Raw genomic sequence first — 55730 nt, forward strand, 5'->3', positions numbered from 1 at the left:
ACAGCTGATGCTATGTGAGCGTATCTTCCACCAGGGATATAACATCCAGCGGTATTTACTGGCACAAGCTTTTGTCCAGCATATAAACCATCTGATAATTCTACTTCAAAATCTTGTCCATAATTTTTTAATTGTGCTTCAGCAAATTTTCTAACTCTATCATATGAAAATTGAATATCATCTTTAGTTTTTTGATCTAAAGTTTTTTTTATTTCCTCAATTCTTTCTTTTGAAACAACTATTTCACCATCATATTTATCAAACTTTTTTGTTAAATCGATACAACCTTGTTCTTTTGAAGTTTCTAAATCTTTTAACAAATCCTGTACAATTCCAGTCGTTTTAGTGTCATCTGTTGAAGATGTCTTTGGTGATTTCTTTAAATATGTAATAGCCATTATAATGTTCCTCTTAATAATTTTGAAAAGCCTTAATAGATTAAAAAAAAGTATATTTCAATGTGTAATTAAAAATACACCCTATAAAAAAAGTTTACACTCACTACACACAAAATAGTTACCAGCAAATATAGGCTAATATAATCAATAGGTCTCATTAAAATTAATCTAAAGCAACAACTGCCGCTGCAATAGATGCAAGTCTTGCTTGAGCTTCATCCGATCGACTTGTAATAACCACTGGAACTTTACCACCAACCACAACTCCAGCAGCACAAGCACCACAGAAATAAATCATCATTTTTACTAAGCTATTTCCTGTTTCGACACTTGGAACGAGTAAAACATCTGCAATACCCGCAACTTCATTTTTAATTCCTTTTATTGCAGCTGATTTTTTTGAAACACAGTTATCAAATGCTAAAGGGCCAAAAACATTAGCATCTAAATTTTCTTCCTTTGCAAGTTTAGTAATCTCTGCTGCATCTTTTGAGCTTGGCACACTTTCCAATACCTCTTCCGTAGCAGATAATAAGGCAATTTTTGGTCTTTCAATTTCAATTCGTTTTGAAAAATTAATTACGTTTTTTAAAATATGCATTTTGGTTTTTACATTTGGTAAAACATTAAGTGCACCATCCGTGATAATTAAGGGTTTGTCATTTTTACCAACTGTCATATGCCAAATATGACTTAATCTAGTTTTACCTAATAAATCATATTCTCTTTTAAGAACTTCTTTCATCAATATGTCAGTATGAATATGTCCTTTAACTATAATTTTAACTTTTCCCTCCGATGCTAATTTTGCAGCAATTGCAGCTGTATTATTTTCAACAGGCTCATGAATAATTTCAAAATTAGAAATATCCCATTTTAAATCTTGAGCACACTTATTAATTTCGTTCCTATCTCCAATAAATATTGGTTCTATTAAATTTTCATTAACTGCATCTTGAACAGAAAGCATTGGTAATGGCTTTCCAGCATTAACCACAGCAACTTTTACTCCTTTTTTTTTATGAGCAAAATATAACAAGTTATTAGGACAAACTATTTCTTTGTTTGAAAGCATTTCGTATAAATATAATTTTCTAATAAAAGAACAATAAATTAAATCAATAATATGGTTTTAATTTGTCTAATTTAGTAGCGTTTCCAGATCTTTTTTTATGATTTCTGGAATATTGATCTCTTTTTTTGAATTCTCTTTAAATCTTTTGAATTTGTTTTGACCGGGATACATAATTTCTTTTACACCTTTTATTTTAGGCAATCTTTTAATTGTTCTAATGTTTTCTTTTATTCTTTGGTTATAATTTTTTTGAAATAAATTTGCCCTAAAGGTAATAAATAAATGTCCAATATTTTGTGGTCCTGAAAAATCATCAAATGGATCTTTAACTTTTCCAGCATGATTTCCGCCAGTTAAAGTTCCACTCAAAATATCAACCATCCAAGCAAGACCAGATCCTCTAAAACCTGCAATAGGTAACTGGACACCAGCTAAAGCTTTCTTTGCATCAACTGTAGGATTTCCAAATTTATCTAAAGCAACTCCCTCTGGAATTTTTTGATTATTTCTTGCAGCAACTCTTATTTTACCCCTGTTAATCATTGATATCGATGTATCTAAAATAAATGGAATTTTAGATCCTGTGGGTGTTCCAAAACATATTGGATTTGTTCCAAACAAACTTTTCAATGCTCCATGGGGTGCCACAGCAGGAGGTGCATTTGTATAAATCATCGTGATTAAATTTTTTTTAACAGCTTGCTCTGCGTAATAACCTGATAAACCATAATGCCCACTATTTTTTACAGCAACTAAACCAATTCCAGTTTTTTTTGCATTATCGATTGCTTTTTTAATACCGACATCTGCTGCAACAAAACCAATACTATTATTTGCATCAATATGAGAAATTGATTGGGAAATCTTTTTTATTTTTATTTTTGGTTTTGCATTAATTACTTTTTTGCTTATTCGATCACAATACATTTTTAGTCTTGATAATCCGTGCCCATAAGCACCAACAAGTTCAGCATTTATCAATGCCTCAGCAGATATTGCTGCATGACTTTGACTTAAGCCATGTTTTTTAAAAATTTTAATAATCAATTTTTTTAATTGAGGAGTTTTCAAATTATCCTTTTCCACGCCATGGGATATATTTATCAATAAGTTTTCTAAGTGTTACATCAAACAATAAACCAAGCATACCCATGATAAAAATTGTGATCCAAATTACTTCATATTGGAAATACTTTTTAGCTACGTTTTCAACAAACCCAATTCCAGTAGTTCCCGCTAAAAACTCAGCTGCAACTAAAGTTCCCCAACACATACCAACTGCAACTCTTATCCCTGTCAGTATTTCAGGTAATGAATTAGGAAAAATTACATATCTTAAAATCTGTTTTTTAGATGCTCCAAGTGAGTGAGCAGCATGAATTTTTGATAACTGTGTTCCAGATGCCCCAGCTCTAGCTGATATAATCATAATTGATAAAGAGACCATGAAAAGTAGGAAGATTTTTCCTGAGTTATCTATACCAAGTACAGAAATAATTAACGGTGCCCACGCAAGAGGAGGTACCGGTCTATAAAGTTCAATTAAAGGATCAAAAAATCCTTTAGCAAATCTATTAAGACCCATAAATAATCCTAAAGGAACACCAATTATTATTCCAAAAATTAAACCTAATAAAACTCTTAAAAATGAATCCCAAATGTGTCCATAAGGAACAGGAACTTTAAATAAACTAAAGTCACCAGTAACAATTTTTAAAACATTTCCTTTAAAGTTTTGTTCAACGACGCCTTCTTTAGTGTGAATAGGGTACTCACCTGGTATGATATCTGCAATCCAATCAGGTAAAATAAATCCAATCATTTGACTTACATCAATTAATTGAATCCATAAAAGTGGTACATCCTTATAACCAACGCTTGGCTTTGACATTAGAACAAATTTATTAAATGTATCAGATGGTTTTGGAAGCCATCTACCCGAACCTTGTTCTGAACAACTTTGTCCACTAGCTACAATAGTTCCAGCAGGAAATAACAATGCATCAATTAATTTTAATCCACCCTGAACATTATTTTTTGCATTGTCAAAATTAACAACTGCTTTTTGTAGATTATCAAGTGCATTTGGTGGATAGATACTTGCAAATTCTATACGTCTTGCAATCTTTACAATATTTTTTGCATACTCAGACGCTACTTCTTCGTTATCACTTAACTCACTTCTATAAATTTTAATTTGATCTTTGATTTTCTTAATTTGATTTTTAAACTGTACATTATGATTTCTGAGTTTAAAAAATTCTTCACTTATTAAACTTATCTCCTCTGCTGCTGCATGAAATTTTAAACCTTTATTGGTTGATGGAATTAATGGAACCTCAAGAGTATTTTCAATAGATCCCGATCCAGCATTTACTTTTACAATACCCCAACCACCTTCATCATTTGCTGCTTGAAGTCTTGTTTGAAGTTGTTGTTCAGTTTCAAATGGATAATCAGGCTTTTTAAAATTTTCAGTTAATAGATTTATTTTTCCAGTAATTTCATTTATTTTTTCTTTAGTCTCATTTTCAATTAAATCTTCGTTAGTTAATAATGGAATTAATTGAGAGGTTTGATTTAGAAAACCAATCAAAATTTCTTTTTGCTGAGTACTTACATCTGAGTTTTGAATTTCGATAGATAAGTTTCTAATGTTTTCATTTTCTTTTTTAATTTGCGCTGTACTTTTGAGTTCTCTTTGCTCAATTGGAAATTGATATTTTAATCCAAGCAACGAGTCGTTTACTTTTGCAACTTGGCAAAGTTCATTAGCAGATTTTGGATAAAATCCTCGTGCTATATCCCAAGAGTAATACATCCATATTAAAAGTATTGTACAGCTTCCTAAAATTACCCAATGAGTACCACCTTTAGATCTTTCTGGATTACCAAAAACTGCATCCACTTTTTCTGTTTGAATTAATTTTCGACCGTAAACAATAGATCCAATAATCGTGGCTAAAATTAAAATTGTTAGAATTTGTGTGAGCATTTTATTCTTTACCCATAATTTCTTCTTCCATATTCCAAATCATGGTTAAGATTTCTTCACGTGTTTTTGAAAATTCTTTATCTTTTTTAATTTCTCTTAAATCTTCTTGTAGTCCTCTGTTTGCAAACGGAAGTGTGTATTCCTTGTGAATTCTCCCTGGTCTTGGAGCCATTACGTATAATCTTTCTCCAAGTAGCAATGCTTCTTCAACAGAGTGTGTAATTAAAATAATTGTTTTTCCAGTTTCTTTCCAAATTTTTAAGACTAATGACTGCATTTTTTCCCTAGTTAATGCATCTAATGCTCCAAGTGGTTCATCCATTAGAATTAAATCAGGATCATTAATTAAGCATCTTGCAAGAGCTATTCTTTGCTGCATACCACCTGACAATTGATAAGTTGGTGTATTACCAAACCCTTTTAGACCAACAATATCTAGCCATTCATCAACTTTTTTTTGAGTTGTAACTGGATCTTCTTTTTTCATCCGAAGACCAAAGTTTACATTTTCTGCAACAGTCAACCATTCAAATAAAGCACCTTGTTGAAATACCATTCCTCTTTCAACACCAGGTCCATCAATTTCATTATTATTTAAAGTTAATTTTCCAGATGTCGGTCTTATAAATCCTGCAGTGATATTTAATAAAGTTGTCTTTCCACATCCAGAAGGACCAAGGACAGTTAATAGTTCACCTTTTTTTAAAGTAAAGTTTACATCCTTTAAAGCATGAACAGTTTCTCCTTTAGGAGTTTTAAAAATCATGTTTAGATCTTGAGAAACTAATTCACTCATTGGATATTTTATTTTAGAATTTTTTTATAAAATAGGCACCAAAAAAATTTGGTGCCTATTAAAGTTTTAATCTCTACTAAATTATAGAGGTAAGAAACTAGTGTCTACATTTCCTTTAGGTGTACCCATTCCTTCTAGGAATCCGTGTAAGTTACCTTTAGTCATAGACTGAGCAGTTTCTTCAGGAGTTAAGAATTTAAATCCACTTAGTGTATCTTTCATATCTCCAACTGACATTTCAGACTCTTTTGCCATAGCATTAAGATCTGATTTACCAGCAGCATATCTAGCGTTTGCTTCATGAGTTACTTCGATGAAAGTTCTAAGCATACCTGGATTTTCTTTCATAAACTTTGTAGTTACAGAAGTAATATCGATACCTAAAATTCCAGCATCTCTAGCTTCTTGAACTGTTAAAAGTCTTGATCCAACTGCTGTTGCAGCTTTGATAGAGTTACCACCAAATAAACAAGCCATCACAACGTCACCACTTACTAAAGCAGCAGCACCTTCCTCAGGGTCCATTTGAATGATATCCATTTTGTTTCTGTCAGCACCAACAACTTTCATACTTTCATCAAAAACGTATTCAGCCATTGTTCCTAGTGGAACAGCAACTTTTTTACCTTCTAACTCAGAACCATTTGCTTTTGTAATTCCAGAAGCATTTGATGTTACACAAGTTGTTCCACCCATTCCGTATTCCATTGCTATATCAACTAATTTGATAGGCGCTTTAGACTTTACAGCATTGATGAAAGGCACTAAACCTTGCGAGTAAGAGATATCAATATCTCCTGCTAACATTGCGTCAGTCATTGCTCCACCATTAGTGAAGTTTGTCCATTTAACTGGTACTCCTAATGCTTTTTCATACATTTTCTTATTCATGTCTTCTAAGTTTGGTGTTGGCCATTCTAAGAAGTAGGCAACTCTAACTTCGTTCGCTGCAGAGTTTGCAACAGAAATTGAAAGATTAAGAGCTACGATTGAACTAAGAATAAAACTTAATATTTTTTTCATTTATTCCTCTCTATTTGATTTGTAATAATTGCAACTTTAATTTTAATTTATAAGAGTTGTAAAACAAAAAAAGTCGCATGTGATTTACTGTGCAATTATAGGTTGTAGTCAAAAAATATGGTGGTGCAGGGAATAAATTTAGTCTAAAGAGGTTTATTAACTTAATTTAACTTACATATATATATTTATATAGAGAGACAAATATGAGCGCAGAAAACAGAACTTCAGTACCTAATTCTTTAAATGAACATTGGATGCCATTTACATCTAATAAAGATTTTAAGGAAAACCCGAGGTTAATTACTGAAGCTAAAGGCGTTTATTTAAAAACTCATCACGGCAAAACTCAAATTGATGCAAGTTCAGGATTATTTTGTAATCCGCTTGGTCATGGAAGAAGAGAAATTACAGAAGCTGTTACAAAACAATTAGATACTTTAGATTATGCTCAACCTTTCCAACAAGGTTTTGGGGGATCATTTGAACTTGCTACAAGAATTTCAAAACACACACCAGGAAATTTAAATAAAATATTTTATACTATTTGTGGATCAACAGCAGTTGAAACAGCAATTAAAATTGCAATAGCTTATCACAGAGCAAAAGGGGATAGTAAACGATTTAGATTTGTTGGACGTGAAAGAGGATATCACGGAATGAATATTGGATGTGTGTCTGTTGGCGGAATGGTTAACAATGTTAAAACATTTGCAAGTATTTTAATGCCAGGTGTTCAACACATGAGACATACTCATTTACCAGATCATAAATTTATAAGCGGTCAACCTGATACAGGAGCTGATCTTGCAGATGATTTAGACAGAATAGCAGCAAACTTTGGTGGAGAAAATATTGCAGCATGTATTGTTGAACCAATTGCAGGATCAACTGGAACACTAGTTCCACCTAAAGGATATTTACAAAAATTAAGAGAGATTTGTGATAAACACGGAATACTTTTAATTTTTGACGAAGTGATTACTGGATGGGGAAGAACTGGCTCATCATTTGCAGGTCATGAGTTTGGAGTAACTCCAGATATAATGACAATGGCAAAAGCTACAACTAATGGAGTTGTTCCAATGGGTGTTGTTGCATGTAAAGATGAAATCTATGATGCAGTTATGGATGATAGTCCAAAAGGTGCTGTAGAGCTATTTCATGGATACACTTATTCTGGAATTCCAGTTGCAGTAGCCGCAGCATTAGCTGTGCAAGATATTTTTGAAAAAGATGATATTTTTGAAAGAGCAAAAAATTTAGCCCCTTACTTTCAAAAAGGGTTGTTCTCTCTTCAAGATTTAGAGTCTGTTGATAATATAAGAGGATACGGAATGATGGGTGGTATTGATATGAAATTGAATACCAAACCAGGTAGAGCAGGTTATGAATGTTTCAAAGCTTGTTATGAAGCTGGAGTTAATTTCAAAGCTACAGGCGATTGTTTAATCATTGCTCCTCAATTTATATGTGAAGAAAAACATATAGATGAGATTATTGATAAACTAAGAACTGGAATAACTAATTACCAAAAAAATCAAAAAAATTAGTTTCTAATTTTTTATTATTAAATTGTAGGAGTGTTATGAAGATAGGCGTACCTAAAGAAATTAAACCTCAAGAAAATAGAATTGGTTTAACACCTGAAAGTGTTAAAACTTTAGTTTCCGAAGGTCATGAAGTTTTAGTTGAAAATAACGGTGGTTTTGAAGCAGGTTTTGAAAATGAGCAATATACTGCTGCGGGTGCAAAAATTGTAGATAAAGCCTCTGATATTTTTAATGATGCTGAAATAATAGTTAAAGTAAAAGAACCTCAAAAAGTTGAAGTAGACATGATTAGGGAAAATCAAATTGTCTATACTTATCTTCATTTAGCAGCTGCAAAAGAATTAACAGAAGGTTTAATTAAATCTAAAAGCATTAACATTGCCTATGAAACTGTAACAGATGATAATGGAAGACTTCCATTATTAGCACCCATGAGTGCGGTTGCAGGACGTATGTCTGTTCAAGCGGGAGCGCATTGCTTGGAAAAAAATCAAAAAGGAAGAGGGCTTTTATTGGGTGGTGCACCAGGAGTGACTGGTGGAACTGTTGTAATTTTAGGTGGTGGAGTTGTTGGAGAAAATGCAGCAGTGATTGCAACTGGTATGCAGGCAAAAGTTCATATTGTTGATAAATCAGAGGCAAGACTAAAACAGTTAGTTGGAATGTTTGGGGATAAAATAATTCCAGAACAAAGTGATAAAATTGATTTAAATAAATTAGTGGCAGAAGCTGATTTATTAATTGGAGGAGTTTTAATTCCAGGAGCTGAGGCACCTAAGCTTGTTACCAAAGATATGTTGAAATTAATGAAAAGAGGATCTGTAATTGTTGATGTTGCAATTGATCAAGGTGGGTGTGTTGAAACGAGTAAGCCAACTACTCATGGTGATCCGACATATATTGTTGATGATGTAGTTCATTATTGTGTAGCTAATATGCCAGGTGGAGTTCCAAGAACATCAACACTTGCATTAAATAATGCAACATTACCTTTTTTAGTAAAACTTGCTAACAAAGGTTATCAAAAGGCTTTAGGTGAAGATAAAAACTTTTTAGCAGGATTAAATGTTCATAAAGGTGAAGTAACTTATAAAGCAGTTGCAGATGTTTTTGGTCATAATTTTGTAGAGCCAGGAGTAGCTATAAGATCTTAATGAAAATTGACAAAACAAAAAAAGTTTTAATTGTTGGCGCAGGTGGTTTTATTGGCGGTCATTTAGTTAAAAAATTTTTAGATAATGGAAATAACGTAGTTGCAGTAGATATTAAACCTAAAGAATATTGGTTCCAAGACTTTGAAAAATCTGAAAATCATTATTCAATGGATATGAAAGATATCATTAATTGTAGAAAAGTTACCCCGGGCATTAATTATGTATTTAATATGGCTTGTAATATGGGTGGCATGGGTTTTATTGAAAATAATAAAGCAGAATGTATGCAATCAGTTCTAATTAATACAAATTTACTTATAGCCTCAAAAGAAAATGAAATAGAAAAATATTTTTTTTCATCAAGTGCGTGTGCTTATAATAAATCAAAACAGGAAGAAGTTTTTATTGATGGTTTGAAAGAAGAAGATGCATATCCAGCTGATCCAGAAGATGGTTATGGCTGGGAGAAACTATTCAGTGAAAGGATGTGTAGACATTTTCAAGAGGATTATGGAATACAAGTTAGAATAGCTAGATACCATAATATTTATGGACCATACGGTACTTATGATGGAGGTAGAGAGAAAGCTCCAGCAGCTTTATGTAGAAAAATTATTGAGGCAAAAACAAAAAAAGATAACAAAATTTATGTTTGGGGGGATGGATTACAAACAAGAACATTTTTATATATAGACGACTGTGTTGAAGGCACATTAAGATTATTTAACTCTGATTACTCTGATCCTGTTAATATTGGTAGTGATGAACAAGTTTCTATAAATCAAATGATAGACGTAATTAAAGATATTGCAGAATTAGATGAAATTGAAAAAGAATATCAATTAGATAAACCTAAAGGGGTAAGAGGTAGATCAAGCAATAATGACTTAGTTAAAAAAATTTTAGATTGGTCTTATCAAATTAAACTAAAAGAAGGTCTTACAAAAACGTATAATTGGATACAGGGTGAAATTGCCAAAACTGGCTCAAATAATAATAGATTTACAAAATCGTAAAATTTAAAGATTTTCTAAAATCTTATAAGTATAATTGAATAATGAACAATAATTTGAATTCATTAGGGTTCCCCAAAAAACCTTCAGACACAAAAGTTGTTGTGGCAATGTCTGGAGGAGTAGACTCATCTACTGTTGCAGGCATGATGAAAAGTGAAGGTTACAAAGTAATTGGGATTACGCTTAAGCTTTATGATGATGGAAAAGAAGTTGCTGCATCAAAACAATGTTGCTCAGGTCAAGATATTATGGATGCAAAAAGGGTCGCTAATAAATTAGATATTGAACATAAGATTTTATATTTTCAAAATAAGTTTAGAAAGGGTGTAATTGATAACTTTGTAGAAAGTTACTTAAAAGGAGAAACACCTATTCCCTGTGTTCAGTGTAATCAAACAGTAAAATTTAAAGATTTATTTGAAGTATCCAAAGAACTTAAAGCCGATGCTTTAGTTACAGGCCATTACGTGAAAAGTATTACTCAAAATAATTCAACGAATATGTATAGAGCAATAGATGAAAATAGAGATCAAAGTTATTTTCTATTCAATACAACTAGACAACAATTAGATTATTTAAGATTTCCTTTGGGAAATTTATTAAAAAATGAGACAAGAGAAATTGCAAAAAATTTAGATTTGAATGTGGCTGATAAGCCTGATAGCCAAGATATATGTTTTGTTCCAAATGGTGATTACGCATCAGTAATTCAAAAGTTTAGACCAGACTCATTTAAAAAAGGGAATATTAAAAATTTAGAAGGAAAAGTAATTGGTGTTCACGATGGAATTATTAATTTTACAATTGGACAAAGAAAAGGAATCAAGGTTTCTGATAAAGAGCCTTTATATGTTTTAAAAATCAATTCTGAAAATAATGAAATTATAGTTGGACCAAAAGAGCATTTAGGTAAAAAAAAAATTCGTCTCAAAGATATAAATTTACTTACAACTAAAGAAGATTTTCAAAATAATATATTTTGCAAAGTAAGATCTACTGGTAAACTTTTAGAGGCAAATGTTAGCTTTGATGATGATAAAGCTGAAGTTAATTTATTCATACCAGAAGATGGTATTTCTCCTGGACAGGCTTGCGTATTTTATAACAAAGACCAGTTTGGTTATAAGGTTCTTGGTGGTGGCTGGATTAAAGAATAAAGCTATTTCTTTTTATTTTTTCTTTTAGCTCTTCTTTTTTTAGAGCCCTGTTTTCTTCGGCCCCTATGTTTTTTTGGATAACTCATTAATTCCTATGTTATTATTTGTTTGAAATTATGTTGGGGATATAGCATAGTCGCCATTAGTTATCAAATTTTTTATGTCGAATTCATTTAAAACTTTTTTAAAACATACAGCAAAAGACTTTCATAATCAGTCAGTTAATCCTCCGGTTGTAAGAGCTTCGACGATAATCTTTAAGTCAATGCAACATATAAGAAAAACTCAAGCTAAAGCTCAAAAAAATCCAACAGGCGGTCATTTTGATTATGGAAGACAAGGCACTTCTACCACTTATATCTTACAAAAGATTTTAACAAAATTAGAAGAAAGCTATCATGTCTTTACAACACCGACAGGTTTTGGTGCAGTTTTTTTAGCTATATTTAGTGTGACAAGACCTGGTGATGAAATCATAGCCGCTGATCCAGTGTATAGTCCAACAAGATTATTAACTGAAAATTTTTTAAAAGAATTTAATATCAAAACAACTTTTTATAATCCTCACGATTTAAAAACTCTGGAGAGTGCAATAAGTAAAAAAACTAAATTAATTTTTGTTGAAAACCCAGGTAGTAATACTTTTGATTTTCAAGATTTAGGAAAAATTATATCAATTGCAAAAAAAAATAAAATTTTAACTGCTATAGATAATACTTGGGGTACACCATATTATTTAAAACCTATTAAGCTTGGTTTTGATATGTCGATTGTATCAGCTACCAAATATTATTCAGGTCACTCAGATGTGATGGGTGGAAGTTTGGCTGTAAATAAAAAAGTTTTCAATCAAGTAAAAAATGCTGAAAGAATTACAGGTCTAAGATTAGGACCTGATGATGCTTATTTGATAACACGTGGACTTAGAACACTGGATGTTAGATTGGATCGTCATAGAGAAAATGCAAAAAAAGTTGCTGAATTTTTATCTAAAAATAAAAAGTTTAAACTTTTGTATCCTTACAAAAAGGATAGTCACAACTTTAGAATGTGGAAAAAATATTATTCTGGTGCATCAGGACTGATGGGCTTAAAAATAAAATCTAAAAATATTAATTCAGTTAGAAAATTTGTTAATTCACTAAAATTATTTGGTTATGGTTATAGTTGGGGAGGATTTGAAAGTTTAGCACTTCATCAAGAGTTTAGAGAAACAGGTACTCGTAAATATCTCAAACTTGAAAAGGATGAACATTTAGTTAGGTTTCATATTGGTTTAGAAGACCCAAAAGATCTTATTGCTGATATAAAGCAGGCATTAAGACATCTTAAATGACATCTGAAAAATTTATTAATTCTAATACTGCATTAGTAACACTCATCGCAGCCTGTGGAGTAGTTTTAATCTCTTTAGGGGTTAGACAAACCTTTGGTTTGTTTATTAATGATTTTCAAAGAGATCTTGGAGTATCAATAACAGAGTCAGGACTAGCTATTGGAATTCAAATGTTAATGTGGGGATTAACAGGACCAATTTTTGGAGCAATAGCCGATAGATATGGTGGTCACAAAGCAATCATGCTTGCATTTATTTTTTATACATTAGGTATTTATTTTTTATATTCTGGACCTAACACTGGAATTTTTTTCCAATTAGATCTTGGTATTCTTGTAGGAATAGGACTTGGTGGTACTGCGATAAGTATTCCAATGTCTATAGTTGGTAAACACTTTCCTTTATCAAATAGAACAATTGCGATGAGTTTTGTCACAGCAGTAGGTTCGTTTGGTTATTTTATCTCACCAATTTTTACAAACTATAGCTTAGCCAATAACGGATGGATCAATACATTATATTACTTTGTTGTGTTTTTATTAATTGGTTTTGTTATTTCTTATTTTGTTAAATCACCATCAGTTAGTGAGAATTTAGAAAAACCTAGTTCTCAAACAACTTTTCAGGCACTCAGTGAAGCTTTTAAAACAAAAAGCTATATTTTATTAACTTCTGGTTTTTTTGTTTGCGGATTTCACATTACGTTGGTTGGAACTCATGTCCCTAAATATGTAATCGATAGAGGTTTAGAAAACTGGACTGCTGCAGCAATATTATCTCTAATTGGACTTTTTAATATTTTTGGATCATTACTTAGTGGTTATTTATCAACTAAAATAAGTAAAAAAATTATATTAAGTTCAATTTATTTCTTAAGGGGAATTTCAATAATTTTATTTATTTTTCTTCCAGCTAGCAATCTAAATGCTTTTATATTTGGTGCTAGTTTTGGATTTTTATGGCTTTCAACAGTACCTGCAACAAGTGGAATAGTTGCTCATTTATTTGGGACTAAATATTTAGGCCTTTTATATGGTATTGTTTTTTTAAGTCATCAAGTAGGTTCATTTTTTGGTGCCTATCTTGGAGGTTTATTCCATGATCTTTATGGCTCATATGATTATGCGTGGTATTTAGCAATTGCATTATCAGTATTTGCAGCAATAATTCATTTACCAATTAAAGAAGAAGCTGTTTTAAGATTAAAAACTGAATAAATTGAGTAATATTTACAAACTTTATAAATTACATAATTCTAATCAGCCTTATATCATTTACAAATCAAATAAAGGGTTCAAAATTTATTATGATTTTTCAAAAAAAATAATTTTAAGAAACATTAAAGATGTCCAAAATTTCTTAAATTTTAAAACAAATAAAAAAAAATCTAAAAGTACAGATTTATTTTTAGGTTTTTTTGGTTATGAATTATTAAATAATTTAATAGATATAAAAATCCCAAAACAAAAGTCTTTAAATTTTTACAAAGGTATTTTTTATAAACCTGAAACTGTTCTTAGTATTAATAATTTTGTAAATTCAAATAATTACAAAAAGTTAAATAAAAATTTTAAGATTAATATAAATAAAAAGGCTTACTCTAAAATATTTGATAAATTTAAAAAAAGAATAAGAGCAGGAGACACTTATCAAATAAAAATTTGTACTAAATACAAGTCTAAATCAAAAGTTGATCCGTTAGATTTCTTTTCTAGATTATCTGAGTTTAATTTAGCGCCAGAAGCATTCATGATTAAAGATAAGGATTTTTCAATTGTAAGCTGTTCTCCAGAAAATCTCATCGATAAGAAAGGTAACCAAATTTCAACCAAACCAATCGCTGGAACTGTAAAAAAAATAAATAAGATGAATAAATCAAAAGCATTAAAATACTTTCAAAAGAATATTAAAGAAAATAAAGAACATAACATGATCGTAGATATGGAAAGAAATGATTTATCTAAAATATGTGTTCCATTAAGTGTTGAGGTTGTTAAAGAAAAAGTAATTGAAGAATACCGAGACTTATTTCATTATGTAAGCTTAATTAAAGGTAAAGTTAGAAAATCAGTTCAAATTTTAGATATTATCAAAGCTATGATGCCTGGAGGATCTGTAATTGGTTGTCCAAAGATAAACACCTTAAAACTTTTAAATAATCAAGAAAAAGAAAATCGAAATATTTATACTGGAAGCTTTGGTTATATAAAATTTAATGGAGATATGAGATTTAATATAATTATTAGATCAATTTTAAATTTTAAAAATATATCAGAAGTAGCGGTTGCATCAGGTGTAGTGATAGACAGCAATGCCAGCCGAGAGTTCAATGAAAATTATATAAAAGCTAAAGCTTTAATAGATTTGTATTAATGATTTACATAATAGATCATAACGACTCATTCACATTCAACGTCGTTCATCAATTTTCAAGATTTGATAAAGTAGTTTGTGATAATTATGACAAAATTAATTATAATACTTTAGAAAAAGCTAGCTCTTTAGTTTTCTCACCAGGACCTGGTAACCCAAAAGATTATCCAAGGACTTCAAAAATTTATAAAAAATATAAAAGAAAAAAAAAGATAATTGGAATATGTTTAGGATTTCAACAAATTTTGTTTAATGAAGGGGCTAGAATAATAGAACAGAAAAATATCTATCATGGTTTTCAATCTAAAATAAAAGTTAACAATAAAAGTAAAATTTTTGATGATAATTCAGAATTTAAAGTTGGCAGATATCATTCATTAAAGCTTAAAGAGCCTTTTAAAAAGAATAGTTTTGATATAACAATGCGTTGCAAAATTACAAATGTTGCTATGGCATTTGAAAATAATCTAGATAAAATTTATGGATTTCAATTTCACCCAGAATCTTTTTTAACTTTAAATGGCAACTTTCTTATTAAAAAAATCTTATCAGCTTAATAATTTAAAAGAGATAAAGTTTAATGACCTATGGGGAGATCATGGTGTCTTCACTACCATGTGGATTTTTGATAAATCTTTTAAGATTCTTTTTTTTAGAGATCATATTAATAATTTAATCAAATCTGCAATAGTTTATGGAATAAATACAAAAAATTTAAAAAAAAATATTTTTAAACTTTTAAGAAAAAACTTATCTAATAGTAAAAAATATAATCATCTTTTAAGAATAGCTTTAAATAAAAAAGTTATTTCAATTTCAATAAGGAGCAAGATAAAGATTAAAAATAATTTAGTTTTAAAATTAGTAAAATTAAAACGTCAAAAGCCAGAATATAAAAATCTTAAATACAGAAAGATTCTTTTACATCTATCAAAACTTGATACCAGTAAGTTTGATATAGGTCTTATAAGTGATAAAAAACTTTTAGAGACAGGAACTTCAAATATTCTTTTAGCAAAAGATAAAAAAATATACTCACCTATAAAAGGTTTTTATAAAGGTATTACATTTAGATCATTAGAAAAAAAATTACCTAAAATTTTTAAAAAAAATATTTATGTAAATCAACTACAAGAATTTGATGAAATTATTTTAGTTGGTTCTGGTAAAGGAGTTGCTTCAGTAAGTAAAATTCATAATAATAGCTGGAAAAGAAAAAGTTTAAATTATTTTAATTTGATATCTAAAACTTTAAATTCAGAAATTAAGAAATGTAAAAAAATTTTGATATGAGAGATCCAAATAATCCTTGTTTATTTTGCAATGTTAAAGAAAGTGGAGTAGCACATGAAAATAATTTAGCTTATGCAAGTTATGACACTTACCCAGTCTCTGATCATCATTGTCTGATAATTCCAAAAAGACACATTAAGAATTATTTTGACCTAACAAATGAGGAGCTTTTAGCATGTAATGATCTTATAAAATTAGTTAAAGATGAAATTTTAAATAAAGATACAAGTGTAGAAGGTTTCAATGTAGGTACTAATTCAGGAACTGTTGCTGGACAGTCAATAATGCATTGTCATATTCATGTGATTCCAAGACGTTCTGGTGACGTTGAGAACCCTCAAGGCGGTGTAAGATCAGTAATCCCAAAAAAACAACATTATATAAGAAGAAAATAACCCTAATAACGACAAAATGTACAATAGTTATCAGTTGAAGATTATTTTCAACTATACTAAGTGTTTCTACAATTTAACTAATTTAATTAATCTATGATATACACAAACCCATTTTCTACTTTAGCAGAAACCGTTTCGCCAGTTGCTATGCAAAGCTTTATTATAGCAATGGTTATTTTAATTGCTGTTGGAACAATTATTCAAATGATCCATCATAAAAATATTACTTACTTTTTTAATAATGCAAAAAAAGCAAAATTGTCAGCAACTAAAGAACTTAGTGCTGGAGAAAAAACTGCGATAATAGCAAAAACAGCAGTTGTAGATATTGGTACAACTTCAGAACTTGGCTTTGGAAAAAGAAGACTTGCTCATGTACTTGGTATGTATGGTACAATTTTATTTTGGATTGCATCAGTAGTTTTAGTTTTCAGCTACACTGGTGCTGGGAAATCTAATTCAGAAATTTGGTCAATGCTCTGGCATGTTGGAGCAATACTTACTTGTTTAGGTGGTTATTGGTTCTGGTTTTTCTTAAGAGTAGATGTTTCATCAGAAGCTCATCCTTGGTATAGAATTATTAAAGCAGATTTATTTGTACTTGCTCTTTTAGCTTGTGCTACTTTTGGATTAGCTTGGTCATACACACAATTTAATGGTCAAGTTGGATTATCTTATTTATTTTTGATTTTATTCGTAACTGCAAATATTGTTTTATTTGGAGGTGTATATTGGTCTAAGTTTGCTCACATGTTTTATAAACCAGGAGCAGCAATACAAAAAAATTTGGCTGAAGCAGATGGTTCGAGAGATAACCTGCCACCACCAGCGGATGCACCAGAGCAATTTGGTCTTGGTATTAAAAGAGAACAACCTAAACACTATTAAATTTAGAAAAGGAGAAAAGATAATATGTCAACATTTGTATACATGACTAGATGTGATGGCTGCGGTCATTGCGTAGATATTTGCCCATCAGATATAATGCACATTGATGAAAATATCAGACGTGCAAAAAATATAGAGCCAAACTTTTGTTGGGAATGTTATTCATGCGTTAAAGCATGTCCTAATCATGCAATTGATGTAAGAGGTTATGCAGACTTTGCTCCAATGGGACACAGTGTAAGAGTTAGAAGAGAAGAGGAAAAAGGAACAATCTCTTGGAAAATAAAATTTAGAAATGGAACAGAAAAAAACTTTGTTTCTCCAATTACAACAAAACCTTGGGGTAAATTTATTCCAAAACTTGCAGATGGTGATAAACCAAACCAAGGAGAAATAAATTCTCAAAGATTGTATAGAGAACCAGAAGGATTAAATACGGGTGGTGAATTACCTGTTGTTCCTAAAGAGTCGTTCAAGAAAGGGGTATACTACTAATGGCAAAGCATAAAACTCATTACGAAGATTGTGATATTCTAGTTGTTGGTGGTGGTATGGCTGGAACTGGTGCTACGTTTGAAGCGAGACACTGGGGCAGAGACATGAAAATTGTTTGTGTTGAGAAAGCTAACATCGATAGAAGTGGTGCTGTAGCTCAAGGTCTATATGCAATTAACTGCTACATGGGTATGCAGTGGGGCGAAAACCAACCAGAAGATCATGTTCGATATGCAAGAAATGATCTGATGGGAATGGTTAGAGAAGATTTAGGTTATGACATGGCTCGTCATGTAGATTCTACAGTTCATATGTTTGATGAATGGGGTCTTCCAATGATGAAAAATGAAAAAACTGGAAGATACCTAAGAGAAGGTAAGTGGCAGATAATGATCCATGGTGAAAGTTATAAGCCAATTGTTGCTGAAGCTGCAAAAAAATCTGCTGATAAAATTTACAATAGAATAATGATTACTCATCTTTTAATGGATGAAGCTCAAGACAATAGAATTGGTGGAGCTGTAGGCTTTAACATGAGAACAGGTGATTTCCATGTGTTTAGAGCTAAAGCAGTTATTGTTGCTGCTGGTGGAGCATCACACATATTTAAGCCAAGAGCAGTTGGTGAAGGTATGGGAAGAACTTGGTACGCACCTTGGAGTAATGGTTCAGCATATGCATTACCAATAGCAGCTGGGGCTAAAATGACTCAGATGGAAAATAGAATTGTTTTATGTAGATTTAAAGATGGATATGGACCAGTTGGTGCCTATTTTCTTCATTTAAAAACATACACTCAAAACGCTAATGGCGAAAACTACGAGAAGAAATGGTATGATCAAACTAAAGAGCTAGTTGGTGAATATATTGATCATCATCCAACTCCTACTTGTTTAAGAAACCATGCATTTATTCAAGAAGTTGCTGCAGGTGGTGGACCAATTCATATGGTTACAACTGAGGCTTTCCAAGATCCACACTTAGAAACTGTTGGATGGGAAAACTTTTTAGGCATGACAGTTGGACAAGCAGTTGTTTGGGCTTCGCAAAATATTGACCCTAAATACACAAATCCAGAACTAACTACTTCAGAACCATATGTTATGGGCTCTCATGCAACATGTTCAGGAGCTTGGGTAAGTGGACCTGAAGATTTATCTCCGCCAGAATATTTCTGGGGTTACAATAGAATGTTAACTATCGATGGATTATTTGGTGCGGGTGACACTGTTGGTGGAAGTGCACACAAATTTTCATCAGGTTCTTTTACTGAAGGAAGATTAGCTGCAAAAGCTGCTGTAAAATATATTGAAGATAAAAAAGCAGATGGAATTAAAGTTTCAGACAAACAGTGTGAAAACTTTAAGGAAATTGTTTATAAACCTTTAGATAATTACACAATCGCAAGAAACGAGATTACAGGAGGAACAGTATCTCCAAGCTATATATCTCCAATTCAAGGTTTACAAAGACTACAGAAAATCATGGATGAGTATGTAGGTGGTATTACTTCCAACTATATGACTAATGGAAATATGCTAAAAAGAGGTCTGGAGCTACTAGATTGGCTGCAAGAAGATCTAGAGCATGTTGGAGCAGAGGATTATCACCAGTTAATGAGAGCTTGGGAGCTAAAGCATAGAGCTTTAACTTCTCAGTGTGTTACTGAACATACTCTATTTAGAGAAGAAACTCGTTGGCCTGGATATTACTACAGAGGTGATCACATGAAATTAGATGATGATAATTGGCATTGTTTAACAGTTTCAAGAAGAGATCCTAAAACTGGTAAGTTCAGCATGGAGAAAGTGCCTGTTTACCATATCGTTGACGAAAACGAGAAGAAAAAAGCCTCTTAAGTTAATTATTAATTAAAAGAGTAATTTCATGGATCTTCTAGCAAAATCAGATGAGGAGATTTTTGCTATAGCTAAACCTATTTGGGAAAATTTAGTAAAATCATCAAATCTTAAAGATTATGGTGGTTTTACTAGAGATTTTTCTACTCAAATGTTGTTTGGGGCCAATGAAGTAGAGCTTGGTAAGCAATGGGCTAACAATAAATTAATAGTTAACCTAAAAGAGATGTATGAGCCTTTCGGTACATTAAGAAGAGGAGATCATATAACTATTCTTATCAAGCAGCTGAATACAGAGATCCCAGGGGAATTTCTTGGCAGATTGGTTCTTGGTGTAGAGGATGGGATTGTCAAAATTTTTGGTGCAACTATCTATTAATAAAAAAATTTTTATTTAATTATAAATTATTTGACAAATAACTTTGTGGGTGTATTGACCTCCATAAATGCAATTATTTCAAAATAAATTTCTTAATAAAATATTAAACTTAAAAACAATAATCATCAAAACTAGTATTTTTGCAGGATTAGCTGCATATTGGGGTGTGATTTTAGTTGGCACTCTTATAACTTTTAGTTAAGTTATTTTTAAGTTTCACAAATAAATTTAATGGAAGTCTTTCTACCTATAGCTCAAGTTTCAATTAGCGCTATTGAAATTTTATTACTGAGTGGAATTGTAGGTGTTTTATCGGGGCTGTTCGGTGTTGGTGGAGGTTTTTTGATGACACCTTTCTTAATATTTTTAGGTGTGCCTCCTGCATATGCAGTCGCAAATGAAGCAAATAACATTTTAGCTACCTCTGTATCAGGCTCAACAACTCATTATTTAAAAAATACTTTAGATTATAAAATGGGTTTCATGATTGTTATTGGTGGATCAATTGGAACTTTACTAGGCATTTATACGTTTAGTTATTTCAAAGGGATAGGTAAAATTGATACTGTTATATCTTTAGCTTACATGTACATCCTTGCAATTATAGGAACCTTGATGCTTGTTGAAAGTTTAGGCGAGATAGATAATTCAAGAAAAAATGCTTTAATTAAGAAAAAATTACATGTTCATTATTGGATACACGGTCTTCCATTTAGAATGAGATTTCCAAAATCTAAATTGTATGAAAGTATTTTTACACCAATCATTATAGGTCTCATGGTAGGATTTATTGCTGCAATAATGGGAATTGGTGGGGCATTTATTTTAGTTCCAGCTATGATTTACATTATAAAAATGCCTACTAAATTAGTTCCCGGAACTTCATTATTTGTAACAATTTTTGTAAGTGTAATTGTTACATTTCTTCATGCATTTAATTATGGATCAATTGATTTAGTTTTAGTTTTTTTACTTGTAGTTGGATCAATTATTGGAGTTCAGTCTGGACAAAAACTTGGTGAAAAAATTAACAGTTCTGGCTTAAAAGCTTTATTGGCAATTTTATTATTAGCTGTTGGTATAGCAATTGCTTATGATACCTTTTTTGTTGAACATGTTGAAAAAGAAATAAATCAAATAACTAATAATGAATTAAATGCATTATCAATGTTAGTACAAAAATTCTCTAAAGAAATGCCAATTGTATATAGTTTGTTTTCAATATTTTTTGCTGTTGGACTTGGTATTGCTGCTGCATTTATTAGAAGATTTATTTCTGATTTAAGAAAGAAGCATTTTTCAAAAGCTTCTTAAAAATTTTCTTGAAGACAATTTAGAAGACTAAATAAGCTATATTAATAGTTATCAAACTTACTAAACCAACTGTAGTCATAGCAATAAAACCAACCACAAAAGGTTTGTATCCCATTGTTTTCAAACCTCTTAGATTAGTAGATAAACCAATCGCGGCCATAGCCATTGTGAGAAAAACTTTAGAGCTAGATTTTATAATATCAACTGTTTGAGACCAATTTTGTGATGAAGTAGTATCTAAAAATAAATGGTCACCAATATTTCTAAAAATGATCATCCCAACAAATCCAAGCACAAAATAAGGGAAAATTTTAATTATAGAATAATTTTTTTCTTTAGCCTCACCTCTATTATAAAGATATGCAAACAAAGGTATCATAATTACCAAAAATGTATTTCTAATTAGTTTAGTTACCGTTGCAATATTGAGTGTTTCTGGACTATTGAACTGTTGATCATATATTAATCCTGCAGCTGCTACTTGTGATGTTTCATGGATAGATGTGCCTAAAAATAATCCAATCTGCAAAGGATTACTTTCAAAATAATAGTTAGCAAAATATGGATATATCAACATTGATAAAATTCCAAAAACAGTAATATTTGCTATTGCATAAGAAATTTCATTTTTTTTGGCTTTAATAACTGGAGCGGTTGCCATAATTGCTGTTGTTCCACAAACTGTACTACCAATTGAAATCAAATAAGCCATATGTCTTGGAATTTTTAGCTTCTTAATAAGTAATTTAACAACAACTAAAACACTTATTATGCAAATTATAATAAGTGGAATTGCAATTTTACCAAATTCTAAAAATTCAAAAGGTTTAAGTTGAATACCTAAACAAATAATTCCTAATTTTAATATATATTTTTGCGTAAAATCTAATCCAATACTTGTCATTTCTCTGACTTGGAAAATATTTCCAAAAAATATACCAATTAAGATAGCAATCATTGCAGTTGAAATTGGGCTCTTTTCGTACCCAAGTAGCTCAATTCCAATTATATTATTGAAACCTTGAGATAGGGTATAAAGAACGAAAGCGAGAACTATACCCGGTATTACTACCAAGTATTTATTTTTTAACATTAATTTTGATTATTAAGTTCTAAGCACTTCTGTAAAGCTTAGTCATAACAAATTCTTTATGACCTAAAGCTTCAGCACAAGTTAATCTTCCGTTAGCTACTCTTAACATTGATTTAATTAATTCATCTCCAGCTTGATCTAAATTCATCTCTCTTGATAGAATTTTTGATACATCACAATCAATGTGTTCTCCCATACCAGCTACTGTTATAGGGTTTGCTGTTAATTTCACAACTGGTTCAATTGGGTTTCCAACAATATTTCCCTGTCCTGTTGGAAATAAATGAATGTTAAATCCAGCTGCTGCTTGAAGTGTAATACACTCTGCCGCCGCAGAAGAAGTATCCATAAAATATAAACCTTTACCTTTTGTAGGTTCTTCTGCTGGTTCTAAAACATCAATAAATTTTCTAGACCCAATTTTTTGGAAATTACCGAAAGCTTTTTCTTCAATAGTTGTTAGTCCACCTGCAATATTTCCAGCTGTTGGTTGACTTTCAGACAAATCATCTGTCGCTTCTTTTAAAATGAAATCATTATAATCGCTCCATGTTTTCATAAACTTGTCAGAAGCTTCTTTAGTTGCACCTCTTGTAGCACAAACTTGTTCAGCACCTGTTAATTCAGATGTTTCACCAAAGCATAAATGAACTCCTAATGGTTCTAATTTATCCATTAGATTTCCAACTGTTGGGTTTGCAGCTAATCCTGATGTTGTATCAGACTCTCCACATTTCACAGAAATCCATAAATCACTTAATGGACATTCTTCTCTTTGTTTTTCAGATGCCCACATTGCAAACTCTTGAGCTTTTTTAGAAGCTTTCATAATTGTTCCAATATCACCGGTTCTTTCAATATGAAATCCCTCAACAGGTTTTCCAGTTTTTGCAATTTCATCGACAATTCTTTTTGTCCATTTAGGCTCAATACCAATTACAATTACAGCAGCTACGTTTGGATTTTTACCTGTTCCAATAATAGTTCTAAAGTGTAATTCTAAATCTGCTCCAAATTGCAATCTTCCATAAGAATGAGGAAGAGCGATCGTGCCTTTAATATTATTTGCAACAGCTTCAGCACATGCATTTGAAATATCATCAACAGGAAGAATGATTACATGGTTTCTAGTACCAGCTCTTCCATTTTCTCTTTTATAACCTAAAAAACTTTTTGGGATTTCCATAATTTCCTACCACTTCTTCGTTTTAACATTATGAACATGAACATGCTCACCTTTTTTAATTGATTTAACCACTTTACCAATATCATGGCCATATTTTAGAATAGTATCGCCTTCCTTTAGGTCGATCATTGCAATTTTATGCCCTAAAGGTATTTCATCCACAGATTGAATATTTACTGTTTTATCATTTTCCATTATCCAGCAAGAACAATCCTGTTTTGGTGTAATTTTTTCTATTACAACAACACCTACGTTGTCTTTTTCATCATGTATAATTATATCTGTAGCCATATTTGTGTCGATTTGTTTGTTTGAAATTTTGAAAATCTTATATATTAATCACACAGATTAACAAATTAATTTTTATAAATTTTACATACAGAATTAAAAAGAAAATATTAAGGAGAATAATTTATGGCTAAAATGACAACTGAAGAAGCTTTCGTAAAAGTTTTACAAATGCATGGAATTGAGCATGCTTTTGGTATTATTGGTTCTGCATTTATGCCTATATCAGACATCTTTCCTGATGCTGGAATAACTTTTTGGGATGTTGCTCATGAAACTAACGGTGGATTGATCGCAGACGGATACACCAGAGCAACTGGAAAAATGTCAATGGTTATTGCACAAAATGGTCCTGGTATAACTGGATTAGTTACTCCTATTAAAACTGCGTATTGGAACCACACGCCTTTATTATTGGTAACACCTCAAGCTGCAAATAAAACTATGGGTCAAGGAGGTTTCCAAGAGGTTGAACAAATGAACTTATTTAAAGATATGGTTTGCTATCAAGAAGAGGTAAGAGATCCATCAAGAATGGCAGAAGTGTTAAATAGAGTTATTGAAAAAGCTATTAGAGGATCAGCTCCAGCTCAAATAAATGTACCAAGAGATTATTGGACACAAGTTATTGATATTGATCTTCCACCAATTGTAAGACTTGAAAGACAAAGTGGTGGTACTGATGCAATTATGAAAGCAGCTGATCTTTTATCAAAAGCTAAGTTTCCAGTAATTTTATCTGGAGCAGGTGTTGTAATTGGTGGTGCAATAGAAGAAACAAAAAAACTTGCTGAAAAATTAGATGCACCAGTATGCTCAGGCTACCAACACAATGATAGTTTTCCTGGAAGTCATCCTTTAGCCGTTGGACCATTAGGTTATAATGGTTCAAAAGCAGCAATGGAGTTAATTTCTAAAGCTGATGTTGTTTTAGCACTTGGAACAAGATTAAATCCATTTTCTACATTACCTGGATATGGAATTGATTATTGGCCAAAGAATGCAAGCATCATTCAAGTAGATATTAATCCTGATAGAATTGGATTAACTAAAAAAGTAACTGTCGGAATTAGTGGTGATGCAAAATTAGTTGCAACGCAGATTCTTGAAAAACTTTCTTCTGGTGCGGGCGATACAGATAGACAGGCTAGAAAAGATTTAATTCATCAAACTAAATCTGCTTGGTTACAAAAACTTTCAAGTCTTGATCATGAAGATGATGATGAAGGAACGGTTTGGAACAAGGAAGCAAGAGAGAGAGATGCTGATAGAATGTCTCCAAGACAAGCATGGAGAGCAATTCAAGCTGGTATGCCTGATGACGTCATTATTTCTAGTGATATTGGAAACAATTGTGCAATTGGAAATGCTTATCCAACATTTGAAAAACCAAGAAAATATTTAGCGCCAGGATTATTTGGTCCATGCGGTTATGGTTTTCCAGCAATTTTAGGAGCTAAAATTGGTTGCCCCGAAACTCCAGTTATAGGATTTGCTGGTGATGGTGCTTTCGGTATCAGCATGAATGAAATGAGCTCATGTGCCAGAAAAGAGTGGCCAGCAATTACAATGGTAATTTTTAGAAATTACCAGTGGGGAGCTGAAAAAAGAAATACTACTTTATGGTTTGATAATAATTTTGTTGGAACAGAACTTGATCCAGAATTAAGTTACGCAAAAGTAGCTGATGCTTGTGGATTAAAGGGTGTTACTGTTAGAACAATGGAAGAAACTACAAATGCAATCAAGCAATCTTGTGAAGATCAAAAAAAAGGAATTACAACATTTATTGAAGTAATTCTAAACCAAGAACTTGGTGAACCATTTAGAAGAGATGCAATGAAGAAACCAGTAAGAGTTGCTGGTATCAATAAAGCAGATATGAAAAAACAACCTTCTTTGGTTTCTTAAAGACTACTATATTTAGAGTAGTTATTATAAACTTACTTAATGGAAGTAAGTAATGATAAATTCTGTTCTTGGATTAATGATCTTGATCCAAGAACAAATATAAAATCTCTTACAAATGATATCAATTGTGATTGGTTAATCATTGGCGCAGGTTTTACAGGATTATCAGCCGCAAGAAAATTAGGAGCAATACATCCAAATAAAAGCATCACTTTAGTTGATGCTCAGTTAGCAGGAGAGGGTGCAAGTTCTAGAAATTCAGGTTATTTAGTTGATACAACACTTAATGATGGGTTTACTTCTGATAAAGATTTAGAAAATTATAAAAAAAAAACAGATATATATAAATTAGGAATTGAAACAGTTAAAAAGTTTATAAAAGAATATCAGGTCGACTGTGATTTGTATGAATCTGGAAAATATTACGCATCTTCCAAATTTGAAGATAAAAAAATTTTAGAAAATTTCTCAAAAACATTATCAAACTTAGATTTTGAAAATGAATTATTATTTAACAAAGATCTAAAAAAAAGATTAGGAACAGATTTTTATAATATTGGCCTGTATACAAAAGGTGGAATTTTATTACATCCTGGAAAATTAGTAAGAGCAATGATTGATACGCTGCCAAGTAATGTCAATCTAATTGAAAATTTATTTCTGATTAATTGGAAAATTAATAAAGATAAAATTATTTGTGAATTTAAAAAAGGAACAATAAAAACAAAAAAAATTATATTTGCTACAAATGGATTTTTAAAATCTCTTGGTATTAAAAAAAATTATAACTTTCCATTAACGTTAACCGCAAGTATGACAAGGCCTTTGAGCGATAAAGAATATGCAAATATAGGAAGTCCAAAGGAGTGGGGCCTTTTGTCTGTTCGACCTATGGGTGCTACAGTAAGAATGACTAAAAATAGAAGAATTCTTATAAGAAATACTGTTGAAGTTTTAAATCCTTTTCAAATGTCAAAACTAGAACTGGAAAAAAGAACACATATACAAAGAATTGGAATTAAAAAAAGATTTCCTCAACTACCAAATGATATCATTGAGTCCACTTGGTCAGGTATTGTTTCAAGAACAAGAAATAGTTCACAAATTTTTGAGAAAATAGATGATAATATATTTGTAGCTGGGTGTTATAATGGATCAGGTATTGGAGTTGGAACATTGTTTGGAGAACAAATTGCAATTAAAGCTTCTGAAGAGATCTCAGAAGAAATTAAAATAATAGAACAAAAGAAAAATCCAACGTGGTTACCACCTGAACCCTTTTTGAATATAGGTGTAAAAACTAGACTTTTTTACGAGCGTTTGAAATCAAGTTCAGAAATTTAGTTTATAATTGCTTTTGCAACACCCAACTTATCAATTTTGCCAGCATAAAGACCTCTTCCTTTTATTGGCACAACACCCACTGTTGAGCCGGTGAAAACCCAAAAGTCTTTTTCTAAATTAATCTTATCTTTTTTAATCTTATTTAATACAAATTTTAAAGAATTGATTGGGTTGATAAAAACTGTATTGGTATTTCCATCAACACTTTGATTGATTTTTTTATTTTGAATATTTGTTTTTAAATTACCAATATTAATTTTTTTATACTTTTTCTTTTTACCTACTAGAAATCTAACATTGGCTCCAAAGTCACTGCACAAATCTCCAAAGGATGTAATGCCTTTCTTTTTTTGTCTGTAACCAACGACCTCGATACAAGGTGCCATATAGGAAATAAATTTTGAGATATTTTTGGCAGTAATTGAACCTTTAGATGAAAAAAAAGTTTTTTTAATTTGATAACAAACTTCAAGCTCAATACCTAATGTGCCTTTGTTTATTTTTACTTTTCCTCCACTTTTAACAACATTTCTTTTATAAATAGATGCATAAAAAGGTTCTTTTTCTTTTAATTTTTTCATAACAGGAATACCTGTTCCAGCTGCTTTAAAACCTACAATTGGCTCTTTTATTTTACTTTCACAAAGCTTTCTAAACTTTTGAGCGTTAACTAATTTTTTTGAATATTGTCTTGGAATTGGACCTATCAATTTATTTTTTAAAAAAGCATTAACTAATTTGTCTGAAGCTTTTTCGATAAGAGTTTTTTTCATAAAAATAATAATTAGTTTATAACTGTCATTGGATCAAGTCTTGTTTGAAACCAATTAACTCTAAAATCTAAATGAGGTCCAGTTGATCTTCCTGTGGATCCTACGGTTCCAATTATATCACCTTGATTAATTTGATCACCAACTGAAACTAAAATATTTTCTAAATGAGAATAGATAGTAGAAATTCCATGTCCATGATCCATTATTATAGTTCCACCAGTATAGTATAAATCTTTTTCAGCCATTGTTATCACTCCTCCCCCTGAAGATTTAATTGGAGTTCCTTTTTTGGCAGCAATATCTATTCCATAGTGAGGCCACTTTGGTTTGCCATTTAAAATTCTTTGGCTACCATATACACCACTAATTATTCCATCAACTGGCATTATAAACTTATCTTTAAAAAAAATCAGATCAGAATTTATTGCTCTTGCTTCACCAATTTTATTATTTTCTTCTTTAATTCTTTTATAAACAGATTCAGGAGGAGTTACTTTATTTTCAGGTAATCCATCAATTCTTTGAATATTGTATTTTCTTTTAAAAATTTTTTTTATAAATATATCTTTTTTGTTATCTAAAACTTTAGTTATTTTTAAATCAAACTTTCTATCTCTATCAATGCCAAATACAAAATATCCTTCATCTGAGACTTTGACATTTTTTTTATCTATAATAATTTTTGCATTTGGATCAGTTTTACCAACAATAAAATGACCTTGAAAAAATTTACCAGTAAATTCAATTGATTTTGCTTGGGAGATAATTATTAAAAAAAAGAATAAGCTTTTATAAATTATTGAGCTGTCCATCCACCATCGATTAAAATTGATGTACCAGTTATCATTGAAGATGCAGATGATGCTAGGAAACACACAGTGGTTGCAACATCGCTTTCTGTTGCGAGTTTGCCCATTGGAATTCTACTTAAAGCAGATTTTTTAAATTTTTTATTTTTAAAAAAATTTTTTACCATTGGAGTTGCAACGAATGTAGGTGCAACAGTATTTACGCGTATATCATGTTTAGCAAGCTCTACTCCCATACCCTTTGTGAGACCTTCTATTCCAAATTTAGTCATATTATAAACATTTCTGCCCTCACAACCTACATGACCAAGCTGAGAAGACATATTTATAATTGAGCCAGGTCTTTTTTTGTTTTTAAGCATTTTTTTTACTACTAATTGTGCAACATTAAATGCAGCTTTTAAATTAAGGTCTACTAAGTAGTTCATACTTTTTTGTTTAACCTGTGCAAAAGGTTCTGGCAAATTTGTTCCAGCGTTATTTACTAAAATATCTATTACTTTTATTTTGTCTAATTTTGATTTTGTTTCTTCGTAATTCATTACATCACAAAGAATTTTTATTGTTTTTCCTTTTACTTTTTTTATTTCTTTTTCTAATTTATCCAAATCTGATTGAGTTCTACTTAAAGCAATAATAGTTGCACCAGCTTCAGCCAATGCAATAGAGCAGGCTCTACCCAAGCCTTTTCCAGCACCTGTTACAAGTGCGTATTTATTTTTAAGACTAATTTTTTGTAAATACATTTAAAAAAGTAATACTTGAATATCTGTTTTAATTAAATCAATAGCAACAATTAAAATTGCTAACAAGCCAGCCCATGCTATCCATCTGTACTTTTGTATCCATCCAGAAATTAAATTAGCAGCTGTCGCCATTAGGATTATAGAAAGCAACAATCCAAATACAAGTAATCCATAATGTTCACCTGCGGCTCCTGCTACACCAAGAACATTGTCTAAACTCATAGTAAAGTCAGCTAACAATACTGTCCATATAGCCTTTATAAAACTAGAATTATCAACTTTAATATCTTCTTCTTTACTAGCGCCTTTAATAACATCTACATAAAGTTTGTAGACAATATATAAGAGTAAAATACCTCCAATAAGTCTAAGACCAGGTATTTGTAATAGATATGCTGTTAATAGAGTAAGGATTACCCTTAAAATAATTGCTCCACCAATACCCCAAAAAATTACTTTTTTTCTTTGTTCAACTGGAAATTTGGATGCAACCATTCCAATAATTATTGCATTGTCACCAGCAAGAACTAAATCAATTAATATAATTTGTGTTAAAATTGCTAATTGATCAGGTGAGAATAATTCAGATAGCATTAATTTTGTAATATCATATCTGCACCTTTTTCAGCAATCATAATTGTTGGTGCGTTAGTATTACCAGAAGTAATATTCGGCATTATCGATGCATCAATTACTCTTAAATTTTGAATGCCTCTAACTTTAAGTTTTTCATCAACCACTGACATTTCATCTTGACCCATTTTACAAGTCCCAACAGGATGAAAAATTGTTTGAGTAAAGTTCGATCCTTCTTTAACTAATTCTTCATCATCAGTAATATGTACTCCAGGTCTATATTCTTCTGGTTGGTATTTTTTAAAAGTTTCAGTTTCCAGCATTATTTTACGAACTATTTTTAGTCCTTGGGCTGCAACTTTTCTATCATCATCAGTTGATAGATAATTCATCTTAATTTTCGGATAATCTCTACTATCTGAGCTAACAATATTAATTTCACCTCTGCTAGTTGGTCTAACATTTGCAACTGTTGGCGTGATACCTTCAAAATCATGCATTGGAGTTACTCCTAAAATATCTGTACTTACAGGTGAAACGTGAAATTGTAGGTTAGGTGTTGCTCTTGAAGGATCGCTTTTTGTAAACCCACAAATTTGACTAGCACCCATTGTAACTGGACCACTTTGATTTAAAATATATTCTAAGCCCATCATAAATCTACCAAACAAGCTCTCCACTTTTCTATTAAGAGATTTCAAATTTTTAACTTTATATACGGGTCTAAACATTAGATGATCTTGTAAATTTTGACCTATACCATCCAATTCGTGAATTACTTCTATACCATTTTTTTTAAGTTTATTAGAGTTACCAATTCCTGAAACTTGGAGTATTTGAGGTGAACCAATAGCACCAGCAGACAATATAACTTCTTTGTTAGCTTTAACGGAGACAACTTTATCTCCTTGATAATAGCTTGCACCTATCGCTTTTTTTCCTTCAAAATTTATTTTTTGAATATGGGCTTTAACTACAATTTTTAAATTAGGTCTTTTTTTTGCAGGATTTAAATATCCTTTTGCAGCGCTGCATCTTAATTTTAATCCAGGTTTATTAAAGCTGGTGGTGAATTGAAAAAAACCTACACCATGGTTATCTCCAGTATTAAAATCATTCGTTTTCGGAATTCCAAATTCTTCTGCAGCATTTTCAAATTCGTTAAGTAACTTCAAATTGATCTTTTTATTAGCAACAGTTATAGGTCCGCTATCATTATGAAATTCACTTTTGCCTAGCTCATTATTTTCAGATTTTAAAAAGTAAGGTAAAACATCGTCCCAACTCCATCCTGTATTGCCTAATTGTCTCCAAATATCATAATCTTCTTTTTGACCTCGAACCCATAAAAGTCCATTAATAGAGGAGCTACCACCTAAGGTTTTTCCACGTGGATATCTTATTGATCGATTATTCATTGTTTCATCTGGCTCAGTTTTATAACACCAGTCTACTTTTGGATTATGCATTGTTTTAAAATATCCAACTGGAATATGAATCCAAGGGTAAGTATCTTTTCCACCAGCCTCTAAAAGTAAAACTTTATTATTAGGATTTTCGGATAATCTATTTGCCAAAACACAACCTGCTGAACCGGCACCTAAAATAATATAATCAAAACTGTCCATAAATAAACCGCTTATAATAATATTTGATCAAAATGCTAGTAAATATAAGCTTTATAAATTTTTTAAGTACAATTTTAATACTTGTATAGCTTTCTGTTTTTTGAGAGGGTATTGACTTTATTAATAAAACTAAAGAGGAAATTAAGTATGAAAAAAATCATATCATTATTTGTAGGGACTCTTCTTTTAACTGTCATGACAGTTACAGGAGCAAATTCTGCACAAACTCTTAAGTGTCAAACCGTAATTAGTGCAAAAGCTGATGAAGTGAAAATGTTAAAAGATTTTACAGATACAGTAACTGAACTAACACAAGGTTCACTTAAGTTTGAAATTATGCCAGCAGGAGCAGTAGTAGGTGTTAAGGAAACTCTTGATGCAGTTGATAAAGGATTAATCGATTGTGGTTTCGCTTGGACTCACTATTGGTCAGGTGATCACCCAGCAGCTATGTTATTTGGATCTCCAGTAGCAGGTGCAGGTGTTGGTATTGATAACTTAGCATTCTTATCTTGGTTCCAATATGGTGGTGGTAAAGAACTTTACGACCAATTATGGAGCGAAATGGGAAGAGACATTAAAGGTTTCATGCTACAACCAGTTGGTCCAGAAGCTTTAGGTTGGTTCAAAGAGCCAATTAATAGCATGGCTGACTTTAGAAAGTATAAGTTCAGAACTCCCCCAGGAATTCCAGGACAAACTTATAAAGATATTGGTGTAGCTTCTGTAGCAATGGGTGGTGGAGATATTCTTCCAGCTCTTGAAGCAGGAACAATTGATGCTGCTGAATGGTGTTGTCCAAAACCAGACATGACATTCGGTTTCCAAAAAGTTCTAAAACATTACTATCTACAAGGTCTACACCAAGTAGTAGTAAATGCTGACTTCTACATTAATGGTAGCAAATATAAGAAAATGTCTGCTATTGAGAAGAAAGCTTTAGAAGTTGCTGCGAATGCATCTCTATCAAAATCAATGAGTTACAGAATATACGAAAATGGTAAAGCATTAGCTGAGCTTACAAATAAGCACGGTGTTATTTTGCATGATACTCCAGCTGACTATTTCCCAGCGTATATGGCTGCTGCAAAGAAAAGTTTAGAAACAAATGCTGCTAAAAATCCTTTCTTCAAAAAAGTTTGGGATTCACAAAAAGCATTTGCTGATATTGCAGTACCATTCTGGTCTGGAGCTCAAATGTCTAATGCGAAGCTAGGAATGGCTCACGCAGCTACTTTAAAATAGTAATTAGATAGATTATAAAATATAAACTGAAGCGAAATTAATTTTTCGCTTCAGTTTTTTTTAAGGAATTATTATGTCAGATGAGCCATCTAAATTAGATATAACAGATGAAATGATCGCTGAAAGGCGAGGTGGTTCAGGTAAAATGCCTGACGACATGCCAAAATGGATGGCATCAACAATAACAAAAATTGATTTATTTAATAAATGGGTAGGTAATGTTGTTTGCTGGATAACAGTCCCTTTAATACTTGCTATGGTTTATGAAGTATTAGCAAGAAAACTTTTTACAGCCCCTACAATGTGGGCTTATGATTTAAGTAGATTTATGTATGGAGCTCTTTTTATGCTTGGTGCAGGTTATGCATTATCTAAAGGTGTTCATATTCGAGCAGACTTTTTATACAGAAATTTTAAAACTAAAACTCAGGGGCTAATAGATTTTTGGTTATATCTGTTATTTTATTTTCCTGGATTAATAGTTTTTTTATGGATGACAACAGGTTTTGTTCAAGAATCTATTATGAGAGGTGAAAGAGGAATGGATACTGCTTGGATGCCTTTAATGTGGCCAATCAAAGCTTGTCTATGGTTTGGTATATTATTTTTACTTATTCAAGGAGTTTCAGAGTTATTAAAAAGTTATTGGGCATCTACTAGAGGTAAATGGCCAGGAGATGATGAATAGATGTTAGCTGAATTTATAGATCCTGCTGTCCTAGGTTTCATTTTAATTGGTGTAATGCTTTTTTCAATTTTTGTAGGATTTCCAATTTCATTTACATTAATTTTTTTAGGTTTTGTATTTGGTTATCTTGGATTTGGTAAGTTAGTTTTTTATTTGATGACCTTGCAATTCTCAATGGTCATGACCGAACAAACACTCGCCGCCGTCCCACTCTTTGTCTTTATGGGAATAATGATGGAACAATGTGGTTTGATGGAGAGATTGTTTTCAGCATTTCAACTAATGTTAGCTAAAGTAAGAGGTTCTTTATATTATGCAGTCTTATTTGTTTCTGTAATTTTTGCAGCAGCAACCGGTATAGTAGGAGCTTCAGTGACTATACTTGGAATTATGGCCGCAAAGTCAATGAATAAATCTGGTTATGATGTAAAACTTGCAGCTGGAACAATTACAGCAGGTGGAACTTTAGGTATTTTAATCCCGCCAAGTATTATGCTTGTAGTTATGGGGCCAATTATGGAAATCCCAGTCACTGATTTATTTGCAGCAGCAATTATTCCAGGAGTTTTATTAGCAACCCTATACGCTGCATATACAACAATTAGATGTATTATTAATCCAAAACTAGGTCCAGTTCTTCCACCAGAGCTTAGAGCTACGAGTATGAGAGAAGTATGGATTGAATTTTTCTTAGGTTTAGTTCCACCAGCTGCTTTAGTTTTTGCTGCTCTTGGAAGTATTTTATTCGGATTTGCAACACCAACAGAAGCTGCGGGTTGTGGTGCGATGGGTTCTTTATTGTTAGCAATAGCTTATAAAAAATTGACATTCAAAAAACTACAAGACTCTTTAGTTAAAACTTTAGAAATTTCTGCTTTGATAATGGTATTAGTTGCTGCTTCAAATTTCTTTGGAGCTGTTTTTTCTAGACTAGGAACTCCGATACTTTTAACAGACTTTTTATTAGGTCTTGAGATGAATAAATATCTTATTTTAGCAATTGTAATGGTAATGATTTTTTTATTAGGTTGGCCATTAGAGTGGGTGCCAATTGTGATGATTGTAGTACCGATTATATTACCATTAATAGAAGCTTTAGGATTTAACTTAACTTGGTTCGCTATACTTGTTGCTGTTAATTTACAAACCGCCTGGCTGTCCCCACCAGTAGCTCTGTCAGCATATTTTTTAAAAGGTGTTGTCCCTGAATGGGATTTAAAAGATATCTATTATGGAATGATGCAATTTATGGTCATTCAGGTGATAGGTTTGGTTTTAATAATAATATTTCCTAAGATAGCTCTTTGGCTACCATCCTATCTATATGGACAGTAAATAATATTAGTTTAGTATTTAATAAGTGAGTCAAAAAAAATCAGCTGAAAACATAATTAATTGGGAATTAGTTGCAATCAACCCAAACAATAAAGTTTGGAATTGGAAAGATTTATTTTATTTCTGGGGTGTCAATGTTCAAAGTGTTATAGGATTCTCATTAATAGCTTCTCTATATACTATCTATAGCTTAAATTTTTTTGTAGTTTTTTTTGGGACTTTATTAGGCTCACTACTTGTTTATTTTTTTTCTAATTTAATAGGCAAACCATCACAAAAATATGGATTACCTTTTGCAACAATTTTAAGAACCTCCTTAGGGTATGGTGGAGCAAGATTTTTTGGATTTATGAGAAGCATTGTTGGGATTTTTATGTTTGGTATTCAAACATATTTTATCTCTAAAGCCATTAGCTATCTAATTAGAATATTGATTTTCAGTATTGATAATTCTTTTTTAGATAAGGATATATTTCTAATATTTTTACTTGGTTTAAATATTATTGATTGGTTTTCGCTTATTATGTCAATCATTTTTCAAACTTACTTATTTAGTAAGGGAATGGTTTTTAATAAAAAATTGATAAAAATTTCAGCTATTTCGGTTTATAGTGGAATGATAATTTTTTTTGGTATTGTTTTGTTTTCAGATACAAAACTAGCGATAAATGCTTTTGTACAAATATTAGATTTTAAAAATTTTATTAATCTTAATAATTTTTTTCCATTGATAACTGTGGCTGGAACAATATTTGCATATTTTTCAATTATCATAGTAAGTTATGGTGATTTTTCGCGATATGTAAAAAATGAAAAACAATTAAGTTATGGAAATATAAGTTTATTAATTAATTTAATAATATTCTCTTTTTTTGCTGTATTTATTGTTACAGGATCAGACGTTTTTTTAAATCAACAGTTCGAGGATATTGATAGAATATTTACAAATCCAACAGATATAATCGGTAAACTTAATAATTTACAAATAACAACAATTGTGTTGTTTTTTATAATAATTGCTTCAGCTTCAACAAATTTAGTAGCAAATCTTATTCCCTCTCAATACTCATTAATTAATTTTAAACCGGGAAAATTAAATTTAAAATCAGCTAGTTATACAATAGGTTTATTAGGATTTATTGTTGCTTTGCTCTGGCCAACTTTATTAAGTCAAGTTGGTATACTTTCATTTGTGGATACTTTTGGATCTTTTTTTGGACCTATCTGCGGGGTTATGATTATTAACTATTTTGTAATCAATCATTCTAAAATTAATATAAAAGATATACATTTAGCATCATCTAAAAGTTCATTTCATTTTTCAAATGGCTGGGACATAAAAGCATTATATTCAATCTTAATTGGTTTTATATTTTCATCTTCTACAATTTGGAATTTGAACTTAATGTTTTTACAATCTTATGCATGGATTATTGGTGCTTTATTTTCATCATTAACTTATTATTTGTTAAAAAAAAATTAAATAAATGAACAAAAATAATTTTAATTTTAAAGGAAGAACTGCAATTGTAACAGGCGGAGGGCAAGGTTTTGGCTTGGATGTTGCAAAAAGATTTTTAGAAGGAGGTGCTAAAGTCATTATTTGGGATATTAATCAAAATCTTTTAGATGAAGCTGTTAAAGAATTAAATAGTGAAAACTTAACTTCACAAAAGGTTGATATTTCAAATTATAAAGAAGTTGAAGAAACTGTTAACGGCATTACCTTAAATAACAATATTGATATTCTTATAAATAATGCTGGTATCACTGGACCTACAGGCCCTCTCTGGGAATACGATGTTGAAATGTGGAAAAAAATAGTTGATATAAATTTAGTAGGAACCTTCAATTGTTGCAGAACTATTGTTCCAAATATGATTAAGAATAACTATGGAAGAATAGTCAATGTAGCATCAGTAGCTGGTAAAGATGGAAATGCAAATGCAAGTGCTTACAGTTCAGGTAAAGCTGGAGCTATCGGTCTAACTAAATCACTTGGAAAAGAATTGGCTGATAAAAATATTGCTGTAAATGCAGTTACACCTGCTGGTGCAAAAACCCGTATTTTAGAACAAATGAGCAAAGAACATGTTCAAAGAATGCTTTCAAAAGTTCCTAGAGGAAGATTTTTAGAAATATATGAATTTACCTCACTTGTATGCTGGTTGGCATCCGAGGAAAATTCTTTTTCTACAGCAGCAGTATTTGATATTAGTGGAGGAAGATCTACCTATTAGATTATTGGTGCAAAGATTATGAATGACCAATAAATGATTAAAATAAAAGCTGTAATTGTCTGCATATACTTTAATTAATCTTTTAATTTGTATATTGATTGTCGAAATTTTGTCAAAAACATGTATTAGAAATTTAAAATGAAAAATATTTTTAAAATACTCTTTCTAATAACACTCTTCTCAGGGCCAGTAGTAGGAGAAAATATTTATATATTTGATTTCACAGAACAAGAGTTATCTGAATTAGATGTTAGAAAAGTTAGAGGTGCAGACAATAATACGGTTTATACTGTTGGATCTAATGAAAGTGGAAATTATTTAAAAGCTGTAGCAAATAATGCTGCATCAGGTTTAGGTAAAGAGATTAAAATAGATCTAAATAAAACGCCCTTCATTAATATAACTTGGAAAATCGAAAAAGATTTATCTGGAATAAAAGAAAATACGAAAAAAGGACATGATTTTGCAGCTAGAGTTTTTGTGATAAAAAAAACTGGAGCTACGCCACTTTCAAATAGAGCAATTAACTACGTGTTTTCAAGCAATAATGAAATAGGATTTAATTCACCAAGTCCATATACTAAAAAATCAATTGATAATGTTTTGGCTAGTACAAAAAAAAATCCTGATGAGTGGGTCACAGTAAAAGCAAATGTTAAAGAAGATTTTAAAAAGTTTCATGATTTAGATGTGAATGAACTAGATGGGTTGGCAATAATGTCAGATACCGACAATTCAAAAATGAAAGCAATAGCTTATTATCAAAATATATACTTTTCAGAGAACTAATTATAATTTTAAGAATTTTTTCATAGCTATATTTAATATAAATAAAATAACAGCAACCAAAACATCTTCCAGAGGACTAGCATTAGGAAAACCAAAATTCCACGCAATAACCATTATTAACCATATTACAAAAATATTCATAAAATCCTTTTATATTACAAAACAATAAAATAATAATGTAACAAATATATTTAATATCATGCATGAAAATTTTTTTCACAAATTAAAAGTTTATTATGAAGATACAGACTCTGGTGGTGTGGTTTATTATGCCAATTATCTAAAATTTTTAGAAAGAGCAAGAACAGAGTCGCTATTTAAAATTGGTTTCAGTAACAAAATAATTAAAGAACAGTTTAAATCTTTAATTATAGTTAAGTCATGTAACATTGAGTATAAAAGGTCTGCATATTTAGAAGATGAATTAACAATAAGATCTTTTGTAAAATCAATAACAAAAACCTCTTTTTTTATGAATCAAATAATTACAAGAGGAGAAGACATAATCGTTGAAGCTAAGATACATTTAGTTTTTGTAAGCACAGAAGGCAAACCAGTTAAAATTCCTCAAGAGATTTTTTTAAAATTCAAACCTTATTTTTGTGACACTATTAAAATTTAGCAAGATTTTTTGCTTTATAGAACAATCGATTTAACTTGTTTTGATTTATTAATCTTGTATTAACATTCCTAGGACTTGGATGATATGAAGGTATCAATATACGTCCATCAGGTAATTTATATTTTTTACCATGTTTAAAAACAAATTTAAGTGTTATTGGATATTTTTTTTTATAATATTTTATACAATTATCAAAAGCTACTTTGCCAAGAGTAACAATTACTCTTAAATTTTTCAAAAATTCAAGCTCAGAGCTAAAATAATGGGAGCAGTTATTAATTTCAATATTTGTAGGTCTATCATCGGGAGGGACACATTTTAAAATATTTGTGATAAAAGTTGATTGTAATTTCAATCCATCATTTAAATTCTTTGAAAAATTTTGATTTGAAATTTTTGTTTGATAAAGAGTTTTAAAAAGAAAATTACCAGATTTATCTCCAGTAAATGCTCTACCAGTTCTTGTACCACCGTGTGCTGCTGGTGCTAATCCAATTATTAACAATTTTGCATTTTTTTCACCAAAACCAGGAACTGGTTTACCCCAATACTTCTCATTAATATTTTGTTTTCTTTTTTTTGTTTTTATTTTTTTTATGAAATTAATTAATCTTGGACATTTTTTGCATTTTATTATTGTATTATTTAGCTTTTTAATTTTAATGTTCATTGATGAAAATTATTAAATTTATATTTATTATTTTTATTATTCTATCATCATCTCTTAAAGCTGAAATAAATAATGATTTATTAAATACTCTTAAGGACGGAAATAAATTAATATTTATAAGACATGCTTATGCTCCTGGGGGTGGTGATCCTGATAATTTTGATATTAAAGATTGTAGCACTCAAAGAAATCTAAGCGAAAGTGGGCGACAACAAGCTACCAATATTGGTAATTTTTTTATAAAAAATAAAATACCTTTTGAAGCAGTATATTCCAGCGAATGGTGTAGATGCAAAGAAACTGCTGAAATTGCATTTAAGAATTTTAAAACAAAAAGTTTTCTAAATTCATTTTTTAGTCAAAAATTTGCAAAAAACAAAAAGAAACAAATTACAGATTTAAATAAATTTGTAGGAAATTTAAAAAGTTCCGGAAATATAGTGTTTGTAACGCATTATGTTTTAATTTCAGAAACATTAAATTACGCTCCAAGTTCTGGAGAAATAGTAATAGCTGATAAAGAATTTAATAAGATTGCTAGTTTTGAAATTGAATATTAAAATAAAATAATGTCATCTAAAAAAGCAATGAAACAAGCACAGAAACAAGCTTTTGCAAAACATAGAAGCAATATTGTTAACTCAAGATTTAACTCAAAAAATAAAAGTTTAATAAATAAAAAGAATAAGAAAAACTAACTTTCTTTTTTAAATCTCTCAATTTTTTTACAAGTGGACAGTAAATCAATACCTTCCTCATTATTAATTACTGTTTTAATCTTTATTTCTGGATTATTTTCTTCAAAAACTAATTGAGTGTAAAACTGTGGATATCCCAGTTTTTCAGTTAAAATTTTGTTTCCATCTTTATAGATCAATCTTTCTATCTTGTTTTTTTTTTTAACTGTTAGATCTGTAATTCTATATTGTTTGAATGTTTTATCATTAAATACATAATTTCTTATCATTAGCGATTGTTCAAGATCTAAAATATATTCATTTTTTAAAAAACCATCTTTATTGTTTTCACATGAGCTAAGAATAATTTTTTCTGCTAAAGAATTTGATATTGATAAGATAAAAAAAACTAAAGTGATAAAGCTAGTTTTTTTCATTTTTTTCAGTAATGAAAAGACCTATTAATAATAGTGTCGTCCAACCAATTCCTAGAAGAGCTTTAGGACTCGTTTCTGCACTCCATAAATCAAGAACAACTGCACCAAAGATTAATCCTAGGATATAAATAATTATTAAAATTGTTGATTTACTCATTTTTTATTCAATTCTTTTTTATACAAAGATATCCCATTTTCAATTTTATAAGTGTATGATTCTTCAAAACTTTCAAGTTGCCAACCATTTAATCGACTTTTAATTTCTTTTATATTTTCTTTTTTCCATTCATCAGATGTATCTTCAAGCTTCCAAATTTTTTTTTCTTCATTATTTCTTCCACATCCGTAACAATAACCTGTTTTAGGATCTGTTTTACAAATGCTTATGCATGGTGAAATAATCATAACTAAATTGTTTATTTATAAAGTATTTTATCAAAATTACATAATATTTGTCATTGGACAAATATATTCAATAATATATAAAACCAATAAATTTTGTGGGGCGATGGCGGAATTGGTAGACGCGTTGGTCTTAGGAACCAATATGGCAACATGTGAAGGTTCGAGTCCTTTTCGCCCTACCACTTATAATTATGAAAGTTACTGTAGAAAATAAAAAAGGTCTTAACAAAGATGTAAAAGTTTTCATCGATAAGGAAACTATGTCTTCTTATATGGATGAAAAGTATGAAGAAATCAAAAGTACAGTGAATTTAAAAGGTTTTAGACCAGGAAAAGTTCCTAAAGAAATTTTAAAAAGACAATTTGGTAAAGCTGTATTTAGCGAAGTTTTAGATAAAGTACTAAAAGATACATCAACCAAAGCCTTAGAAGAAAACAAAATTAAACCTGCCGGTCAACCAAAGCTAGATTTAAAAACTTATGGTGAAGATAAAGAACTTGAATACATCTTATCAGTTACAGAATTACCTAAAATAGATATTAAAGCAATTACAGATATAAAATTTGATCAATACACAGTAAAAATTGATGCTTCAGAAGCAGACAAAAGAATTAAAGAGATTGCTAAAAATCAACCAAACTTTAAAGAGGCAAAAGCTGACACAAAAGCAAAAGAAGGAGACCTGGTTGTTTTAGATTACAATGCAACAGTGGATGGGAATTCATTTAAAGGAAGTGAAGGTAAAAACACTCAATTAACACTTGGAAAAGATTTGTTTTTGAAAGGTTTTGATAAACAATTAATTGGAGTTAAGAAAAATGAGACAAAAATTGTTGAAGCAACTTTACCTGAAAATTTTCCAGAGAAAGAACTTGTAAATAAAAAAGCTAAATTTGAATGTAAAATTACTTCTGTAAAAAATCCTGAAGACGTAAAAATTGATGATGAATTTGCAAAAAACTTAGGTGCTAAAGATTTAGAAGATTTAAAGAAATTAGTTTCTAATCAAATTAATGATGAATACAAAAATTCATTAGATAGATTGTCAAAAAATCAGATACTAAAAGAATTAGAAAAATTTAAGGTTGATGAAATACCTGAAAACTTAATTGATGAAGAGGTTAAAATTTTGTCACAAGGTATGAGTGAAGACGATGCTAAAAAAAGTAGAAAAAATTTTGAGGAGGTGGCAAAAAAAAGAATTAAAACTGGTTTAATTTTAAATGAATTTGGTGAACAAAATCAAATTAAAGTAAACGAACAAGAATTACAGGCTGAGATACAAAAACAATTAAGAATGATGCCTGGTCAAGAAAAAATGGTTATGGATTTCTATCAAAAAAATCCTTCTGCAGTAGCTAGTCTTAGAGGAACAGTTTATGAAGAAAAAATTATAAGCTTAATCAAAGATAAGGCCAAAGCAAATAAAAAAGAAATTTCAAAAGATGAAGCTGAAAAAATTTTAAAGGCATCACAAAATCAGACAGATGATACTGAGATAAAAAGTAAGGAAGCAAAATCTGAAACAACTAAATCATCCTCAAAATCATCAAAAGCAAAAACTTCAGCTAAAAAAACTTCAGAGAAATCATCAAAAGCAAAAACTTCTTCAAAAAAAGTTAGTAAAAAGTAATCTGAAGTTGTATAAACAACTCGAATCATTTTTATGAGCAAAATTTCTGAACATATGAGCAATCTTGTACCAATGGTTGTTGAACAATCTAGCAAAGGTGAAAGAGCTTATGATATTTACTCTAGACTTCTTAAAGAGAGAATTATTTTCCTAACAGGTCAAATCAATGATAATGTTGCATCTTTAGTTACTGCTCAACTTTTATTTCTAGAAGCCGAAGATCCAAAAAAAGAAATTTATTTATATATTAATAGCCCCGGAGGATTAGTGACAGCTGGGCTTGGGATCTATGATACAATGCAATACATTAAACCAGAAATTAGTACATTATGTATAGGACAAGCAGCATCGATGGGCTCCTTTCTTCTTGCAGCAGGCGCAAAGGGTAAAAGATTTTCATTACCAAATTCTAGAATTATGGTCCATCAGCCTTCAGCTGGGTTCCAAGGCCAAGCAACAGATATAGAAATCCATGCAAATGAAGTTCTTTCATTAAAAAAAAGATTAAATGAAATCTATTCTAAACATACTAGTAAAAGTGTAGATGAAATAAAAAATGCTCTAGAAAGAGATAACTTTATGACATCTGAAACGGCAAAATCCTTTGGTTTGATAGACGAAGTTGTAGAAAAAAGATCCTAATACACAATATATTGAAGTCAGTTAATTTGAAACTTGATATCAATGAGTCTCTTATAATAAAGTAATGAAATTGATTCGTTTTAAAGTTTATGAACACAAATAATAAAAATATTTTGTATTGCTCATTTTGTGGCAAAAGTCAGCATGAAGTTAGAAAACTTATAGCTGGACCAACTGTATTTATTTGTGATGAATGTGTTGAACTTTGTATGGATATTATTAAGGAGGAAAATAAAGATACATTTGTAAAACACCAAGATGGACTTCCTTCACCAAAAGAAATTTGTACTGTTTTAGATGATTATGTAATTGGCCAAGCGCACGCTAAAAAAGTTTTATCAGTAGCAGTTCATAACCATTACAAAAGATTAAATTATGAAAGTAAAACAAGTAAAAATGTAGAACTTGCTAAATCAAATATTCTTTTAGTTGGTCCTACAGGTTGTGGAAAAACTTTATTAGCACAAACACTTGCTAGAATTTTGGATGTTCCTTTTACAATGGCTGATGCGACTACTTTAACAGAAGCTGGTTATGTAGGTGAAGATGTTGAGAATATAATTTTAAAATTACTTCAGGCAGCTGATTATAATGTAGAGAAAGCCCAAAGAGGAATAGTTTATATAGATGAGGTTGATAAAATTAGCAGAAAATCAGAGAATCCATCTATTACTAGAGATGTTTCTGGTGAAGGTGTTCAACAAGCTTTATTAAAGATAATGGAAGGAACAGTTGCCAGCGTTCCTCCTCAAGGTGGAAGAAAACATCCTCAACAAGAATTTTTACAGGTTGATACAACAAATATTTTATTCATTTGTGGTGGTGCTTTTGCTGGTTTAGATAAAATTATTTCTCAAAGAGACAAAGGAACATCTATAGGATTTGGAGCTGATGTTAAAAACACACAAGATAAAAAAACTGGTGAATGGATGAAAAGTCTAGAGCCCGAAGATATGTTAAAATATGGATTGATACCTGAATTTATAGGAAGACTGCCAATGATTGCAACTTTGGAAGATCTAGATGAAAAATCTCTAATCAAAATTTTACAAGAGCCTAAAAATTCTTTAACAAAACAATATCAAGAATTATTCAAACTTGATGGTGCTAAGTTAACATTTAAAGAAAATGCACTGAAGGAAATTGCTCAAAAAGCAATTAGTAAAAAAACTGGTGCTAGAGGTTTGAGGTCAATCTTAGAAAATATTTTATTAAAAACTATGTTTGATTTACCTAGTCAAGATAACATTGAAGAGGTAATTGTTGATGCGTCAGCTGTAAAAGGTCATACTCAGCCAATTTTAGTCCATTCAAAAGGTGAGACTAAAACTAAAAATAATAAAACATCAGCGGCTTAATAACTCTAATAACTTCCAAAAAGCTATTGCAAATTCTAATTTAATATCCATATTTGATGTATGGATGTTAAAATTTCATTACCATTATTACCTTTGAGAGACATAGTTGTCTTTCCAAGTATGGTAATACCTTTGTTTGTTGGGAGAGATAAATCTATCTCTGCTTTAAATGAGGTAATGAAAAAAGATAAGAAAATCATCTTAGTAACTCAAAAAAATTCTGAAATAGACGATCCAAAAAAGACAGATGTCTTTATGTATGGATGTGAAGGAAGTATCTTACAACTTTTAAAACTACCTGATGGAACAGTTAAAGTTTTGGTTGAGGGTGTAAAAAGAGTTAAAATATTAGATTTCAAAGATAATGAAAAATTTATCACATGTGAATACACCCCATACAATGATGTTGTTGTTAAAGATGAAGACCTTTATCCGTTAGCAGCTACAGCTATCAGAAGATTAGAAAAACTTACTTCAATAAATAAGAAAGTTTCAACTGAAACAATTAATACAATAAAACAGCTCAAAGATCCTTCTCAGATAGCTGATAATATAGCGTCTCACCTAACAGCAACCATTTCTGAAAAACAACAAATATTTGAAACTGTTGATGTAAAAAAGAGATTGAATTCCATAATTAAGATTATGGAAAATGAAACCAGTATCATTGGTGTTGAAAAAAGAATTCGAGGTCGAGTTAAAACTCAAATGGAAAAAACTCAAAGAGAATATTATTTAAATGAACAGCTTAAAGCTATTCAAAAAGAGCTTGGTGAAATTGAAGATGGCAAAGATGAGAATACAAGTTTAAACAAATCAATTCTAAAAGCTAAGATGCCTAAAGATGTAGAAAAAAAATGTCTTCAGGAATTAAAGAAATTAAAAAATATGAGTCCAATGTCTGCTGAGGCTACTGTTGTAAGAAATTACCTTGATTGGATGATAGAACTACCTTGGCATAAAAAAAGTGAGGTAGCTATTGATTTAGCTAAAGCTTTAGATGTTCTCGATAAAGATCACTATGGATTAGAAAAAATTAAAGAGAGAATTATTGAATTTTTGGCAGTTCAAAAAAGAATGGAAAAAATTAAAGGCCCAATATTATGTTTAGTTGGTCCTCCTGGCGTAGGAAAAACTTCTTTAGGAAAATCTATTGCAAAAGCAACAAACAGAGAATTTGTGAGAATGTCTGTTGGTGGAATGAGAGATGAAGCTGAGATACGTGGTCATAGAAGAACTTACATTGGCTCCCTTCCAGGTAAAATTATCCAAATGATGAAAAAAGCAGGCACAAAAAATCCTTTAATTTTACTAGATGAGATTGATAAAATTGGAAATGATTACCGAGGAGATCCTTCATCAGCTTTATTAGAAGCTCTGGATCCAGAGCAAAACACTACTTTTAATGATCACTATTTAGAAGTTGATTATGATTTATCAGATGTAATGTTCGTAACAACAGCAAACACTCTAAATATACTTCCTCCATTACTAGATAGAATGGAAGTTATAAGATTAGCTGGTTACACTGAAGATGAGAAAATTAGTATTGCCAATAAATATTTGTTGCCAAAACAAATAAAAGATAATGGTGTTAAAGAAAATGAGATGAAACTTGAAGATAACGTTATCCAAGAAGTAATCAGAAGTTACACCAAAGAATCTGGTGTTAGAAATTTAGAAAGAGAAATTTCAAAACTTGCAAGAAAAGTTGTTAAAAAGGTTGTAGCTGGTGAAAAAGACAAGGTTGAAATAAATAAAGATAATCTTTCAGATTTTTTAGGTGTTGCCAAATATAAATTTGGTGAATTAGAGCCTAAAGATAAAGTTGGAATTGTAACAGGTTTAGCTTGGACTGAATATGGTGGTGAGATTTTAAAAATTGAAACTGTAACAATGCCTGGTAAAGGCAGAATGCAAATAACAGGTAAATTAGGTGATGTAATGCAAGAGTCTGTCAAAGCTGCAAAATCATTTGTTAGATCTAAATGTTTAGAATACGGAATTATTCCGCCTTTGTTTGAGAAAAAAGATTTTCATATTCACGTTCCTGAAGGGGCCACTCCTAAAGATGGACCATCAGCTGGTATAGGTATGGTCACATCAATAGTTTCATCATTAACAAATATTCCAATTAGACGAGACATTGCAATGACAGGTGAAGTTACAATCACTGGTCAGGTACTCCCAATTGGTGGCCTTAAAGAAAAATTATTAGCAGCTCATAGAGCAGGTATTAAAGAGGCAATTATTCCGAAAGAAAATGAAAAAGATTTAATTGATATGCCAAAAAAAATTATTGATGAAATAAAAATAACTCCAGTAGAATTTGCCGATCAAGTTCTAAAGATCGCTCTAACCAAAGAGCTAAAAAGAACTGAGTGGGTTGAGGTAGATTTAAGTAAAAAAGACGATAAATCTCAAGCTAGTATTCAATAATAAATAATTTACTTTGTAGTCTCGTTGATGTAATAGTACCGATATTTTGGGGCGGTTAGCTCAGTTGGTAGAGCATCTCGTTTACACCGTAACGGTCTTTGGTTTATTTCCCCTGCTGTACCTACCTTTTAGAAAATACAACTAAGCTTTTGCACACTGTGTGCACACTTCGTCACAAAAACGAAAGGATAAAGCTATGAGTACAGTAAGAAAGTCAGGGAAGAATTGGAATGCAATTGTAAGAATTCAAGGACACCCATACATATCAAAAACATTTACATCTAAGACAGATGCAAATCGTTGGGCGATTGTGACAGAGACAAAGCTAAGACGCGAAGATGCAGGAATATTGAAAGTAAATTTTCCTAAATTTGAAGATGTTGCAAGAAGATATATTGAGGAAATTTCTGTCACCAAAAAGTGCTACAAAGACGAAAGATCTAAGATATTGCAATTCATCAAAGAGCCTTTTGGATCTTACCCAATAAATAGAATAATGGCTCATCACATCAATAAATGGAAAGAGGAGAAGCTTAAAACACTCGCAGGTGTATTAGTTAATCTACCAACTTGAGTAAGGATTAAATATTTTGTAAACTTGGATTATGGCAATGTCTAAATGTAGAGAATGTAGTAAAGCAGTTTCAACACTTGCTAAAACTTGTCCACATTGTGGAGTTCCTAAACCAGTTAAAAAAATTGCAAAAAAATTAAAAAAGAAAAAAAAGAGTAGAGTTAATATTCAAAATGACATTACCTACTGTTCAAACTGCGGGACGGAATTGCCATCTGGACCCCCATGCAGTAATCCAAACTGTAGTTTGTCAAAAAAACCAAAAATTAAAAATAATAAAAAATCTGTAGTAAAAAAATCAACAACAAACAATATAGTTCCAGATGTAAGCAATTACGTAAACAATAACGAGAAAATATGGGTCCATTGCAGAAATTATAAATGTAGAGATTATACTCAGATGTATCAAATCTATGAAGATTACTTGAATTTAGATAAATGTAGTTTTTGTCAATCAAAGTTTATAGAAGCTAAGTTAGCTAATGGAAAACCTGTAATGCCATCTGACGGCATTTATGACAAACTAAAAGATAAAAATTCTGAGTTTGGGACAACAAAATCTGCAACGACCTCAAAAAATACATCAGCAGAGAAAGGTGTATATGATAGATTTGTAGATGGAAATTTAGATCTTGCAACTGCTTTTTGGTTGTTTGGTATTGTTGGGTCATTTATAGGAAGTTTGATTTTAACATTACTCGCAGAGTCAGTTAGCAAAATATTTTATATAGCTTTTGTTGGTCTTAATGTTTTCATAATTGCTTCATTGTGGGAATGTGCTGAAAATTATAAAAAAGAAAAATTACAAAAAAAACAAAGTCCAGTCTGGGGTTATTTAACTCAAGTATTTTGTGTTGTTGGTGCATTAGGTCTTATATCAACGATTGTAGATATATTTAAAACTTTATAAATATAAATGAAAAAAATAATATTAATTTTTGTATTAACTATTTTTACAGGAAATGCTTTAGCGTTAAGTGTAAATAGGAAAAATATAGAATACGATACTTGTTATACAGCTTCAGTAAATGATGGAGCTTCTAAGAAATTTGCAAACGCTTACTGTAGTTGTTTTGTAAAAAATATTGATAGTAAATACACTGATAAACAATTAGATGCTTTAGTGGATAGAGGAATGGATTATATGATTAATCAAATTAGACCAATGGCAAAAAAGTGTTATGATAAAGTTTCTTAATAATAAATATGAGCAAAAAAGAACCAAAAAAAGTTGAATATAATCCTGACGGAACCGTAAAAGAAAAATGGTGGATACAGGGTATAGGTGTCGTGGTTGTCTTTGGTCTAATTTATTTATTTTGGTCTACCGTATTCTCAGTAGGTGGCAAAGGTATCGAAGCAGTAAAAAGTAAATTAAATAGTAATAGTTCCAAAAAAGAGATTTGTATAAATCAAACACGTAATATTAAAAATGAATTCACTGCTAAGAAACTTTACAAACAATGTATGAAAAGATAGTTATATAATATGGGTGCAATTAGAGATTTTGTGGCAGATATCCTTGGGGTTTCTCCAGATGCTGCAACGTTTGTAATTGGTGTTCCATTGTTGATACTTGCAATAGTTCTCTTTAAAAAATAAAAGATTTTGAAAAAACACAGCTACACGGAGAGAGCAATCAAAAAGTCTTCCTAAACCTCAGGTACCCCTAAAATTAGACGTAAAGTTTCCTCAAATAGAAAAGGAAGTGTTATATCTGCTTGATGAAGATAAGACGTTAGAAAGATTAGAGGAGGCAAGGAATAAACCTAGCCCAGAATTCTTTAGAGGATTAGGAATATTTCTACCTAAAAAAATCTAATATACGTTTATATTTAATAGCAATTAGACTCTCTGTTCAGGATTTGGTAATTTTAAATTGTGAAACAAATAAGCTTAATTTTTATTATAAGTTTTTTTCTAAGCATTAATGTTTTGGCTAATGAAGAGAGTTATTCTTGCATTTATCATGATTCTATAGTTATGGAGAATGATAAAATCGTCGATAAAGTAGAAGCAAAAGATATTGAAATTATAATTAATTTAGATGAAAGAAAGTTTATTAAAGCTTTTGGTTATAATGACCTAGCAAAAGTTGATTATGATTCATTTAACAGTTCATTAGAATGGTTACACGATCTATCCTCTGGAGAAAAAATAATATTTGCTGCTGGGAAATTCACACCTGGAATAAAGTATTCAACATATACATTTAGGACAGGATATGAAACATACCCCAAAAATTTTAAAACAATTGTTTGGCATTGTTTAAAAACATAACAATAAATGAACAAGTTTGAGACATAAATTTTGTCTAAGTCAAAGTATGAAAAAATGGTTTCTATATCCTATTTCTATTTTATTCATTTTTATAATAGCAATAATCTCACTAATTGATGAAGATAAAGCATGGGTTAATTGCTCAAATGAAGATGATCTTTATCGTTATGTTACAGATGGTTGGAAAGTGCAGAAAGTATTAAAAGATGGAGATCAGAATATAGGAATGGATGGAACAAAATATATTTATAGAAATGAATACCCTCAGATTTGGCTCTATAAAGATAATAAGATTAAAGCATTAAACTTTGGGTCTAGATGTTATTTTCTAGAAGGATCAGAATTAAATTTTACTAAAGGCAAAATTTACAAGAGCTAGTTTCATTTATCTAAATAGACTCAACGTTCAGGATTTGGTAATCTTGTATTGTGAAAAAATTAATTAAAATAGTGTTACTGATATTGTTTATACAACCTACAGCCTTTAGTATGGATAGAGATAAACTTAATAAATTAAAATCAAAAGCCAAAACAAATGTTGCATCTTGGGCTATAGAGGATTATTGCGCAGGAGAGGAAGCAATGTTTCAAATATCATATGGTTGGGCTTGCAAATGTGCAATTAAAGCAGGCAAAGCAAATAATAGATCTGCAGCTAACGATATTTTAGATGATTGTGGACTTTAATATTTGATGAAAAAAATTGTATCAATCGTGGTTCTTAGTTTGTTGTTAAGTGGAAATGTTTTAGCAAATTGTAGAGACAATGTTGAAATGAATTGGACTATTAAAGACAATAGTTACGTCAGATTCACATTTTTAAACAATAGTGATAACAAAATTAATGTCTATGAATATGGTATTTTAACTTCAGATAATAAATTAATTAAAAAAAATAAAAAATCCGATACAGAAACAATAGGTGGTATGCCGGTATTAAATGGAGCCATTCTTGGAAATTTTGGAAGAGAAGTATTAGATATGAATGTTGTTAATATAAATACAAATGTAATTAAGTATGCTTACTACCAGTGTAAATTTATAGATTAAAATGAGATCAATAAATATTCTTGTAATTAGTCTATTTTTTATCTCTAATTCAATATCTGCAACTCCATCATTTGAGGATTTTAAAATTAATACTAAAAATAAGATACATTCTAACCGTAATGTTAGTTATTTTATCAACCAGGGTTATAGTATTGTCCTTCAAGAAACCAGAGGAACAACCACAGTTTATGTTTTAAAAAAACGTGAAGATTATGTAGGTTGTCGATCAATAGGTCTTTCCAAAGATCAAACTTGTTACATAATTGAGCTAATAAGAAATTAGACTCAAAGTTAAGGATTTGGTAATCTTGGATTATGGCAAATAAAAAAACTGAGATTAGTTATAGCAAAGGCTTTAAACGTATTTATTTTGTTATAGCAGGAATATGGATTGCATTAATGTCTTTATCTGCGTTTGGAGATTTTAGTTTCTGTGTAATTCATGGTGATAAAATATATATAACTGGTTCTACAAACGCTAATAGTATTGAATGTGTGAATTATAACACTACGAGTTTGATTGTAGAATGGTTATTGATGTGTGGTCTTGTGGTTCCAGTATATTACTTCATTGTTTGGATTATTTCTGGATTTAAAAAAAACAAATAATGAAAAAACTTCTATCGATCCTGGTTCTTAGTTTGTTGTTTGGGGGTAGTGCTCACAGTTTCATGACTTATGGTGAGTTTAAAGAATTAATATTATCAGATGAAACAAGTGCTAAATGGTATTTGAGAGGAATTATAAACGGGAACCTATCTCATTCTAGATATATGAATATTGATAAACCAGAAAATGAACAGCTCTATTGTCCTCCAGATGATATTAAATTTAGTATGGAACATGCAGTTGAGATGATTCAAACTGAAGTTAATAGAATTAAAACTGAGTTTGATGAAGATGTTAACAATACTTTAGTACCATTATTATATATTTGGGGAATGCAAGATACATATCCATGTGAGAATTAAATGAGAATATTTATATCTTTATTTTTATTAATTTTTCTATTTGGGGGAACTGGAAATGCAAAATCTATAAATTTAATTTGTGTTATGAAATCAAGTAAGATGAATGTTAATGGTAATATTCAATATGATGATGTAAGCAAAGTTCAAGATCAGGTATTGATTATTGATTTAGCTAAAAAAACACTTTTAGATTACGGAATAGCTCCAGGTGTTCCTAAAATAGAATATAAGAATATAGACATTAATGACAAGACAATTGAATGGGGAGATTATTCTGAAAATTTTGCATTAAACAAAAATACTATCAATAGAATTAGTGGCCAATTAATATCAACTAGTTCATATGATAAAGATAGTAATTTTTATAAGACTTTAGGTATTTCTTATATTCAAATGGTCTCTGATTGCAGAATGAAAGAAAAAAAATTCTAAATGAAAAAACTTTTATTAAGTCTTGTTTTCAGTTTTATGATGATCACAAACCTACATTCAGAAATTATTAAATTAACTTGTACTGATAAAACAGAAAGAGATTTAACAGTTCAAATCTCTAAAATTTTGCCTATGGCACAAATCCAAGGCCAAATAGTTGAATTGATAGCATCTGATGACCAATATACTTTAAAACATTTTTCAAATGAAAATGGAGTTAGAAATCATATATTTTTTCAAATTAATAGATCTACAGGAAGATTTTCAGGTATTTGGCATATAGCAGATATTGAAGGTTACTATGATGGTTTTTGCAGATTGAAAAAAGAAAATAAATTTTGATACTTGAAGTATTAATTTCTATTAAATACACAGCTACACAGCAAACACGGCTAATTTCACTTCCGTCAAAAAATAATATGCAATTAGAAAAAATAAAAAAGTTTTCTACACTTTGCAATTTAGCTGTGTCATCCATGTATGCGTGTATTGAAACTTAGCTTTTTTTAACTTGAAAAAGTTTTGGAGACGTCCGGGAGGCAGTCAAAAGTTACTTTTTGTTACTGCAAATTATTCCCTGCAGATCCCCCAATTGTTACCCTATGTAACCTACCAATGTAGGCTAATGTATACCGGTAATCCCTGATGCTTGATGAATAGTTCCTGTTGCGTGGTAAGTGTTTTTTGCAAAATGCATCATGAAACTTAACCTGCATACCCAGAAAAATGAGAAGGGGTACCTTTGATAAAATACGAGGGAGTTTTCACTACAACAATAATTTTTTTCAAAGTAACAGATGTTTAGAATTCAGAGTAGTTTTTAGAGTAATTCAGGCTAAGTTTTAGACTAACTTGTTATCAGATAACCAATACCCACACCAATAAGTATCATCAATATAGTAATAGGCAGATTTGTATAAAAGAATTCTTTCATATTAGTCTTACTGCTAAATATCTTTTTAATATCTAGGAATATGACTGCAGGTATACCAACAACTATAGCTATAATTATTATAAAACCTAAAATTGTCCCTAACGTATTGAATACAAAATCTAATAAATAAACAACCGGAGTAAATAAGACTCCAATAAATTCTATCATACGGCTTTAACCATTTTAGCATTAGCATGATAACAGCTCTTACATATACTGCCGGTGTTATGCTCAAATTCTGAGAATACTATTGTGAAGTCTCTTTTTGCAATTTCAGTCCGGTCATTGTTGCAGAAAATACATCTATCATATTCAATATTTTCAAATACAGATCTGTGATTTTCTTTTCCTGTTCCTCGATACCATGCCATTGAAATATTATAGCATTTGCTGAGTCGTTCGTGGCAAAATTTTTAAAAAATTTTTAGCTTGGGACTCCTATGGTGTGAATAAGTTTTTAACGTCTCTAAGAGTCTCTAACTTAGATTATAGGGTAAATACTAGGTACCATATTTTAAAAAAGGGGTGGTGGGGTCAATTAAACTTTCGGATTTTGAGATCTGTCTGGTACCTCTATAATAGACTCAATTCTTGCACACTTGCACATCAAGATTCTTGAATTGTTCTCGTATTTAGTAGATAATAATTAATTGACGAATGTAGCTTATTATTTATAAAGCACGGTAGTTTTGGTGGATTAAATTCAAAAGGGCGGTTAGCTCAGTTGGTAGAGCATCTCGTTTACACCGAGGGGGTCAAAGGTTCGAGTCCTTTACTGCCCACCAAAATAATTTAAGTGGGGGTGTAGCTCAGTTGGTTAGAGCGATCGCCTGTCACGCGATAGGTCGAGGGTTCGAGTCCCTTCACTCCCGCCACTTTCATAATATAATTTTTCCTTTAAAATAGAGCATTATAAGTTGTGTATATTTATCATAATGTGACCTAACTACACTTCATCACTCATTAAAAACTGATATATAACTCATAATGTTTCCTGAATTTTTAAAAGAATATTTACCAATTATACTTTTCTTAATAATTGCCCTAGGTTTAAGCTGTGCTTTTGTTGTTATAAATTTTATTCTTTCACCAAAAAACCCAGATCCAGAAAAATTATCAGCATATGAATGTGGTTTTGAACCTTTTGAAGATTCAAGAATGGAGTTTGATGTGAGATTTTATCTTGTAGCAATTCTTTTTATTATATTTGATTTAGAAATTGCATTTCTTTTTCCATGGGCGATTTCACTTGGTAACATTGGTTTATTAGGTTTTGTATCAATGATGATTTTTTTATTCATACTTACAATTGGTTTCATTTATGAATGGAAAAAAGGTGCTTTAGATTGGGAATAAATTAATCTTATGAATAATAAATTAGAACAAGTCCCTGATGAATTTAAACAATTAGCCGAAGATTTCAGTAAAAATGGTTTTATTACAACCTCACTTGATAATTTAATTAATTGGTCAAGATCTGGTTCATTGCACTGGATGACTTTTGGTTTGGCTTGTTGTGCAGTTGAAATGATGCAAACAGCAATGCCAAGATATGATTTAGAAAGATTTGGTGCTGCCCCACGTGGATCGCCAAGACAATCTGATGTGATGATAGTTGCTGGAACACTTACAAATAAAATGGCTCCAGCTTTAAGGAAAGTTTATGACCAAATGCCAGAACCAAGATATGTAATTTCAATGGGAAGTTGCGCAAATGGAGGAGGCTATTATCATTATTCTTACTCTGTTGTAAGAGGATGTGATCGAATTGTACCTGTAGATGTATATGTTCCAGGATGCCCCCCATCAGCCGAAGCATTGCTTTATGGGATACTTCAATTACAAAAAAAAATTAGAAACAAAGGTTCTTTCAATAGATAATTAAATGAACACACTAATTGAACTAGAAAAAAAAATTAACTCAGAATTAAATACAAAAATTGATAATTCTAAGATTTTACACAACCAACTTTATTTGGAAATTGACAAAGAAGATTTAATTGATGTCATTCTTTTTCTAAAAACCAATAAAGATACAAAATTTAAACAACTAATTGATATTACTGCAGTTGATTATCCGGAAGAAACACAAAGATTTAAAATTGTTTACTTGTTATTAAGTCATGAGTTTAATCAAAGAATAGTTTTAAGTTATAGTATCAATGAAAATGAAGTCATAAGTTCATTAACAAATATTTTTCCAGCAGCAAATTGGATGGAGAGAGAAGTTTTTGATATGTATGGAATAAATTTCAAAGATCATCCAGATTTAAGAAGAATTTTAACTGATTATGGGTTTGAAGGTCATCCATTAAGAAAAGACTTTCCTTTAACAGGTCACACTGAGGTTAGATATAGCGAGGAACAAAAAAAAGTAATTAACGAACCAGTTAAATTAGAACAGAATTATAGAAATTTTGATTACGAGAGTCCTTGGGAGGGAACAAAATATATTAAA

General features: G+C 30.5%; 66 protein-coding genes and 3 tRNA genes (2 of these 69 cut by a window edge). 50 read left to right on the forward strand and 19 right to left on the reverse strand.

Features of this window, described 5'->3' with window-relative positions; translation table 11 throughout:
* From hisD to B9N70_RS01870, 6 genes are all read right to left on the reverse strand, one after another.
* Positions 1–398: the 5' portion of a histidinol dehydrogenase gene (hisD, locus tag B9N70_RS01845; RefSeq protein ID WP_085114112.1), read on the reverse strand. Its footprint begins 889 nt before the window's first position; 398 of the gene's 1287 nt are visible here — the first part of the coding sequence; its start codon is at positions 396–398; its stop codon lies beyond the left edge, outside the window.
* 163 nt (positions 399–561) lie between these two features.
* Complete coding sequence (locus tag B9N70_RS01850; protein ID WP_085114113.1) at positions 562–1473, reverse strand: bifunctional enoyl-CoA hydratase/phosphate acetyltransferase; 912 nt, start codon at positions 1471–1473, stop codon at positions 562–564.
* A 66-nt stretch (positions 1474–1539) separates the two neighbouring features.
* Entirely contained in the window at positions 1540–2559 is a 1020-nt protein-coding gene (locus B9N70_RS01855; protein ID WP_231909418.1) for an Ldh family oxidoreductase, read from the reverse strand.
* Positions 2546–4468, reverse strand: coding sequence for an ABC transporter permease (locus tag B9N70_RS01860; RefSeq protein ID WP_085114114.1), 1923 nt, complete (start codon positions 4466–4468; stop codon positions 2546–2548). The genes B9N70_RS01855 and B9N70_RS01860 overlap by 14 nt, the downstream gene beginning before the upstream one ends.
* A 1-nt stretch (position 4469) precedes the next feature.
* On the reverse strand, positions 4470–5264 hold the full coding sequence (locus tag B9N70_RS01865; protein ID WP_085114115.1) for a taurine ABC transporter ATP-binding protein: 795 nt from the start codon (positions 5262–5264) through the stop codon (positions 4470–4472).
* Between the two features lie 81 nt (positions 5265–5345).
* Positions 5346–6287, reverse strand: a complete 942-nt coding sequence (locus B9N70_RS01870; RefSeq protein ID WP_085114116.1) for an ABC transporter substrate-binding protein — start codon at positions 6285–6287, stop codon at positions 5346–5348.
* A 203-nt stretch (positions 6288–6490) separates the two neighbouring features.
* Here B9N70_RS01870 and B9N70_RS01875 point away from each other — a divergent pair, with 203 nt between their 5' ends.
* The 16 genes from B9N70_RS01875 (at position 6491) to B9N70_RS01945 (ending at position 21496) form a co-directional block, all read left to right on the forward strand.
* A complete protein-coding gene (locus tag B9N70_RS01875) occupies positions 6491–7837 on the forward strand; it encodes an aminotransferase class III-fold pyridoxal phosphate-dependent enzyme (protein WP_085114117.1) in 1347 nt (448 codons plus the stop codon).
* Positions 7838–7872: 35 nt separating this feature from the next.
* On the forward strand, positions 7873–8991 hold the full coding sequence (gene ald / locus B9N70_RS01880) for an alanine dehydrogenase (protein WP_085114118.1): 1119 nt from the start codon (positions 7873–7875) through the stop codon (positions 8989–8991).
* Positions 8991–10007 carry an NAD-dependent epimerase/dehydratase family protein gene (locus tag B9N70_RS01885; RefSeq protein WP_085114119.1) on the forward strand — a complete coding sequence of 339 codons (1017 nt, stop codon included), beginning with the start codon at positions 8991–8993 and terminating at the stop codon, positions 10005–10007. Before ald ends, B9N70_RS01885 begins: the two co-directional genes overlap by 1 nt.
* Positions 10008–10048: 41 nt before the next feature.
* Positions 10049–11164, forward strand: coding sequence for a tRNA 2-thiouridine(34) synthase MnmA (gene mnmA, locus B9N70_RS01890; protein ID WP_085114120.1), 1116 nt, complete (start codon positions 10049–10051; stop codon positions 11162–11164).
* 160 nt (positions 11165–11324) lie between these two features.
* Positions 11325–12500, forward strand: a complete 1176-nt coding sequence (locus B9N70_RS01895) for a trans-sulfuration enzyme family protein (protein ID WP_085114121.1) — start codon at positions 11325–11327, stop codon at positions 12498–12500.
* Positions 12497–13717, forward strand: a complete 1221-nt coding sequence (locus B9N70_RS01900) for an MFS transporter (RefSeq protein ID WP_085114122.1) — start codon at positions 12497–12499, stop codon at positions 13715–13717. The genes B9N70_RS01895 and B9N70_RS01900 overlap by 4 nt, the downstream gene beginning before the upstream one ends.
* A 1-nt stretch (position 13718) precedes the next feature.
* Positions 13719–14873, forward strand: coding sequence for a chorismate-binding protein (locus tag B9N70_RS01905; protein WP_157101737.1), 1155 nt, complete (start codon positions 13719–13721; stop codon positions 14871–14873).
* Positions 14873–15430 (forward strand): aminodeoxychorismate/anthranilate synthase component II, encoded by a 558-nt coding sequence (locus B9N70_RS01910; protein WP_085114124.1) that lies wholly within the window; start codon positions 14873–14875, stop codon positions 15428–15430. The genes B9N70_RS01905 and B9N70_RS01910 overlap by 1 nt, the downstream gene beginning before the upstream one ends.
* Positions 15393–16166: an aminotransferase class IV gene (locus B9N70_RS01915; RefSeq protein WP_085114125.1), complete on the forward strand. Its 774-nt coding sequence runs from the start codon at positions 15393–15395 to the stop codon at positions 16164–16166. The genes B9N70_RS01910 and B9N70_RS01915 overlap by 38 nt, the downstream gene beginning before the upstream one ends.
* Positions 16163–16561: an HIT family protein gene (locus B9N70_RS01920; RefSeq protein ID WP_085114126.1), complete on the forward strand. Its 399-nt coding sequence runs from the start codon at positions 16163–16165 to the stop codon at positions 16559–16561. The genes B9N70_RS01915 and B9N70_RS01920 overlap by 4 nt, the downstream gene beginning before the upstream one ends.
* A 93-nt stretch (positions 16562–16654) precedes the next feature.
* Positions 16655–17449, forward strand: a complete 795-nt coding sequence (locus tag B9N70_RS01925; protein ID WP_085114127.1) for an adenylyl-sulfate reductase — start codon at positions 16655–16657, stop codon at positions 17447–17449.
* Between the two features lie 24 nt (positions 17450–17473).
* Positions 17474–17944, forward strand: coding sequence for an adenylyl-sulfate reductase subunit beta (aprB, locus tag B9N70_RS01930; RefSeq protein ID WP_085114128.1), 471 nt, complete (start codon positions 17474–17476; stop codon positions 17942–17944).
* Positions 17944–19803, forward strand: coding sequence for an adenylyl-sulfate reductase subunit alpha (gene aprA / locus B9N70_RS01935; protein WP_085114129.1), 1860 nt, complete (start codon positions 17944–17946; stop codon positions 19801–19803). Before aprB ends, aprA begins: the two co-directional genes overlap by 1 nt.
* A 28-nt stretch (positions 19804–19831) precedes the next feature.
* On the forward strand, positions 19832–20182 hold the full coding sequence (locus tag B9N70_RS01940; RefSeq protein WP_085114130.1) for a hypothetical protein: 351 nt from the start codon (positions 19832–19834) through the stop codon (positions 20180–20182).
* A 67-nt stretch (positions 20183–20249) separates the two neighbouring features.
* The gene (locus tag B9N70_RS07130) at positions 20250–20384 is read left to right on the forward strand and encodes a hypothetical protein (RefSeq protein WP_255372279.1); all 135 of its coding nucleotides are present in this window, start codon (positions 20250–20252) and stop codon (positions 20382–20384) included.
* A 29-nt stretch (positions 20385–20413) separates the two neighbouring features.
* Complete coding sequence (locus B9N70_RS01945; protein ID WP_085114131.1) at positions 20414–21496, forward strand: sulfite exporter TauE/SafE family protein; 1083 nt, start codon at positions 20414–20416, stop codon at positions 21494–21496.
* A 19-nt stretch (positions 21497–21515) separates the two neighbouring features.
* On the opposite strand, the gene B9N70_RS01950 is transcribed toward B9N70_RS01945, so the two are convergent.
* Genes B9N70_RS01950 through B9N70_RS01960 form a run of 3 tightly spaced genes read right to left on the reverse strand, consistent with a single transcriptional unit; the run spans position 21516 to position 24066 of the window.
* Complete coding sequence (locus tag B9N70_RS01950) at positions 21516–22589, reverse strand: YeiH family protein (RefSeq protein ID WP_085114132.1); 1074 nt, start codon at positions 22587–22589, stop codon at positions 21516–21518.
* Positions 22590–22608: 19 nt separating this feature from the next.
* Entirely contained in the window at positions 22609–23775 is a 1167-nt protein-coding gene (locus tag B9N70_RS01955; protein WP_085114133.1) for a UxaA family hydrolase, read from the reverse strand.
* Between the two features lie 6 nt (positions 23776–23781).
* The gene (locus B9N70_RS01960; protein WP_085114134.1) at positions 23782–24066 is read right to left on the reverse strand and encodes a UxaA family hydrolase; all 285 of its coding nucleotides are present in this window, start codon (positions 24064–24066) and stop codon (positions 23782–23784) included.
* A gap of 123 nt (positions 24067–24189) precedes the next feature.
* Between B9N70_RS01960 and xsc the strand changes: the two genes are divergently transcribed.
* Complete coding sequence (gene xsc, locus B9N70_RS01965; protein ID WP_085114135.1) at positions 24190–25974, forward strand: sulfoacetaldehyde acetyltransferase; 1785 nt, start codon at positions 24190–24192, stop codon at positions 25972–25974.
* 39 nt (positions 25975–26013) lie between these two features.
* Positions 26014–27318, forward strand: a complete 1305-nt coding sequence (locus B9N70_RS01970) for an NAD(P)/FAD-dependent oxidoreductase (RefSeq protein ID WP_085114136.1) — start codon at positions 26014–26016, stop codon at positions 27316–27318.
* Here B9N70_RS01970 and B9N70_RS01975 read toward each other — a convergent pair.
* The 5 genes from B9N70_RS01975 to B9N70_RS01995 are packed head-to-tail and all read right to left on the reverse strand — an operon-like array spanning position 27315 to position 31850.
* Complete coding sequence (locus B9N70_RS01975) at positions 27315–28091, reverse strand: fumarylacetoacetate hydrolase (protein ID WP_085114137.1); 777 nt, start codon at positions 28089–28091, stop codon at positions 27315–27317. The two genes, B9N70_RS01970 and B9N70_RS01975, sit on opposite strands and share 4 nt — an antisense overlap.
* 11 nt (positions 28092–28102) lie before the next feature.
* Complete coding sequence (locus B9N70_RS01980; RefSeq protein ID WP_085114138.1) at positions 28103–28903, reverse strand: M23 family metallopeptidase; 801 nt, start codon at positions 28901–28903, stop codon at positions 28103–28105.
* The gene (locus tag B9N70_RS01985; protein ID WP_085114139.1) at positions 28888–29646 is read right to left on the reverse strand and encodes an SDR family NAD(P)-dependent oxidoreductase; all 759 of its coding nucleotides are present in this window, start codon (positions 29644–29646) and stop codon (positions 28888–28890) included. Before B9N70_RS01985 ends, B9N70_RS01980 begins: the two co-directional genes overlap by 16 nt.
* A complete protein-coding gene (locus B9N70_RS01990) occupies positions 29647–30240 on the reverse strand; it encodes a TerC family protein (RefSeq protein WP_085114140.1) in 594 nt (197 codons plus the stop codon).
* The gene (locus B9N70_RS01995) at positions 30240–31850 is read right to left on the reverse strand and encodes a GMC family oxidoreductase (protein WP_085114141.1); all 1611 of its coding nucleotides are present in this window, start codon (positions 31848–31850) and stop codon (positions 30240–30242) included. Before B9N70_RS01995 ends, B9N70_RS01990 begins: the two co-directional genes overlap by 1 nt.
* 147 nt (positions 31851–31997) lie before the next feature.
* Here B9N70_RS01995 and B9N70_RS02000 point away from each other — a divergent pair, with 147 nt between their 5' ends.
* The 7 genes from B9N70_RS02000 to B9N70_RS02030 all read left to right on the forward strand — a co-directional run bounded on the left by B9N70_RS02000 (position 31998) and on the right by B9N70_RS02030 (position 38769).
* Positions 31998–33095, forward strand: a complete 1098-nt coding sequence (locus B9N70_RS02000; protein ID WP_085114142.1) for a TRAP transporter substrate-binding protein — start codon at positions 31998–32000, stop codon at positions 33093–33095.
* A gap of 73 nt (positions 33096–33168) precedes the next feature.
* Complete coding sequence (locus tag B9N70_RS02005) at positions 33169–33783, forward strand: TRAP transporter small permease subunit (protein ID WP_085114143.1); 615 nt, start codon at positions 33169–33171, stop codon at positions 33781–33783.
* Complete coding sequence (locus tag B9N70_RS02010; RefSeq protein ID WP_085114144.1) at positions 33784–35118, forward strand: TRAP transporter large permease; 1335 nt, start codon at positions 33784–33786, stop codon at positions 35116–35118.
* Between the two features lie 25 nt (positions 35119–35143).
* Positions 35144–36601 (forward strand): cytosine permease, encoded by a 1458-nt coding sequence (locus tag B9N70_RS02015; RefSeq protein WP_085114145.1) that lies wholly within the window; start codon positions 35144–35146, stop codon positions 36599–36601.
* 4 nt (positions 36602–36605) lie between these two features.
* Positions 36606–37358 (forward strand): SDR family NAD(P)-dependent oxidoreductase, encoded by a 753-nt coding sequence (locus tag B9N70_RS02020; RefSeq protein WP_085114146.1) that lies wholly within the window; start codon positions 36606–36608, stop codon positions 37356–37358.
* A 138-nt stretch (positions 37359–37496) separates the two neighbouring features.
* The gene (locus tag B9N70_RS02025; RefSeq protein ID WP_085114147.1) at positions 37497–38147 is read left to right on the forward strand and encodes a DUF3047 domain-containing protein; all 651 of its coding nucleotides are present in this window, start codon (positions 37497–37499) and stop codon (positions 38145–38147) included.
* 199 nt (positions 38148–38346) lie between these two features.
* Positions 38347–38769: a YbgC/FadM family acyl-CoA thioesterase gene (locus B9N70_RS02030; protein WP_085114148.1), complete on the forward strand. Its 423-nt coding sequence runs from the start codon at positions 38347–38349 to the stop codon at positions 38767–38769.
* Here the strand turns inward: B9N70_RS02030 and B9N70_RS02035 are convergent.
* On the reverse strand, positions 38759–39439 hold the full coding sequence (locus B9N70_RS02035) for a uracil-DNA glycosylase (RefSeq protein ID WP_085114149.1): 681 nt from the start codon (positions 39437–39439) through the stop codon (positions 38759–38761). The genes B9N70_RS02030 and B9N70_RS02035 overlap by 11 nt on opposite strands.
* Before the next feature lie 2 nt (positions 39440–39441).
* On the opposite strand from B9N70_RS02035, the gene B9N70_RS02040 reads away from it, so the two are divergent.
* Both B9N70_RS02040 and B9N70_RS07135 read left to right on the forward strand, forming a co-directional pair.
* Positions 39442–39999, forward strand: coding sequence for a histidine phosphatase family protein (locus B9N70_RS02040; RefSeq protein WP_085114150.1), 558 nt, complete (start codon positions 39442–39444; stop codon positions 39997–39999).
* 9 nt (positions 40000–40008) lie between these two features.
* Entirely contained in the window at positions 40009–40137 is a 129-nt protein-coding gene (locus B9N70_RS07135; RefSeq protein WP_255372280.1) for a hypothetical protein, read from the forward strand.
* Here B9N70_RS07135 and B9N70_RS02045 read toward each other — a convergent pair.
* Genes B9N70_RS02045 through B9N70_RS02050 form a run of 3 tightly spaced genes read right to left on the reverse strand, consistent with a single transcriptional unit; the run spans position 40134 to position 40958 of the window.
* Complete coding sequence (locus tag B9N70_RS02045; RefSeq protein WP_172819944.1) at positions 40134–40553, reverse strand: hypothetical protein; 420 nt, start codon at positions 40551–40553, stop codon at positions 40134–40136. The genes B9N70_RS07135 and B9N70_RS02045 overlap by 4 nt on opposite strands.
* Positions 40540–40710, reverse strand: coding sequence for a hypothetical protein (locus B9N70_RS07100; protein ID WP_172819945.1), 171 nt, complete (start codon positions 40708–40710; stop codon positions 40540–40542). Before B9N70_RS07100 ends, B9N70_RS02045 begins: the two co-directional genes overlap by 14 nt.
* Positions 40707–40958 (reverse strand): DUF1289 domain-containing protein, encoded by a 252-nt coding sequence (locus B9N70_RS02050; RefSeq protein ID WP_085114152.1) that lies wholly within the window; start codon positions 40956–40958, stop codon positions 40707–40709. The genes B9N70_RS07100 and B9N70_RS02050 overlap by 4 nt, the downstream gene beginning before the upstream one ends.
* 97 nt (positions 40959–41055) lie before the next feature.
* Between B9N70_RS02050 and B9N70_RS02055 the strand changes: the two genes are divergently transcribed.
* From B9N70_RS02055 to B9N70_RS02140, 18 genes are all read left to right on the forward strand, one after another.
* Positions 41056–41140: transfer RNA gene (locus B9N70_RS02055), tRNA-Leu, on the forward strand.
* 9 nt (positions 41141–41149) lie between these two features.
* On the forward strand, positions 41150–42592 hold the full coding sequence (gene tig, locus B9N70_RS02060) for a trigger factor (RefSeq protein ID WP_085114153.1): 1443 nt from the start codon (positions 41150–41152) through the stop codon (positions 42590–42592).
* 33 nt (positions 42593–42625) lie between these two features.
* Complete coding sequence (gene clpP / locus B9N70_RS02065; RefSeq protein WP_085114154.1) at positions 42626–43234, forward strand: ATP-dependent Clp endopeptidase proteolytic subunit ClpP; 609 nt, start codon at positions 42626–42628, stop codon at positions 43232–43234.
* Between the two features lie 89 nt (positions 43235–43323).
* A complete protein-coding gene (clpX, locus tag B9N70_RS02070) occupies positions 43324–44592 on the forward strand; it encodes an ATP-dependent Clp protease ATP-binding subunit ClpX (RefSeq protein WP_085114155.1) in 1269 nt (422 codons plus the stop codon).
* 60 nt (positions 44593–44652) lie between these two features.
* Entirely contained in the window at positions 44653–47031 is a 2379-nt protein-coding gene (gene lon, locus B9N70_RS02075; RefSeq protein ID WP_085114156.1) for an endopeptidase La, read from the forward strand.
* Positions 47032–47227: 196 nt separating this feature from the next.
* Positions 47228–47605: a hypothetical protein gene (locus B9N70_RS02080; RefSeq protein ID WP_157101738.1), complete on the forward strand. Its 378-nt coding sequence runs from the start codon at positions 47228–47230 to the stop codon at positions 47603–47605.
* A 31-nt stretch (positions 47606–47636) separates the two neighbouring features.
* The gene (locus tag B9N70_RS07060; RefSeq protein ID WP_157101739.1) at positions 47637–48515 is read left to right on the forward strand and encodes a sulfite exporter TauE/SafE family protein; all 879 of its coding nucleotides are present in this window, start codon (positions 47637–47639) and stop codon (positions 48513–48515) included.
* Between the two features lie 6 nt (positions 48516–48521).
* The gene (locus B9N70_RS02090) at positions 48522–48803 is read left to right on the forward strand and encodes a hypothetical protein (protein WP_085114158.1); all 282 of its coding nucleotides are present in this window, start codon (positions 48522–48524) and stop codon (positions 48801–48803) included.
* A gap of 8 nt (positions 48804–48811) precedes the next feature.
* Positions 48812–49084, forward strand: a complete 273-nt coding sequence (locus tag B9N70_RS02095) for a hypothetical protein (RefSeq protein ID WP_085114159.1) — start codon at positions 48812–48814, stop codon at positions 49082–49084.
* 504 nt (positions 49085–49588) lie between these two features.
* Positions 49589–49885, forward strand: a complete 297-nt coding sequence (locus tag B9N70_RS02100) for a hypothetical protein (RefSeq protein WP_157101740.1) — start codon at positions 49589–49591, stop codon at positions 49883–49885.
* 46 nt (positions 49886–49931) lie between these two features.
* A complete protein-coding gene (locus B9N70_RS02105) occupies positions 49932–50264 on the forward strand; it encodes a hypothetical protein (RefSeq protein ID WP_085114161.1) in 333 nt (110 codons plus the stop codon).
* A 110-nt stretch (positions 50265–50374) separates the two neighbouring features.
* Positions 50375–50572, forward strand: a complete 198-nt coding sequence (locus tag B9N70_RS02110) for a hypothetical protein (RefSeq protein WP_085114162.1) — start codon at positions 50375–50377, stop codon at positions 50570–50572.
* A 6-nt stretch (positions 50573–50578) separates the two neighbouring features.
* Positions 50579–50935 (forward strand): hypothetical protein, encoded by a 357-nt coding sequence (locus tag B9N70_RS02115; protein WP_085114163.1) that lies wholly within the window; start codon positions 50579–50581, stop codon positions 50933–50935.
* 1 nt (position 50936) lies between these two features.
* Positions 50937–51218: a hypothetical protein gene (locus B9N70_RS02120; protein WP_085114164.1), complete on the forward strand. Its 282-nt coding sequence runs from the start codon at positions 50937–50939 to the stop codon at positions 51216–51218.
* A 32-nt stretch (positions 51219–51250) separates the two neighbouring features.
* On the forward strand, positions 51251–51544 hold the full coding sequence (locus B9N70_RS02125; protein ID WP_085114165.1) for a hypothetical protein: 294 nt from the start codon (positions 51251–51253) through the stop codon (positions 51542–51544).
* The gene (locus B9N70_RS02130; protein ID WP_085114166.1) at positions 51544–51906 is read left to right on the forward strand and encodes a hypothetical protein; all 363 of its coding nucleotides are present in this window, start codon (positions 51544–51546) and stop codon (positions 51904–51906) included. The genes B9N70_RS02125 and B9N70_RS02130 overlap by 1 nt, the downstream gene beginning before the upstream one ends.
* Complete coding sequence (locus B9N70_RS02135) at positions 51907–52338, forward strand: hypothetical protein (protein ID WP_085114167.1); 432 nt, start codon at positions 51907–51909, stop codon at positions 52336–52338.
* On the forward strand, positions 52339–52680 hold the full coding sequence (locus B9N70_RS02140; RefSeq protein ID WP_085114168.1) for a hypothetical protein: 342 nt from the start codon (positions 52339–52341) through the stop codon (positions 52678–52680).
* Positions 52681–53436: 756 nt separating this feature from the next.
* On the opposite strand, the gene B9N70_RS02150 is transcribed toward B9N70_RS02140, so the two are convergent.
* Positions 53437–53643 carry a hypothetical protein gene (locus B9N70_RS02150; RefSeq protein WP_085114170.1) on the reverse strand — a complete coding sequence of 69 codons (207 nt, stop codon included), beginning with the start codon at positions 53641–53643 and terminating at the stop codon, positions 53437–53439.
* A 338-nt stretch (positions 53644–53981) separates the two neighbouring features.
* Between B9N70_RS02150 and B9N70_RS02155 the strand changes: the two genes are divergently transcribed.
* From B9N70_RS02155 to B9N70_RS02175, 5 genes are all read left to right on the forward strand, one after another.
* Positions 53982–54057, forward strand: a tRNA-Val gene (locus B9N70_RS02155).
* Between the two features lie 13 nt (positions 54058–54070).
* Positions 54071–54147: transfer RNA gene (locus B9N70_RS02160), tRNA-Asp, on the forward strand.
* 112 nt (positions 54148–54259) lie between these two features.
* Positions 54260–54628 (forward strand): NADH-quinone oxidoreductase subunit A, encoded by a 369-nt coding sequence (locus B9N70_RS02165; protein WP_085114171.1) that lies wholly within the window; start codon positions 54260–54262, stop codon positions 54626–54628.
* Between the two features lie 9 nt (positions 54629–54637).
* Complete coding sequence (locus B9N70_RS02170) at positions 54638–55153, forward strand: NuoB/complex I 20 kDa subunit family protein (protein ID WP_197684942.1); 516 nt, start codon at positions 54638–54640, stop codon at positions 55151–55153.
* Positions 55154–55157: 4 nt separating this feature from the next.
* Positions 55158–55730, forward strand: partial view of an NADH-quinone oxidoreductase subunit C gene (locus tag B9N70_RS02175; RefSeq protein WP_085114173.1) — the 5' portion only. Its footprint extends 33 nt past the window's final position; 573 of the gene's 606 nt are visible here — the first part of the coding sequence; it begins with the start codon at positions 55158–55160; the stop codon falls past the right edge of the window.

It is taken from the genome of Candidatus Pelagibacter sp. HIMB1321, assembly GCF_900177485.1.
In the GTDB taxonomy this organism is placed as follows: Bacteria; Pseudomonadota; Alphaproteobacteria; order Pelagibacterales; family Pelagibacteraceae; genus Pelagibacter.

What these genes read in the sequence shown, in the direction of transcription:
- B9N70_RS02040 (WP_085114150.1), top strand. Translation starts at nt 39,442, where the DNA reads ATGAAAATTATTAAATTTATATTTATTATTTTTATTATTCTATCATCA.
- aprB (WP_085114128.1), top strand. Translation starts at nt 17,474, where the DNA reads ATGTCAACATTTGTATACATGACTAGATGTGATGGCTGCGGTCATTGC.
- B9N70_RS02045 (WP_172819944.1), bottom strand. Translation starts at nt 40,553, where the DNA reads ATGAAAAAAACTAGCTTTATCACTTTAGTTTTTTTTATCTTATCAATA.
- tig (WP_085114153.1), top strand. Translation starts at nt 41,150, where the DNA reads ATGAAAGTTACTGTAGAAAATAAAAAAGGTCTTAACAAAGATGTAAAA.
- B9N70_RS01975 (WP_085114137.1), bottom strand. Translation starts at nt 28,091, where the DNA reads ATGAAAAAAACTCTTATCGAAAAAGCTTCAGACAAATTAGTTAATGCT.
- B9N70_RS01875 (WP_085114117.1), top strand. Translation starts at nt 6,491, where the DNA reads ATGAGCGCAGAAAACAGAACTTCAGTACCTAATTCTTTAAATGAACAT.
- B9N70_RS02025 (WP_085114147.1), top strand. Translation starts at nt 37,497, where the DNA reads ATGAAAAATATTTTTAAAATACTCTTTCTAATAACACTCTTCTCAGGG.
- B9N70_RS01985 (WP_085114139.1), bottom strand. Translation starts at nt 29,646, where the DNA reads ATGTATTTACAAAAAATTAGTCTTAAAAATAAATACGCACTTGTAACA.
- B9N70_RS02090 (WP_085114158.1), top strand. Translation starts at nt 48,522, where the DNA reads ATGAAAAAAATAATATTAATTTTTGTATTAACTATTTTTACAGGAAAT.
- B9N70_RS02010 (WP_085114144.1), top strand. Translation starts at nt 33,784, where the DNA reads ATGTTAGCTGAATTTATAGATCCTGCTGTCCTAGGTTTCATTTTAATT.
- clpX (WP_085114155.1), top strand. Translation starts at nt 43,324, where the DNA reads ATGAACACAAATAATAAAAATATTTTGTATTGCTCATTTTGTGGCAAA.
- B9N70_RS01850 (WP_085114113.1), bottom strand. Translation starts at nt 1,473, where the DNA reads ATGCTTTCAAACAAAGAAATAGTTTGTCCTAATAACTTGTTATATTTT.
- B9N70_RS07100 (WP_172819945.1), bottom strand. Translation starts at nt 40,710, where the DNA reads ATGAGTAAATCAACAATTTTAATAATTATTTATATCCTAGGATTAATC.
- B9N70_RS01915 (WP_085114125.1), top strand. Translation starts at nt 15,393, where the DNA reads ATGGCAACTTTCTTATTAAAAAAATCTTATCAGCTTAATAATTTAAAA.
- B9N70_RS01865 (WP_085114115.1), bottom strand. Translation starts at nt 5,264, where the DNA reads ATGAGTGAATTAGTTTCTCAAGATCTAAACATGATTTTTAAAACTCCT.
- B9N70_RS01980 (WP_085114138.1), bottom strand. Translation starts at nt 28,903, where the DNA reads ATGGACAGCTCAATAATTTATAAAAGCTTATTCTTTTTTTTAATAATT.
- B9N70_RS01940 (WP_085114130.1), top strand. Translation starts at nt 19,832, where the DNA reads ATGGATCTTCTAGCAAAATCAGATGAGGAGATTTTTGCTATAGCTAAA.
- B9N70_RS02035 (WP_085114149.1), bottom strand. Translation starts at nt 39,439, where the DNA reads ATGAACATTAAAATTAAAAAGCTAAATAATACAATAATAAAATGCAAA.
- B9N70_RS02150 (WP_085114170.1), bottom strand. Translation starts at nt 53,643, where the DNA reads ATGGCATGGTATCGAGGAACAGGAAAAGAAAATCACAGATCTGTATTT.
- lon (WP_085114156.1), top strand. Translation starts at nt 44,653, where the DNA reads ATGGATGTTAAAATTTCATTACCATTATTACCTTTGAGAGACATAGTT.
- B9N70_RS02115 (WP_085114163.1), top strand. Translation starts at nt 50,579, where the DNA reads ATGAAAAAAATTGTATCAATCGTGGTTCTTAGTTTGTTGTTAAGTGGA.
- B9N70_RS01870 (WP_085114116.1), bottom strand. Translation starts at nt 6,287, where the DNA reads ATGAAAAAAATATTAAGTTTTATTCTTAGTTCAATCGTAGCTCTTAAT.
- B9N70_RS01955 (WP_085114133.1), bottom strand. Translation starts at nt 23,775, where the DNA reads ATGGAAATCCCAAAAAGTTTTTTAGGTTATAAAAGAGAAAATGGAAGA.
- B9N70_RS02125 (WP_085114165.1), top strand. Translation starts at nt 51,251, where the DNA reads ATGGCAAATAAAAAAACTGAGATTAGTTATAGCAAAGGCTTTAAACGT.
- B9N70_RS01920 (WP_085114126.1), top strand. Translation starts at nt 16,163, where the DNA reads ATGAGAGATCCAAATAATCCTTGTTTATTTTGCAATGTTAAAGAAAGT.
- B9N70_RS01910 (WP_085114124.1), top strand. Translation starts at nt 14,873, where the DNA reads ATGATTTACATAATAGATCATAACGACTCATTCACATTCAACGTCGTT.
- B9N70_RS01995 (WP_085114141.1), bottom strand. Translation starts at nt 31,850, where the DNA reads ATGGACAGTTTTGATTATATTATTTTAGGTGCCGGTTCAGCAGGTTGT.
- B9N70_RS02080 (WP_157101738.1), top strand. Translation starts at nt 47,228, where the DNA reads ATGAGTACAGTAAGAAAGTCAGGGAAGAATTGGAATGCAATTGTAAGA.
- B9N70_RS01970 (WP_085114136.1), top strand. Translation starts at nt 26,014, where the DNA reads ATGGAAGTAAGTAATGATAAATTCTGTTCTTGGATTAATGATCTTGAT.
- B9N70_RS02135 (WP_085114167.1), top strand. Translation starts at nt 51,907, where the DNA reads ATGAGAATATTTATATCTTTATTTTTATTAATTTTTCTATTTGGGGGA.
- B9N70_RS02110 (WP_085114162.1), top strand. Translation starts at nt 50,375, where the DNA reads ATGGATAGAGATAAACTTAATAAATTAAAATCAAAAGCCAAAACAAAT.
- ald (WP_085114118.1), top strand. Translation starts at nt 7,873, where the DNA reads ATGAAGATAGGCGTACCTAAAGAAATTAAACCTCAAGAAAATAGAATT.
- B9N70_RS02000 (WP_085114142.1), top strand. Translation starts at nt 31,998, where the DNA reads ATGAAAAAAATCATATCATTATTTGTAGGGACTCTTCTTTTAACTGTC.
- B9N70_RS01895 (WP_085114121.1), top strand. Translation starts at nt 11,325, where the DNA reads ATGTCGAATTCATTTAAAACTTTTTTAAAACATACAGCAAAAGACTTT.
- B9N70_RS01885 (WP_085114119.1), top strand. Translation starts at nt 8,991, where the DNA reads ATGAAAATTGACAAAACAAAAAAAGTTTTAATTGTTGGCGCAGGTGGT.
- B9N70_RS02105 (WP_085114161.1), top strand. Translation starts at nt 49,932, where the DNA reads ATGAAAAAATGGTTTCTATATCCTATTTCTATTTTATTCATTTTTATA.
- B9N70_RS02005 (WP_085114143.1), top strand. Translation starts at nt 33,169, where the DNA reads ATGTCAGATGAGCCATCTAAATTAGATATAACAGATGAAATGATCGCT.
- B9N70_RS02030 (WP_085114148.1), top strand. Translation starts at nt 38,347, where the DNA reads ATGCATGAAAATTTTTTTCACAAATTAAAAGTTTATTATGAAGATACA.
- B9N70_RS01945 (WP_085114131.1), top strand. Translation starts at nt 20,414, where the DNA reads ATGGAAGTCTTTCTACCTATAGCTCAAGTTTCAATTAGCGCTATTGAA.
- clpP (WP_085114154.1), top strand. Translation starts at nt 42,626, where the DNA reads ATGAGCAAAATTTCTGAACATATGAGCAATCTTGTACCAATGGTTGTT.
- B9N70_RS01925 (WP_085114127.1), top strand. Translation starts at nt 16,655, where the DNA reads ATGATATACACAAACCCATTTTCTACTTTAGCAGAAACCGTTTCGCCA.
- B9N70_RS07130 (WP_255372279.1), top strand. Translation starts at nt 20,250, where the DNA reads ATGCAATTATTTCAAAATAAATTTCTTAATAAAATATTAAACTTAAAA.
- B9N70_RS02020 (WP_085114146.1), top strand. Translation starts at nt 36,606, where the DNA reads ATGAACAAAAATAATTTTAATTTTAAAGGAAGAACTGCAATTGTAACA.
- aprA (WP_085114129.1), top strand. Translation starts at nt 17,944, where the DNA reads ATGGCAAAGCATAAAACTCATTACGAAGATTGTGATATTCTAGTTGTT.
- B9N70_RS01860 (WP_085114114.1), bottom strand. Translation starts at nt 4,468, where the DNA reads ATGCTCACACAAATTCTAACAATTTTAATTTTAGCCACGATTATTGGA.
- B9N70_RS02140 (WP_085114168.1), top strand. Translation starts at nt 52,339, where the DNA reads ATGAAAAAACTTTTATTAAGTCTTGTTTTCAGTTTTATGATGATCACA.
- B9N70_RS07135 (WP_255372280.1), top strand. Translation starts at nt 40,009, where the DNA reads ATGTCATCTAAAAAAGCAATGAAACAAGCACAGAAACAAGCTTTTGCA.
- B9N70_RS01900 (WP_085114122.1), top strand. Translation starts at nt 12,497, where the DNA reads ATGACATCTGAAAAATTTATTAATTCTAATACTGCATTAGTAACACTC.
- B9N70_RS02100 (WP_157101740.1), top strand. Translation starts at nt 49,589, where the DNA reads ATGGAGAATGATAAAATCGTCGATAAAGTAGAAGCAAAAGATATTGAA.
- B9N70_RS01960 (WP_085114134.1), bottom strand. Translation starts at nt 24,066, where the DNA reads ATGGCTACAGATATAATTATACATGATGAAAAAGACAACGTAGGTGTT.
- B9N70_RS07060 (WP_157101739.1), top strand. Translation starts at nt 47,637, where the DNA reads ATGGCAATGTCTAAATGTAGAGAATGTAGTAAAGCAGTTTCAACACTT.
- B9N70_RS02095 (WP_085114159.1), top strand. Translation starts at nt 48,812, where the DNA reads ATGAGCAAAAAAGAACCAAAAAAAGTTGAATATAATCCTGACGGAACC.
- B9N70_RS01950 (WP_085114132.1), bottom strand. Translation starts at nt 22,589, where the DNA reads ATGTTAAAAAATAAATACTTGGTAGTAATACCGGGTATAGTTCTCGCT.
- B9N70_RS02170 (WP_197684942.1), top strand. Translation starts at nt 54,638, where the DNA reads ATGAATAATAAATTAGAACAAGTCCCTGATGAATTTAAACAATTAGCC.
- B9N70_RS02050 (WP_085114152.1), bottom strand. Translation starts at nt 40,958, where the DNA reads ATGATTATTTCACCATGCATAAGCATTTGTAAAACAGATCCTAAAACA.
- mnmA (WP_085114120.1), top strand. Translation starts at nt 10,049, where the DNA reads ATGAACAATAATTTGAATTCATTAGGGTTCCCCAAAAAACCTTCAGAC.
- B9N70_RS02120 (WP_085114164.1), top strand. Translation starts at nt 50,937, where the DNA reads ATGAGATCAATAAATATTCTTGTAATTAGTCTATTTTTTATCTCTAAT.
- xsc (WP_085114135.1), top strand. Translation starts at nt 24,190, where the DNA reads ATGGCTAAAATGACAACTGAAGAAGCTTTCGTAAAAGTTTTACAAATG.
- B9N70_RS02165 (WP_085114171.1), top strand. Translation starts at nt 54,260, where the DNA reads ATGTTTCCTGAATTTTTAAAAGAATATTTACCAATTATACTTTTCTTA.
- B9N70_RS02130 (WP_085114166.1), top strand. Translation starts at nt 51,544, where the DNA reads ATGAAAAAACTTCTATCGATCCTGGTTCTTAGTTTGTTGTTTGGGGGT.
- B9N70_RS01990 (WP_085114140.1), bottom strand. Translation starts at nt 30,240, where the DNA reads ATGCTATCTGAATTATTCTCACCTGATCAATTAGCAATTTTAACACAA.